The sequence below is a fragment of the Rhodanobacter sp. OR92 genome (assembly GCF_000427545.1).
GTDB classification, from domain to species: domain Bacteria; phylum Pseudomonadota; class Gammaproteobacteria; order Xanthomonadales; family Rhodanobacteraceae; genus Rhodanobacter; species Rhodanobacter denitrificans.
Genome location: NZ_KE386556.1, coordinates 57,672 through 110,931 on the forward strand (window position 1 = coordinate 57,672; position 53,260 = coordinate 110,931).

The following is a 53,260-nucleotide window of genomic DNA, read 5'->3' on the forward strand; positions in this document are numbered from 1 at the left end:
GCAGTAGTTCGGTGACGCCAACCTATTATCTTTTCAACAGTCTGCGGGATGTCTTCCGTTCCACTCTCCGGAAAAGTTGGCAGCTCGGCACGCCAGACGAGACGCCCGAACGGTGGAGGAAAATCTCGCCCGCGTATCAGATCGACAGGATCAAGGCGCCGATTCTGTTCCAGATGATCGAGCAGGAATATCGAATGGCCTTGGACTATGCACTACCGCTGGAGCGCAGACACCAAGCGGATATCTACGTATTCCCCGACGAGCCCCATATCAAGTTCCAGCCAAAGCACAAGCTGGCGGTTTATGAACGTAACGTCGATTGGTTTCGCTTCTGGTTGCAGGGGTATGAAGATCCCGACCCGGCCAAGATGGGCCAATACAAGGTATGGCAATCGATGAAGGCCAGTCTCAAACAGGTGAAATGAACGGAAGGTTGGTGCTCGTTACCTGTCCTCCGGCAAAGCCGGAGGCTTTACGATTGCCGGCTCCTGTAATGGGACTTTTCGCAATCGAAGATCAAAAGCTCGACACCAGAACGCTCCCCCAAACCGGGGTGAAGGCCTAAGTCCTTTGGAGGCTCCGGCAGCCTGGGCAAGCGCATGTTCATTGGCGCGCTGCTTGCGCTGGTCTGGAACTCCCTGCAACAGGCGATGATGAACCTCGCGCCGTGTGCGGCATGCCGCTGCTGCTCGCCTGGGCACCGTGATGCACTACGACCGCAGCTTGGTCCGGCGACCAAGCGCGCACGGGAAGCCGCCCGTGAAGAACACTGCCGCGTGGGAGAGCCGACCTTCGTGGTGCTGCACGGCGTCGACCCAGTAATTCAGCTGGGGCATTACATGCCCAACCTCCAATCCAGCCCTTCTGGCTACTCGCCGAGCAAGAGGGCTCAACGCACCCAAGCATAGAGGATCGCTCCGAAGAGCGCCCCGACCGGCAAGGTGACCACCCACGACAGTGCAATGTCAGTGATCACTCTGCGATTCACCCCGCTCCGTCCGCTGGCACCGGCGCCTGCCAGCGCCCCCACAACGACATGAGTTGTCGATACTGGAAGGCCGTTGAAACTCGCTGTACTGACCAACAGGCTGGTGGTCAGGCTGGCTGCAAGCGAGGCACCAAGATCCAGATCCGTAATTTTTTCGCTCATGGTACGGGCGACCCTGCGTGCGCCAAGCAACCCACCAAGCAACATCGCAATCGCCACGGCGAGCACGGCTGCCTGGCTATCGAGCATCGCGATGGGCAACAACAAGGCAGCAATCTTCGGCGTGTCATTGAGTCCGCGCGCAAACCCTACCGCCCCCGCGAGCAGGAAATGCAGCGTATCGATTTGGCGGGTAGCATCGAAACGCATGAGCGTGCGTGTATCGCTGCCGCCACATTCGGTCGTACTGCCGGCGCGCAGCACGGTTGTCTCGCGCATCATCACGCCATCGGGCGTGGTGATCGTGCCTTGAGCAATGCACAAACAGTCGATGCGTTTCCGTTCTGCGCGCACCACCAGTCGGCGCAGCAGCGGGGCACTGAGGAATGCAGGGATGACGGCAATCAGCGGACTGGCCAGCAGCGGTAGTAGGAAGCTCCTGCCCAGTGACCCGAAATGCGCGTCCATGCCGGCGGCGACCAGCCCGGCGCCGCTCATCGCACCAACCAGCGCATGCGTAGTCGAGATCGGCATCCCGCGCCATGATGCCAAGGCGACGGTGATGGCAGCCCCGCCCGCCACGGCCAGTGCGAAGCTGGTCTGCGCTGCGATGTCGGCAGATACCAGTCCTGCGCCGGTGAAGGCCTTGAGCAACCCCTGTGCGAGATAGACCGAACCCAACGAACCAGCCAGCGTGGTGATGCTGGCCCAACCAAGGCTAGTCCAGTACCCCACGGTTCGGCTGCCGTAAAGCGTGGCCACTCCCTTGAAGTTGTCGTTGGCACCATTGGTCGCTGCCAGCAGCAATACGGAGATGAACAGAACAAGAGTCATGCTGAGGTTCTTTCCAACAAGGCGTGATCGGTGACGGCGAGTAGCCAGTCGTACAGCGTGCGCTGCGCCGGCATGATGTTGGGCAATGACGCCAATACCTGGATGAGCACAGGCAAATCCGCTGCGTTGTCGGCATCCGTGAGCATGGGCAAAGTGGCAAGATGACCGTACGCCGCCAAGGCGCTGCGCAACTGCATGGCGGTATCGGGCTGTGAATAGCGCACACCGAGCCAGACGGTGCTCGGGATGGGCACCCGACCGCCGAACAACCAGAAGCCGCCATCGCTGGCTTCGCCGAGCACGAAAGGCTTGTCCGTGTCGTGCAGCGCTGCCAATGCGGCCAGCAGCATGGCTGGTGTCAGCTGAGGGGCATCGGCGCCGATCAGCAACACCCGGCCATGACGTGCCTGCAGTGCAGCGTAGATGCGAGCTAGCCGTTCACCAAGATCGCCTTCACCCTGCTCCAGCTGCGCAAAGTCATGCCATGCGGCCGAGGCCACCGGGCCGGCCTCGGCAATCGCCCAATACGGTGTGAGTGGCGGCTGGCAGCTTTGCGCGACGGCAGCCGTGGCTGCGGCGGCAAGCCGATAAAAGCGGGTGGCGTCATCCGTACCCAGCGTGGCCGCCAGCCGTGTCTTCACCGGCGACAACCCCGGCGTCTTGACGAAGATGGCCAGTGCCGCCGTCATGTCCTTGCCCTGTGCGTCGCGCGCCATGCCGGCCATGCTTGCGCCACGGTCAACCACCAATGCCTGAGTGTGGTGGTTAGCCAACCGTGCTGCGCATATTTGCGCGCACTGGTTTCCAGCGACGCAGGAAGGCAGCGAAGTGGCAGTCCGGCATGGCGCGCGGCCCATACCAGCAGGTGATCTTCGCCGTAACATGCCTGTTCATCAAAGCCGTGCAAGGTCTCGAAACAGTGCCTGGGCAACACAAACCCCTGATCACCAAACGGTAGCCCCAGCCAGCGGGCGCGCAAATTGGCGCCTGCTGCGTTCAGCGCGGTCCAGCGAGGTCCATCGCGGCGAAACGCGAGCTTGAACCATCCCAGCGCATCGCCCCCTTCCGCCAGAAACCGCTGCAGTTCACGCAGGCTGTCTTCCCGCAGACGCGAATCGGCATGCAGGAACCACAGCCAGTGGCCAGTGGCGAGCCGGGCACCGAGGTTCTGTTGCCGGGCACGCCCCGGCTTACAGTGGCACTCCCGATAGCGCAGGTGCATCGGCCACGTTGCCGGGGCCGGCCACGATTCATCATCGGCACGCACCACAATCACTTCGCTGTCCATCGGCAGCGAGGTCAGCTGTTGCAGCAACCCATGCCATTCGGTTTCCCCGGGTGCCAACGGCACGATAACCGACAGAGAGCGTATCGACGCGTGCGAGGCAGCGGGATGACAACTGTCCATGAGCATCTCAGCAGCAGCTTGCCGATGTGGTCGTCGCCGCTGCGGCCGGGGCGCAATCGAACAGGCCAAAGTGCCGCTGCTTGTCGCCGTGGAAAAGGAAATGCGCCGCGTAACGACTGCCGGCCAGCATGTCGGCACTGTTGCCGCAGACCCGCAACGACTTGCCGTTTTCGAAAAGGTGATGGTCGTCCAGCACGAACCGGTGCGGATGCGTCGGTATTGTGCCGAGGTAGGTCGCGGACTGGCCGTAGTCCTCGCAGCGATCCTCCAGCGGCAGCTTGAAAGCGCGCCAAGTGATCGACTCGAAATGGGCAAAACCGATCTTTTGCTCGATCGCCTCGTCGGTCAGTGCGATCGGGCCGCGCGCACACACCCGTGCGTCGGCCACGCCGAGTTCGCCCAGCAGGCGGCGAAAATCCTCCACGTACAGCGCGCCAGCCAGGCATTCACCGAGCAATACCGGATCGGCCAGCAGCTCGCGCGGCAGCCGGCGGTCGCTGTAGACGTCGGAGAAATACAGCTCGCCGCCGGGTTTGAGCACACGCAGGATCTCGGCAAATGCGCGGCGCTTGTCCGGCACCAGGTTCAGCACGCAATTGGATACCACCACATCGACCGACGCATCAGCAACGCCGATTGCCGCGAGGTCGGCCAGATCGCCCAGATGAAACGTGACATTGGAACGGGCATGTCCAAAGGCCTGCGCGTGAAAGTCGCGATGCCGCTCGGCGACAGCCAGCTGCTGCGCCGTCATGTCGACGCCGATGACATGACCCCGCTCGCCGACCAGCTTCGACATCAGGTAGGCATCGCGGCCACTGCCGCAGCCCAGATCCAGCACCGTCATGCCGTCCAGCGCCGGCGGCAGTGGCGAGCCGCAACCGTAGAAACGGTCGCGCACTTCCGGGTGCAACTGGGCCAGGGTCGCGCGCAGGTGTACGGGTATCGCATCGATGCTGCAGCACGCCGTGGTGCGCAAGTCGTTGCTGGACTGCAGGGTTTCGCCGTAATAGCTGCGCACTGCCGATTGCTGTTCTTCGGCAGCGCCGCCGATTTCGTGTTCCAGGTCCATGCTCATGTTCATGTCAACGATCCTCCACAGGAGCTGCCCGCACCGGCGGTGCAGCCATAACAATGATTGGCGAAAGCGATCGGCTCGCGTTCTATGTCCGCCAGCCCCGCAATGTCCCAGATGCTGCGCCGCCGGCCACCCTGCGGCAGGTCCAGCGCCTGGTTGAAATCGCAGTCGTACAGCTGGCCGTCCCAGCTCACCGACAGCAGGTTGCGGCACATCACGCCCGGCGCGACCTGCGGGTTGAACGCATCGAGCAGGGTGTGCATGTAGGTTTCGTAACGACCCTCGCGTTCCAGCAGATGCAGGAAACGCTTGATCGGCATATTGGTGATGGTGAACAGGCGGTTGAACACGATGCCGAAGTGCTCGGCCAGCTCGCGCCGGTAGGTTGTCTCCAGTGCCGCTTGCGCCGGGGGCAAGCTGGCGCCCAACGGGTTGTAGACCAGATCCAGTTCCAGCCCGGAGCCGGCGTGGCCGTAGCCGAGCGCATTGAGCTGGCGCAGGGCGCGCAGGCTGGGATCGAACACATGCTGACCGCGCTGCTTTTCAACGTTGGCCTTGCTGTAGCACGGCAGCGAAGCGACCACCTTGACGCCCTGCGCGGCCAGGAATTCCGCGGTGTCCTCCTGTCCCGGGCGAAACAGCACGGTCAGGTTGCAGCGGTCGATCACGGTCCTGCCCAGCGCCCGCGCCTCGCGCACCAGGGTGCGGAAATGCGGGTTGAGCTCGGGTGCGCCGCCAGTCAGATCCAGCGTGTGCACCGCGGGCGCATGAGCCAGCAGTTCGAGGATGCGATCAACGGTTGCCGCCCGCATGATTTCAGTGCGTTTGGGGCCTGCCTCGACGTGGCAGTGCTGGCAGGCCAGGTCGCACAGCTTGCCGACGTTGACCTGCAGGATTTCCAGCGGCAGGCGCGGCAACGCCAGCCCATGCTCCCGCAGGGTACGGGCAAACGATGGCAGTGACAAAGCAAGAACAGCGTTCACGTTAGATATGCCTCACTGAGTATGCTTGGGCCATTCGCCAACGATCCGGGTCGATGGTGTCCTGCACGAGTCGCGTCGACGCCGCCACATGACGCTGGAGCAACGATGTCGACGCGCTCGACGGCATCGGCTCACTCACCGCCACTACGCCGGGCAGCATCGGAACAGCGAACATGTGGAGGTGGATCCTTCGACGCATCACGGCAGGCTCACTTCAGCCGCCAGGCGTGATAGCGCGCCAGCCAGCCCAGTACCCGCTCGGGCGCATGCGCCTTCTTCCAGTTGCCGGCAGCGTACTTGTTCGCCTCCGCCCAGGTCGGATAGGCGTGGATGGTGCCCAGGATCTTGTTCAGGCCGAGCCCGTGGCGCATGGCCAGCACGAACTCGGCCAGCATCTCGCCGGCATGCTGGCCGACGATGGTCGCGCCGAGGATGCGGTCCTTGCCGGGCGGGGTCAGGATTTTCACGAAGCCGTGCGCCTGATCCTCGGTAATGGCGCGATCCAGCTCGTCCAGTTCGTAGCGGGTGACTTCGTAAGCGGTCGCCCGTTCCCGCGCCTCGCGCTCGTTGATGCCGACGCGCGCCACCTCGGGATCGACGAAGGTGACGGCCGGAATGACCGAGTAGTCGGCGCGGAAGCGACGAAACTGGCCAAATAGCGCGTTGACGGTGGCATACCAGGCCTGATGCGCGGCGGTGTGCGTGAACTGGTACGGGCCGGCGACATCGCCGCAGGCATGGATGTTGGGATACAGCGTGGCCAGGTACGCGTCGGTCGGCACCGTGGGCGCGGCAGCGATGCCCAGTGCCTCCAGGCCGAGGCCAGCCGTGCGTGGTTTGCGACCCACCGCCACCAGCAACGTGTCGAAATACAGTTGTACGCGCTGGTCTCCGGCCTCACACACCAGCACATGCCCATCGCCGAGCGGCTCGACGGCTACGGCCTTGTGGCCGATGCGCACGTCCACCCCATCGGCGTTCAGTCGGGCCTGCACGAAGGCGGAGACTTCGTCGTCCTCGCGCAGCAGCAGACGGTCGAAGGCCTCGACCTGGATCACGGCCGACCCCAGCCGCGCAAAGGCCTGCGCCAGCTCGCAACCGATGGGCCCGCCGCCGAGTACCAGCAGATGCCGGGGCAGTTCACGCAACTGCCACAGCGTCTCCGAGGTCAGATAGCCCGAAGCGGCCAGGCCTGGAATCGGAGGCACCAGCGGCTCGGCACCGGAAGCGATCACGATGGCGCGCGTGCTGATCGGCTCGCCGTCGATTTCCACCACCCAGGGCGACACGATGCGCGCGTGGCCGCGCCGTACGTCGACACCCAGTGCACGGTACCGCTCTATCGAATCGTGCGGTGCCACCGTGGCCACCGCCTTCCGTACGCGCTCCATGACCGCCCGGAAATCGATCCGCGCCTGGCCCGTCTCCACACCGGCCCGCGCGGCATCACGTGTCTGCGCCACCATCCGGGCAGCATGGATCAGCGCTTTGGACGGCACGCAGCCGGTGTTGAGGCAATCGCCCCCCATCGCCTGCTTTTCGACCAGCGTGACCTTCGCGCGTACCGTCGCGGCAATGTAAGCACTGACCAGCCCCGCCGAACCCGCGCCGATCACTACCAGGTTGCGGTCGAATCGCTTCGGTTTCGGCCAGCGCCCATAGGCCCGGCGGGCTTTCATGCGGGCGACGATCCATCGCGACAGCAGCGGAAATACGCCAAGCAGCGCAAGCGATCCGAGCATCCGGGGCGACAGGACACCCGACATGGATTGCAGCGCGGCCAACTGCGTACCCGCATTGACGAAGACCACCGTCGCCGCCAGCATGCCGACCTGGCTGACCAGGTAGAACGTGCGCGTTGGCAGCATGGTCAGCCCCATCAGCAGGTTGACCGCGAAGAAGGGAATCACCGGAACCAGCCGCAGCGTGAACAGGTACAACCCGCCTTCGCGCCGGATGCCTTCGTTGATCGCGTGCAGGCGTTTGCCGAAGTGCTGCTGCACGGCGTCGCGGAACACGAGGCGGCTGGCCAGGAACGCCAGTGTCGCTCCGATGCTGGAGGCAAAAGATACGAGCAACGTGCCCTCCAGCAGCCCGAACAAGGCGCCGCCCGCGAGCGTCAGCAACGTCGCGGCGGGGAGCGAAAAGGCCGCAAACGCCACGTACACAAGAAAGAAGGCCGCCGCGAGGGATACCGGATGGGCCTGGCGATAGCCATCCAGCGCGTGCTGCCGGCCCTTCAGCGCCTCCAGACTGAACTGATGCTGCAGGCCCAGCACGAAGAACGCGGCCACCACGCCAAGCAGCCCGACGAAAATCAGTGACCGGATGAGCGTGGTCTTGTTCTTCATGCGTCGAATGACCGGGGGAAACCGAATGGCGTCAACACGACCGACCGGCGCTCATGGAGCTCTCCGCCATGCGCTGGGGCCGGCGCAGGGCAACTCAATCCTTCAGATACTCCTGGACCATCTGGCGACCGCGGTGAATGCGGCTCTTCACTGCCTGGCGCGTCAGCAGCAGCCGGTCGGCGATCTCGCTAATCGAAAATTCCTCGAAATCGCGCAGGATGATCGCCTCGCGATACTTGTCCGGCAACGACTGGATGGCGGCCGCCAGATCGCGGCGCAGATCGAAGCGGTCGGTGTAAGTGAAAATGGGGTGATCCGACTCCGGCAGTTCGACCTGCCCGCGCATCGAACGCAGCAACCGCTGGCATTCCCGTCGTACGATCGAAAACGTCCACGCCGGGAACGCAGAGACCGTGCGCAACGCGCCAATGCGTCGGTAGATCAACAGCAGTGATTCCTGCACCGCATCGTCCGGATCCACGCTGCTGGCGCATTGCGACTGGGCGATACGGCGCAGGCCGGGACGGCACAAAGTCAACAGCTTCTCCACGGCAGCGAGGTCGCCCTGACGTGCGGATTCCAGCAGTATGGGGTCATGTTGCATGGGGTACCTCGCGATGGCAGCTCGATGATGTGGTGCAGGAATGGTCCTACCACATTCACCCTATAGAGGAAACCAACACCCGAAAGGATTCAAAATCGGCGTCGAGCCGCCACGCCGCGGTGAAACACATCCGGGCCTGGCCTAAAGGGCCGGGCGGCGACCGTTGGGCCAGAACCTCACCAGCCACCGGTCGAGCGACAGGGTGCCCGGCCCCCATGCCACGAGGGCCAGCAGCATCAGGGCCCATATCTTGTGGTCGTTGAAATCGCTACCCATCAGCCCGGTCCAGAAACCGTGCGGCCACAGATCGGGATAGGAAGTCACCGCCATGATGTTGTAGATGAACAAGAACGCAGCGGTGAGTCGCCCGCCCAGCCCCAACAGGAGGAACCAGGGCAGGATCAACTCGATCCAGGTGCCGAGGAATGCTGCAGCGTCGCCGGACAGCAGCGGCACGTGATACTCGTTGTTGAACAGGTAGGACGTGCCGGAGGGATCTTCGAACTTCACCACACCGGCCCGCCAGAACGCCAACGCCACCCAGACCCGGAACAACAGCAGGGCCAGCGGCCCCAGCCCCGAAAACACGTGGACGAGTCGCCCATAGTGGTCCCCTGTCCAGGCAAGAAACTTGTTCATGTCCCGCTCTCCTCGTCGATAAATGCCACGATCAACCCCTGCGCAAGCAGGTCCCGCAGGCAGGGTTCCAGGTCGAAGTCGTCGTCCACCCCGGATGCCACCCGACAAGCCGACGCCATATCACGCCCATCGGCCAACGCCTCGATGCAGCGGAAGGTGGCCGGATCGACGGTCGTCATCGCCACGTCGCCGCCGTCGCGCCACAGCAGCACATGTTCGCCGTTGCCCTCGAGTTTCAGTGCTGGTCCATCCGGCATCCGGCACCAGTGCCAGATCGTCAATACGGCGTGATCGCTGCGCAGCCTCTGCAGGCTCGGATGCAGGCGGACGCGCAGCCGGTCCGGCGCCACCGCGGCCGCGTCGGCACTCATGGCAGCACTGACGGGCACGGCATCGGGTGCCAGGGCAGCGACCTGGCGCAACCAGTCCAGGCGCGCCACATCCGCCAGATAGCCCAGCGCCCGCACCTCCGGCATGGTGGCGATGAACCCGGCCAGCGAACCGCCGAACTGCTGCAGGTTGCCGCAGGTCGAAGGGTGCTGCAGTCGATAGCGCTCCGCCATGGCCTCGAAAAACGCCTCGCCGACCAGGGCCAGCACGGTGGGATAACTGTCGCGCAAGGCCGCCGTCAGGGTTCCGGCCACCGCGTGCCGGTAGATACGCAATCGCGCCGAAGGCTCGAGTCCGCCACCATCGACCCACGCTGCCGCAGCGTCGCCTCGCCCCAGCAGGGCGTCGACGAAACCTCGCTGCAGCTCATGCAATCGCGGTGCGGCAGGCATGCAGCCTCTCCTCGGCCCGGCCGGCTTCGGCCAGCAGAACTTCCAGCTCGGGAATGTCCTGATCCCATTCGATCAACGTAGGCTGCGCACCGCACAGCTCCAGCGCCTCGCCGTAAAGGGCCCAGACTTCGTCGGCCACCGGCCGGCTATGGCTGTCGATCAGCAAGGGAACGGGCAGATGTCCCTTCCGGATGAAACCGGCCAGGTGCATTTCGCGCACTGATGCATGCGGCATCGCACGCAGGTAGTCGTGCGGGTCGAACCCGTGGTTGATACTGTTGACGTAGATGTTGTTCACGTCCAGCAGCAGCCCGCAACCGCTGCGACGAACCAATTCCGCCACAAACGCGGACTCCGGCATGTCCGCGTCGCGAAAGCCCAGATAGCTCGACACGTTCTCTACCAGGAACTCGCGCCCCAGCGCCTCCTGTACCTGCGACACCCGCGAAACCATCAGCGCCAGCGCTTCCTCGGTGAAGGGCAATGGCAGCAATTCGTTCATGTGCGCGCCGCCAAACGCCCCCCAGCAAATATGGTCGGAAACCAGCGCCGGTTCGTAGCGGTCAACCAGTCTGCGCAAGGTGGCGAGATGCGCCTGGTCGAGGGCATCGGCCGAGCCCAATGACAAGCCGACGCCGTGCAGGCTCAGCGGATAGTCGGCACGAATGCGCTCCAACGCGGCGTGCATGGCGCCACCTGCGCCGAAATAGTTCTCGCTGTGCACCTCGAACCAGGCTACGGGCGGCCGTTCGGCCAGCACGCGTTCAATGTGGGGGGCGCGCAACCCGATCCCGGCAGCCGCCGGGACCGGTCGCTGCACGAAGGGCAGCACAGGGTTCATCGCGTTGCTCAGCCCTTGTCGGCCGGACTGGTCGAGCCGCCGTCGATCTTCTCGCACAGACCGGCCGGCACCGCGACGAACGCGTTCGGGTCGCGCGCCTTGCTGTCCTGGCCGGCGCAGGAATGCCCCGGCGACTTGCAGTCGTTCTTGTGGGCTGCATTGATGCCGTAGCACTTGGTCATGCCCATGTCGCCGGCTTTCGCGCCGCCGGCACCGGCAGGTGCCGGCGCGGCAGTGGCCATCGCGGCGACGCCGAGCGTCAGGGCGCCGACCAGGGCCGTTTTCAGCAGGTTCTGGCTGTTCATGATGCGCATCTCCGTAGAGTGAACCGGATCTTTCCGGCAACCCATAGAGCACCTGATCAGGCGAAAGGATTCATTCGCCCGGAACCCGGTTCGCCGTGCACTCGCGGATCGGATGCATCGGTTCGAATGCCGCGCACTTTGCGGGAGCCGCAAGTCGACCCATGGGGGTCCATCGCGACGGTCTCCGCGGACGCCGCAAACGATCGAAGCGATTCCGCCGCCCGCGGCGACACGCCCATCGTCGCCTTGGTCCGACGGCGCTACGCGTTGAGCTTCGCGTCAAGCGCGATGGCCTGGTGAGAGAGGATTTCCAGCCGGGTATCCTCGAGTACCGCGCGCCCTTTCCAGGCGGACAGCATCGTGTCACGCGCGCCGAGGAGCATGCGGATCTCGTCCATGCAGAGCGCGACGACGCACTCCAGCACGGTGTCGATCGCATCATGGCCGGTGCGCAGGTGCATGTCGGCGAGGATCCGCGCGGTGCCGGAGGCGCTGAGCATCAGGTCGCCGGTGACCCAGCTATTGACCGTGAACAGGCTGACCGGAAGCCCCTTGGCATCCATCCCGACGGCCAGCAGGTGCCGCGTGGCGACCTGCCTGCCGGGGTTGCCTGTCAAGGCCGCAAAGGCCCGCTCCGTCTTTGACTGCATGCGCCGGGACCAGAGTGGGCGGCGGGCAAAAAGGTGGAAATGGCCGTGCTCGGCAGCCTCCGGCCGATCCTCCGGCGAATGCGAGTGGTAGAACCACTGGTAGCCGCCGTCCGGGTCGATCGAATCGTCCTCGGGATAATGCTGCCACTGGCGAGGCACCTGGCCCCCGAGCAGATCGTGCAGCAGGTGTTCGCCGCGAGTCGCGAGTACCGCGTACGTGTCGAGCAAGCGCCGGCCGGCGAGCCCTGTCCGGCGCGCGGCCGGGTTCGGCGATCGCCGGCCAGGCGCGGAGGCCATCAGTGCTGGGCAGCACACTTCGGTGCACATTTCGGTGCACACTTCGGCGCACACTTTTGGGCACCGCACTTCGCGTGCATGGAGGCATGCTTCTTCAAAGCGTGGTGCTTGTTCGGAGCACACTTGCCTGCGCACTTCGCGCCGCACGCGGCCATGCCAGACGCGGGATGGCAGGTTTCCTGGGCGCCGCCCATGCTGGTCGCCGCAACAGGAAGGGCGACGATGGCGGCGGTCAGGGCGGCCAGCGAAGCCAGCTTCAAGGAATTTTTCATAGGAATCTCCAGGTTGAGGTATCGGAACAAGGCAGAGACTTTTGGGTCTCAAAGGAGAGAGGCGGCCTTGCGACGAAAAGATTCAAACCTCGAACGAACGTCAATGCTCGTCGCGCCGCATATCCCGCAGGAACGACTGGAACTCCGGTGACTCTCCGAGCAACTGCCCCGCCAGGGCGCGCAGGGCATCAACCTGGGTGGAGCGCAGATGAAAGGCGGTCGGCATCGCATTGAAGCGCTGCCGCTCGGCGGGGTCTGCGATCTGGTTGAACGTCAGTACGGCGAAATCGACCTTGACCCCGGGTTCGCCCGGTGGGCGCGTGGCACTGACGTGCCGGGCCCACATCAGGAAGCCATTCTTGGCGAGGGAGACGGTTTCGGTGTTGAGAATGCCCAGTGACGCATCGAATGAGGCACGCATCGTATTGATCAGACCCGGTGCGCGACCCTCCACTGACCACGCATAGGGCGCGTAGACCTGCGCGTTGGCGACGATGACCAGGACGTGTCGCACGCGGCGAAGTTGTTCCGGCGTGAACGCACCCGCCATGTTCGGCACATCACCATATTGCGCGACAGGGCTCATCATCGAACCACGCACGCCGAGGTTGTCGGTCACGCCGCCATCGGCGAGGCGCAGGATCGGCATCTGCTGCGGATCGCCGTAGCGCAAAAGCGCGCGGGCTACGGCGTAGCGACGGTCCAGCATGTCGTCATGCGCCAGTGACTGGGTCACCCACGACTGGTGGCGTTGCGGGCAATCGGGGTAATTGCGCAGGGCGATCGGCGCAAACAGTCCCGGTACGGCGGCCGATGCCATCACCGCGTTGGCCACCGGATAGGTGGACAGATCCGAGCACAGGAAATCGAACTGCTGCTGGATAAAGGAAAACGTCGTGGCGTTGTTCAGGTCGCTCGCGTTGAGGATGATCATCGGCAATCCGGCCGGCGACATATCGGCGAAGGTCTTCCCTTCGAGCAAAGTGCGATCGAGGTAGGCGGCCACCAGGTCGCTGCGACTGTAATGGCGACCGGCGATCGATAGCAGGTGATCGGGGCGCCACAGCAGGCCCAGCAGCTCGCCCTGCCAGTCGCGGTACAGAAACCGGAACCGGAAGTCGCGGAAGATGCGGTCGCCGAACAGTCCGTAGTAAGCCGCCGTATAGCTCCCGCCGGAAACCGACGTGATCACGTCCACCAGATTCAGCAGGGGCGTCCGCTGCCCTCCTGCCATCACCTCGGTATCGCGCAATTTTTCCAGCACGCCATAGCTGAAGGCGGCCGCACGGGTACCGCCGCCGGAAAAGGCGAGTACGACGAAGGTATCGCGGATGGCGTGCGGAAAGCGCGTCCCGAACTCGTAGCGATCCTCCACTCCGACCGGCTTGATCCGGGTATTCCACGTGCGCGTCGCGCAACCCGTCGGCCCGGCCAGGAGCAAGCCGAGCAACAAGAGTCTGGACAGGCCGCGCAACAAGTCATGCGTCGCGTCCCTCGTGGCAGGCCCTTCACCTGAATCCGCCATGATGCCCCCTTGCGCATGTCCCCTTTCAGGACTGCACCTTGACCCCTCGCCAGAACGCGACGTGATCGCGGATTTCGGCAGCCGCCGGTTTCGGGTCCGGGTAGTACCAGGCCGCGTCGGAGTTGACGTCACCCTCGACGATGACATCCAGGTAACTGGCCGTGCCTTTCCAGTGGCACACCGAATGGTGGTCGCTTTCGCGAAAGTTCTCCCGCTTGAGCGATTCGCGCGGGAAGTAGTGGTTGCCCTCGACCACGATCGTATGGGCGCTTTCTGCAATGACGGTGTTTTTCCACACTGCACGCATGACGCTTCTCCTCGTTGACGGCGCACCACTCGGCGCCCACGGTCCACTGCTGGATGGCATATGCACCTTGATCCTTCCCGGCAACGCCAGGCGCACCCGTACTTCCGACGAACGCAACCACCCTCAAATCAGATCGGAAGATTCCTGCGCCGGCAGCATACCGGCCGGCAGGCGAGTAATCCGAAGGATGGCCCTCGCCACCCGACCGCCAGGCGAAGCCTGCTTCGTAGAGTCGACGGGCAAGCAAAAGGATTCACCACGGCGGGCAGATCACGAAGAATCTTCACGTATCGACGCCGCGACGGTTCATGCGTTTCGTCACGGCGTCTTCATGTCCACGCCGACCAGCAGCATCGTCTCGCCGAGATTCGGCTTCCGCGTGCCGCCGTTGGAGACATGCCTTATCAGGATGGCGAAGCCGTGCCGGGACCAGCCCAACGAGCTCACAAATTGCTGAGTGCTGCTCAAGGCTTTCGTCCGTGGCGTCGCTGCCCCCAGCTGAAAGCTGAAAAACATGTGGTGCCAGAGCTCCGGCAGACGAATGCCTGCCGCAGCAACCCAGACACTGCGGTCGAAATCTCCCCCTTGGTACCGGCGGGCCGCCACGTAGGAGAGCCCCATGTCGGGCTGCACCTCGATGCCTTTCCAAGAGCGTGCAGTGCCCAGCACGTCCAACGCGGCGACCGACGTGAGGCGCTGTCCACTGGTGACGCTGCCCCCGGCGGCAAGGTCGACGCTTGTTGCCCTCGCCGCGCCGCCGGACAGGCTGATGAGCATCAGGGTCGTGAGAAGAAAATGAAGGCGGAGACGGGCACCAGCTCTCCTGCACGGATCCATGGCAGGCGAGCAAGCCTCCGCAAGTATCGTCCAGTCGCCGCGCATTCCCATGTGACGGCGGGCGGGCTCCATCCGTCCCGGCATAGGGGGGTCCTCAGTGGTCATGCGTGGCAAGCCGATCAATCCCGCACCGCCGACCGTTGCAAGCCAGACAATTCCTGCTCGATCAGGACGGCGGATGCATGGTCAGTCGAAATGCCGAGCCTTCGTTCGATTTCGGTCAGCGAGATCAATCCGCGAACCATGGTGGCTTGCCCGCCATGCCGATCCGTGACCAGGAGATGGGTCTGGTGGGTCTCTCGGAAGGTTTCCAGGATGTCGCCTATCCGCGCCCTGAGGACATCTTCAAGCCGAAGCATCGGCAGGGTCGCCAACGGTGTCATGATGTCGGCGACCTCGATGTCCTCATGCCGGCATTTCGGGTGAATGCAGTCGGAACCCCGCAAGAACTGCAGCGGCTTCTGACCCTGGATGTCATAAGCGGTGATCAGTCCGATCATATGCGCCTCGGCCATCACCAGCAGCGTGCGGACACGCGCGCCGATCATGTTCTGAAGGGCGTCGTCGATCTTATGTTCCGGCTCGACCGTGACCGGGCATACCCAATGAAAATCCACCATGGCCATCAACGCGGGATCCTGCTCCAGCAGCCGCGTTTCCCCGCCTGTGCGGCACTTGGAGACCGTTACGGGAACACCGTGTACATGGGTCGCAACAGGACGGAATGGCATCGGGTCGGCCTCGATGTGAATGGGAATGCCCGCCCGTGCAGCGACGGGAGCCCATCGTGCATCGAATGTCCGGCCCTGCCAGCACGATCAGACGACCCACGATGGGCGAGGGCGTGCACAGCGGGTCCGGTAGGCTCGGAATTCACTGCCCGTGAGCACGGGGGGATGGCGGTGAACTCCCTCTGCCGCTGTGCAACGCTCTCACCCGCATAGAGCAGGCAAACCGCCCATCGGATTCATTGGCGTCTCACGACGACCGCGAGGCGCCCGGCGAACGCCCGTGGATGCGCTTGAAGGCGCGACTGAACGCGGCCTCCGTCGCATAGCCGGCGATCACCGCCGCCTCGGCCACGCTGACGCCACGCTCGGCCAGCGCCGACTGTGCCTGCTGCATGCGCAGGCCGGTGACGTAGTCCATGGGGGTGACCCCGACCGCCTGGACAAACCGCCGCGCGAACGCGGCTCGCGACAGATGTGCGGTGTCGGCGAGAGCGGCAACCGTCCAGGGGTGCTGCGGATCATGATGCACGGCCAGCAGCGACGCACCCAGGGAAGGATCGGACATCGCGCTCAACAACCCCCGTTCCACGGTACCCGAGGTCACGCACTGTCGCAGTGCGTACATGAACAGCGCATCGGACAGCTTGTCCATCAGCAGCATGGCGCCGGGGCCGTTCTGCTCGGCCTCGGCGATGATCAACTGCAGCAGCGCCGCCGGCGCTCCGGACGCCATATCCTCCGGCGTCGGGTGGTGTCGAAGCAGCATCTGTGCCGGCAATGAAGCCAGCAACACTTCGGCCAGTGGCGAGTCAAACTCGAAGTAACCGCACAACAGCAGCGTGGCGACGGTGTCGTCAGCGTCACGCGGAGCGATCAGGCAGTGGTCCTGTGGGCGGATGAACAACACCGCGTCGCCGGCCTGCAGCGCCACGTCGGCCGTGCCATCGTCCGTGCGCAGCACACAGGAGCCACCAGCCACCAGATGGAACATCGCCTTGCGCTCGTACTCAGCGTCGAGGGTCCACTGCCCACAATGGGCAGTCCGATGAAACACGCGTGTCTGCAGGCGCAGATGGCGCATCAATTCGCTCAGTTCGTCCACGCCAGCTCCAGATCAAGACGCAGGGACAAGCATGCGCGCGCTGCGGGCATGGCTGCCGCCCCGGCCGGTTGTCAAAGTATGCCCGGGGCCGACGCGACATCCGATCGGCCGCACATCCAACCACCAAGGAGTATGACCCATGAGCGAATTCACCTTGCAAACTCCCGACACGGCTCCCGGGGCGGCGCGCGCGCTGCTGCAGGGCGCGCAAAAGCAGATGGGCTTCGTGCCCAACCTGTATGCCAACCTCGCCAATGCGCCAGCGGCGCTGGAGGCCTATTTCGGCCTGTCTTCGCAGTTCGACAAGACGTCATTCAACCCGGTGGAACGCCAGGTGGTGCTGCTGACCGCCAGCGTGGAGAACGGCTGTGAATTCTGCGTCGCCGCCCACTCGATGATCGCGCGCAAGATGGCCAAGGCTCCCGATGACGTCGTCGATGCGTTGCGAAACCGCACCACGGTGCCGGACGCGCGGCTGCAGGCGCTGTCCTCGTTCACCCGCAGCATGGTGAAGGAGCGCGGCTGGGTCGCGGGGGCGCCGCTGGAAGCCTTTCTCAAGGCCGGGTTCACCCATCAGCAGGCGCTCGAAGTCGTGCTGGGCGTCAGCATGAAGACGCTGAGCAACTACGCCAACCACCTGACCGGGACCTTGACCAACAAGGAATTCTCCGGCGAAGCCTGGCATCGCCCAGCGTAAGCGCGGTACCCGAACGACGTTATGTGGACGGGTCGGTCAACCCGATCGCCACCACTCCGATCAGGGCAGTGCCATCCACACGTGCCGCACTGCCCGCCCTTCCTGGGAAGCACGAATGATCAAAGCAAGCGTGATGTACCCGTACGCCCCTGGAGCCAGGTTCGACCATGCGTACTACCGCGAGACACACATGCCCCTCGTGAAGCGCCGCATGGGCGAGAGCTGCAGGTACTACTCGATCGACAAGGGGCTGGCCGGCGGATCGCCCGATACGGCACCGACCTATCTCGGCATGAGCCACATCTTCTGCGACTCGGTGGAGGCGTTCCAGAACGGCTTCGGGCCGCACGCCGCCGAACTCCTGGAAGACCTGCGCAACTTCACCGATATTGCTCCGGTGATCCAGATCAGCGAAGTCCTGGTGGAGCGGGGCTAGGAAGACCGTTCCACCCGGTGGAATCAGGCATCACGCGCAAAAAGCGGCTATCGGGGTGCCCGGCAACGAAGCCGTGCTCCGCCGCACTCCACCGATACATCCACCTGCCGAGGAGCCATTCCGTGAACTCCACGAATCGTCTGAGCTTGTCGCTGCTTGGGTTGCGGCTGACAGTGTTCCTGGTGATGCTGATGTGGGCCCTGGACAAGTTCATCCGTCCCGAGCACGCCGCCGGTGTATTCGAGCGCTTCTACGCCATGGCGGGACTAGGCGCCTCGGCGTTCACCATCCTGGGTGCGCTTGAACTGTTGCTCCTGCTGGCCTTCGTCATCGGGGTTTTGCGCCGTTTCTCCTATGGCGCCGTAATGCTCTTGCACGCGGGCTCCACGCTGTCGTCGTGGCACCAGTACCTGCATCCCCACGAAGGCGCCAACCTGCTGTTCTTCACGGCGTGGCCCATGCTGGCAGCGTGCGTGGCGCTGTACCTGCTGCGCGACAGCGATGGGTTTACCGTCGACGGTGCCCGCCATGCCCATCCATGACCACGATATTCCTGACGTACAGAGGGTGGACACGGCACCTCCGGCCATCGCGGTCTTCGACGCCTACGGAACCCTGTTCGACGTGCATTCGGCCATGGCCCGCCTGGCCGGGATCGTTGGCCCGGACGCCGAACGCATATCAACGTTGTGGCGACAGAGGCAGCTTGAATACAGCTGGACGCGTAGTCTGATGGGGCGGTACGCCGATTTCTGGCAGGTCACCGAGGAGGCGCTCGACTATGCATTGGCCTCGTTCGGTCGCCGCGACAGCGTGGTTCGGCAAGCTTTGCTCGACGCCTACCGGAAGCTGGATGCTTATCCGGACGTGCGCGAGGCGCTCGGCGCCTGTCGTCGCCTGGGGTTGCTCGTGGCGGTATTTTCCAATGCCACCACGGCCATGCTGAACACGGCGCTGACTGCGGCCGGTCTCGATGATCTGGTCGACATCGTTTACTCGGTGCATGCACTGGAGATGTTCAAGCCCGATGCGCGGGCCTACGCCGCAGCCGCGAAGGCGTTCGGGGCAGTCCCGTCATCCATCGCATTCCATTCGTCCAACGGCTGGGATGCGGCCGGTGCCGCATCGTGCGGATGGCGCGCACTCTGGATCAACCGCGCCGGACTGCCGCGGGAATACCCCTGGATGGATGTGCCGGCGGTGTCCGGCCTTGGTCAGGCATTGGCACGTATCGAGGCCTCGACCGCCGTCGATGCCATCCGCAACACCGGACAAAAGGACGCCTGAATGGGCTGGATCAGCGAAATCCCCGACAGCGAAGCGCAAGGCCCGCTGCGGCAGACCTATGATGCCGTGAAGGCGCGGCGCGGCAAGGTGGCACGTATCCTCGGCGTGCACAGCCTCGACCCGGGTGGGCTGCAGCACCATCTCGATCTCTACATGCACCTGATGTTCTCGGCCGGTCCGTTGAGCCGGCGCGAGCGTGAGGCCATCGCGGTCACGGTTTCGGCCGCCAACGGCTGCGCCTACTGCGTGGCGCACCATCTGGAGGCGCTTCGATGCTACGAGAAGGACGAAGGGATACTGGCTACGGTGCGCGACGCGCCGGATCGGCTCGCTGCGCCGCGGCTGCGCGCGATGCTGCTTTACGCGCGCAGGCTCACCGTCTCTCCCTCGACGATGGACGAGGAACAGGTAGGCGCGTTGCGCGCCGAAGGTCTGACCGACGCGGAAATACTGCGTATCAACCTGGTCACCGCCTATTTCAATTTCGTCAACCGGATCGCGTTGGGTCTGGGCGTCGAAGCCGACGCGCAAGAGGTTGCAGGTTACGCCAGATGAGAGCATCGCCCGCCGCCGGCGTACGGACCCCCTGATGCCCCGTGGGGCGCACCGTTCCCCGATCGGCACGCCCCGCCCTGAGCTGGCGGCTGTGGCCCGGAACACGGAAAATGTTCCGCCAACGACATGTCGATCCGGAGGAATACTGCATGATGTCCGACCGCCTTCCGGTTCCGCCGCCGCCATGGCCGCTCGGCCACGTCGTGCCATCGCGCATCGTTCCGTGCCGGACCGCCGGATGAACAGGATCATGGTCACCCTGCGCCGAACCCGGGCAATCGTGCGGCATCCGCCCCATCTGAAACGAACCTGCATGGTGGCTCTGCTCGTGGGGATCTGGCTGAGCGCTTTCAATGTCGGTGGGCAGCTGCTGGCCGGGCCTTGGGATCTGCCGCTGGCGATCAAGATCGCCATGAATGTATTGACTCCGTTTACCGTTGCCAACCTCGGCCTGGTCTCTCGACAGGTCGGATCAGAATCCGACGAGGCCGGGTGACCTCGTCGCGAAAATCGGGATCCACATGCACGGGGCTGGCCGCACGGCACATGCCATCCACCCTGCCCAGCCGGCAGGCGAGACGCCGGGGCCAATCGGGGCGAAACCGATTCGCCGGACCTTCTGATCGGAGCTCCCAACCATGACCCGATTTCTGCTCATCCACGAACCCGCGATCCGGCTCGGCGCCTTTTTCGGCATCTTCGCCGTGATGGCGCTGTGGGAAGCGCTGGCGCCAAGGCGACGCCAAGCCATCGGCCGATGGAAGCGCTGGCCCGGCAATCTGGGCATCGTCGTGCTCGACAGCGTGTTCGTGCGGCTGATTTTCCCCACCGCGGCGGTCGGTGTCGCCTTGTTTGCCACCGCCCATGGCGGAGGGTTGCTTCAGGCGATCGGAGTATCCGACGGGCTGGCTCTGGTCTCGGCCGTACTGCTGCTGGATCTGGCCGTCTATCTGCAGCACGTGATGTTTCACGCAGTGCCGCTCTTGTGGCGACTGCACCGGGTGCACCACACCGACCTCGAATTCGACCTGACCACCGGCGCACGTTTCCACCCGTTCGAGATCGTGCTTTCCTTGGTCATCAAGCTAGGCGTGATCGCGGCGCTGGGCGCGCCGGCAGTGGCCGTGCTGGCTTTTGAAGTGCTGCTCAATGCCACCTCCATGTTCAACCACGGCAACGTTCGCCTGCCGCAGCGGCTGGACGGCGTGCTGCGCTGGCTTCTCGTCACGCCGGACATGCACCGCGTGCACCATTCCTGGCATCCGCACGAGACCAACTCCAACTTCGGCTTCAACCTGCCCTGGTGGGATCGCCTCTTCGGCACCTATTGCGCCCAGCCGCAGGACGGCCAGATCGGCATGACGATAGGCATCAATCAATTCCGCGACCCGTGCGAGTTGCGGTTGGACCGCATGCTTTGGCAGCCATTCCGCGGGCCGGTGCACAGCTATCCGATCAATGCCCGGCCAGAGCGCACCGACGGTATGTATAAGCCGTAGTCGACATCGGCACGGCGTTCCATACCCGACGCAGCAGATCTGATTGCGTCCGCCAGATACCGTCCGAGACTCGTCTCCGTCAGTAGTTCAACGATGAGCGGGCATGTCCTGCTGCCACCGCTCCACGTGCTGGTCTGCTAGGTCGGTGACATAGACATCGCCGTCCGCCGTCACGGCTACCGCACCGACGCCATACCCCGGTGCCCGCGGCGGCTGGTCGAAGGCGGTCAGGAAGCGGCCATCGGCGGTGAACTTCTGAATCCGGTTGTTTTCCTGGTCAGCCACGAACACCTCGCCTTGCGGGCCGATGGCTATGGAAGTCGGCGTCCGGAACCAGCCACGCAGTCCGCCGAGAAAGTTGATCGACGCGGGCAGATGCAGGCCGAACGGGCCGCCCCACATCCGCAAGAAGCGGCCGTCCCGATCGAACACCTGGATGCGGTCGTTGTAGCCATCGGCGACGTAGAAATGGCCGTTCGAGGGAGAGACAGCCACGTCCATCGGATAATTGAAGCTGCCGCCAGCCACATAGCCCTTGTGTCCCGTGATGCCGATCTGGCGAATAAAACGTCCTTGCGGCGACAGCATCTGCACGCGCTGGTTATAGAAATCGGCCACGACGATGGTGCCGTCGGGCTCGGCGCTGGCACCGCCGGGCGCGCGGAACTGCCCCGGTGCCGATCCCTGTTGGCCGCCCAAGGTACTCAGCAGGCGCCCGTCGAGCGTGTACACCTGCACCGCGTCGTTCCAGTAGTCGCCGACATAGAGCTTGTCGCCCGCGACATTCAGGTTCATGGGTCGTGCCTGCGGCAGCAGACCCTGTGCGCCGACCGCGATGTCGCTCAGAAAGTGTCCCTGCGAGTCGAAGATCTGGATCCGGTGGTTCACCGAATCGGCTACATAGACACGATGATCGGCAACAGCGATGCCGTTGGGGCCGTCGAATTGTCGCGGTGCCGAGCCAGCGCTGCCCCAGGAGGTGACCAGCCGATAAGGGGGTTCCTTCGCTTTGGGTACAAAGCCGAACCCGATGACCAGCCCGGCAACGATGAGCAATCCGACCAAGCCTGTGCCGAAGATCGCGACCCACCTGACGATTCGACACATCTCAACGCCCTCCCGCCGGTTGGGACACGACGTCCTTCAGCGTGAAGCCGGCCTGCTGCACGGTCTGGGCGATTTGCGCCTGATCGAAACGCGTGCCGGGCTTGACATGAACCACGACCACCCCACTGGCGAGGTTTACGTCGGTGGTGGTGACGCCCGGAATACGGCCGAACTGCTTCTCGATGCCATAAGCGCAGAACGGACAGGCCAATCCGTCCACGCGCACGACATAGGCGTCGGCGGGCCAAGCTTGTTGCGCCGGAGTCGATGTCGCCGCCTGAGCCGGAAAGGCCGCCCAAAAAGTCGTGGCAAGCGTCAGCAGTGCCGAGGCGAAAGCGATCCCGGACACGTTCAAAACGCGGTGATGAAGGCTGTTGCTCATGGAAATTCTCCTGGGATCAACGCCTGTCGAAGGACGAGGCTCAGGAAGCGTGTCATTTGGAGTCAACTCCATGTCAAGTCTTTTTCAGATGACTGTTGACATGGAGCTGACTCCAAGCACTACCGTGGTTCTCGAAGTCCTGGCGAATGGGCATCCCACTGAGATGCGCTGCCTATTTAAACGTCACTGATGGAGTCGCCCACATGACATCGATCACCCCGGCGTACCACCGGGTGACACGAAGGCTGGCCGCACTGATGGCCTGCCTGCTGCCGGCTCTGGCCGCAGCGGCGCCGATCACCTTCAATACCGCACTGCCGGTGGCCCAGGGGCAGTGGCTGCTGCGCGAGCAGTACGTCCAGCGTTACCGCTACGACAACGCCGCGACCCTTGACCGTCAAGTGCACATCGGGGCGCTGGGCAACGTGCTGGCCTATGGTGCCACCAGCAAACTGACGCTGTTTGCCGTCACCCCCTGGTATCTGGACAAGACGCTGAACGCGACCACCCCGATGGGCCGTATGCGGCTCACCGCCTCGGGGATTGGCGACACGCAGCTGTTCGCGCGCTACACGCTGTTCCAACACGACGCACTCGGCCGGTCCTTTCGCATCGCGTCGCTCGCCGGCGTCATCGCGCCCACCGGCAGCAGTAATACGGTCGATCGTTTCGGCCGGTTGCCGCGGCCGTTCCAGAACGGCACCGGCGCCTGGGGCGGTCTGGCCGGGGTCGTCGCGACCTACCAGACACTGGCGTGGGAGTTCGACGCCGACGCCACTTACCAAGCTACCGGCACGCACGATGATTACCGGGCCGGCGCCGTGAGCCAGCTCGACGGCTCGTTCCAGTACCGGCTATGGCCGCGTCGATTGGGAACCGTAGTCCCGCGGTTCCTCTACGGCGTGCTGGAAACCAATCTGATCCACACGGATCGTGACCGCATGAACGGCCTGGACGTCGCCGATAGCGGAGGCACGCAATGGTTCGTCAGTCCGGGGCTGCAATTCGTCACCATGAACTACGTGCTGGAAGCGGCTGTGCAGCTTCCGCTCGCGCAGCACATGAACGGCCATGCATTGCGCGATCGCTACATTTTCCATATCGGCTTCAGGACGCACTTCCGATGAATACTCGTCGATCCTGCGAGCTTGGGGCACCATGGCAGTACAGCCGCCGCTCGTTGCACCTTTGCTGCCTGGCATAGTCTCAAGGTCATGCCGCAACCCCTGCACATGCACATTGTTGTCTACTCATCGATGTATTGCCCGGCATGCCGGCGCGTATCCACCGAGCTGATCGACCTGTGTCGTCAGTTCGACGCCGATACCGAAGTGAGGGATGTGCTGGAGCATCTGGAGCAAGCCGCCCGCCTCGGTATCGCCCGGCCACCGGCGGTGGTCATCGATGGCCGCCTGTTCGGGCAGGGCAACGCGGTCCTGGGCAAGCTGCGGCGCAAGGAGTTCGCATGAGCAGTTGGAGCATCGGTGAACTGGCCACGCGCGCCGGGATGTCGGCGGACACGCTGCGCTACTACGAGAAGATCGACCTGCTGCCGCGGGCGCTGCGCGACAGCGGCGGACGTCGCCGCTACGGTGATGCCGACCTGGCGCGGCTGCTGTTCATCCAACGTGCGCAGGCAATGAATTTTTCGCTGGCCGAGATCGGCAACCTGCTGCATTTGCGCGAACGCCCGCAGCAGACGCGAGCCGATGTGCGCCGCGTGGCCGGAGAAAAACTGGCCCAGGTGGAAACCCGGCTGAAGTCGCTGCGCCTGCTGCGCAACGAGCTGCGACTGCTGTTGAACCTGTGCGCCGGCAGCGAAGACGGTTGTCCGATTCTCGAATCACTGGACGGTGACCGGCGCTGAGGCTCCAGAGTCACGGCAGCATGGATTCAATATCCGACGCTGCGGTGGGGTAGGCAAAGGTGGCGCGGCGGATCGCGGCGGCGCCGAGCCCGCTGCGCATGGCGAAACCGAACAGGTTGATCACCTCGGCCGCCTCCGGACCGATCAGATGGGCGCCAAGGATACGATCGCTGCCATCCTCCACCAACACCTTGTAGCCGTAGCATGATTCGTTGACACGGCGTGCAGTGAACCAGCCCGGCACGTTGGCGTGGCTGAGCTTGAAGCGCAGACCCTGCGCCCTGGCTTCGGCTTCGAGCAGACCGACGCGGGCCAGCACCGGCAGGGTGAACACGGCACTGGGAATACCGGTGTAGTCGACCGTGACGTGCTTGTCGTGCAAGAGGTTGTCGACCACCGCGTGGGCCTCCAGTGCGGCCACCGGGGTCAGCGGCAACGGCCCGCCGGACGCATCGCCTGCGGCATAGACCGCAGGATGGGAGGTGCTGCGGAAGGTCTTGTCCAGCGTCAGCCGGCCGTGGTCGTGCGCGATACCGGCCGCATCCAGATCCAGTGCTTCCAGTGCGGGCGCGCGCCCGCCACTGTGGATCACCATGTCGGCGTCCACGACCAAACGCCCGTCCGGGCCTTGCGCCTCGACTTCGAAACCGTCACCGCGCTTGCACAGCGCTTTCACTTCATAGCCGAGATGTACCGCCACGCCGAGCGCGCGGGTGCGTTCGACCAGCAGGCCGACCAGATCCGGATCGAAGCCGGCCAGCGGCTGCGCGCCCCGGTTGAAGATCGAAACTTCGGCGCCGGCGCGCGCGGCGATATGGGCAAACTCGAAACCGATGTAGCCGCCGCCGACCAGCACGATGCGCCTGGGCAGCGATTCAAGATTCAGAAAGTCATCGCTCAAGACCAGGTGCTCGGCGCCCTCGATCGGCAGCCAAACCGGTTCCGCGCCAGCAGCGATGGCGATGTGCTTGGCATGGAGCGTCCGATCGCCCACTGTGATGGTGTTGCGTCCACTGAAACGGGCGCGGCCGTGATACGCATCAATGCCCTGTTTGGCGTAGGCCTGTTCGCGATGACCCGGCACCGGATCGGTGAACGAACGCTTGTGCCGCTGTAGCGCAGCCCAGTCGATGTGCAACTCGCCTTGCACGGTGCCGATGGCGCCCATGCGCGTAAAGCCGTCGATCACTTCGGTGGCGGCGATCAGCATTTTCTTCGGGTCGCAACCGCGCAGCGCGCAAGTACCGCCGAACGGCCGGTGATCGATGATCGCCACCGACCAGCCGGCTTTGCGGCAATTGAAGGCGATGACGTTGGCGGCGGTGCCGCTGCCGATGACGACGAGGTCGTAGCTTTGTTGGCTCACGCAGGACTCCTGGCGGTGAGGGCAGCGGCGGCAAAGCGCATTCAGTGCGCGCAGGTCCTCGCGCGGCGGCCGTTGGCAAAATCCCAAAAACTGGCGGTCACCAACATCAGCAGGCCCAGCGTCGCCGCCAGCGGGTGGATGAACAGGCCGACCACGGCCAGTACGCCGCCGAATACACCGAGCACGAACGGCTGCCGCCTGGCATGACGGCCGGTGGCCCGCCATAGCAGCCACAGGTTCAGTGCCACGAAGGCTGCCAGCAGCGGGATCAAGATCGCGTCATGGATGAGAAAGCCCAGACCGGCCGCCGACAGCGCGCTGAGCAGCAGCGGCAGGCCCAGGCAGCAGGCCGCCGCGAACAGCGCGCCGAGCAGGCTGCCCAGCTGTTTGAGAAGATCTTTCATGCGATGGTCTCCCTCAACCCGCACAGCAGGAAAGTTGCTTGACGTCCTTGCTGAAGGTCTGCGCGGCCAGCTTCAACCCCTCGACCATGGTCAGGTACGGAAACAGCTGGTCGGCCAGTTCGGCAGCGGTCATCCCGGCGCGTAGCGCGATGGCCGCGGTCTGGATCAGCTCGCCGGCCCCGTCGGCCACCGCCTGCACGCCGATCAGCCGGCCGCTGGCCGCCTCCACCACCAGCTTGATGAAGCCGCGCGTGTCGAAGTTGGCGAGCGCGCGCGGCACGTTGTCCAGGGTGAGCGTGCGGCTGTCGGTCTCGATACCCTTCAGATGCGCCTCGGCCTCGCTCAGCCCCACCGTGGCGATCTGCGGTTCGGTGAACACCACCGCTGGCATGGCCGACAGATCGAGCTGGGCGTCGCCGCCGGTCATGTTGATCGCGGCGCGGGTGCCGCCGGCGGCGGCGACATAGACGAACTGCGGCTGGTCGGTGCAGTCGCCGGCGGCGTAGATGTGCGCCACCGAAGTGCGCAGTTGCGCATCGACTTCGATGGCACCGCCCTTGCCCGTGCGCACGCCGGCTTGGGCCAACTCCAGCGTGTCGCCGTTGGGCGTGCGGCCGGTGGCTACCAGCAGCGCATCGCCGCGCAGCTGGCCGGCGCTGGTGTCGAGGATGAACTCGCCGTTTTCATGGCGCACCGCGCGGGTCTGGGTCTGACGCAGCACGCGGATACCCTCGTCAGCAAAGATCCGGCCGATCGCCTCGCCGACGGCCGGGTCCTCGCGGAAGAACAGCTCGCTGCGGGCGATCACCGTCACGTCACTGCCCAGCCGCGCATAAGCCTGGCCCAGCTCCGCGGCGACCACCGCCGAACCGAGTACCAGCAGGCGCCTGGGAATGTGATCGGCGGCCAACGCGTCGGTAGAGGTCCAGTACGGCGTACCGGCCAGGCCCGGGATCGGCGGCACGGCCGGCCGCGCGCCGACGGCGATCAGGCAACGGTCGAACGCCAGCGTGCGCTCGCCGCCTTCGGCCAGGCGCACGCCCAACGTGTGGCCGTCGACGAAGCGCGCTTCGCCGCGCAACAGCGTGATGTCCGGATTGCCATCGAGGATGCGCTCGTACTTGGCATGGCGCAGTTCCTCCACCCGCGCCTGCTGCTGGGCCAGCAGCGCGTCGCGCCGGATCGCCGGCGCCCCGGCGTCGATGCCGCCATCGAACGGGCTGTGCCGGCGGGTATGGGCGACGTGGGCGGCGCGGATCATGATCTTGGAAGGCACGCAACCGATGTTGACGCAGGTGCCGCCGACGGTACCGCGCTCGATCACGGTGACCCGCGCACCGCGCTCGGCGGCCCGGAGCGCCGCAGCCATTGCTGCGCCGCCGGTGCCGATCACCGCCACACGCAAACGGGCGTCATGGCCGGCCACGGGCCCGCCATGCCTTGCCGCGTGATCCGCGGCCGGCGGCCGCGCCAGCGCTCGTACGCGATAGGGCGGCGGCAGTGCGGCATTGAGCGCGGCGACGGACAGCGCCGCACCGGCCACCACCTGGGCGGTAGCCGTCGGATAGTCCACGCTGGCGCTGGTCACGCCATCCACGCTGGACAACGCCTCCTGCACGTGGCGAGCGCACGCCTGGCAGGTCATGCCACTGACCTCGAGCGCCTGTTTGTTCAAATCGTATGTTTCAGTCATGCAAATTCAGCCCTGGTGAGTCGCTCCCGTACTTGGGAGCCACACATGGAAATCAGCACTTGCCGGCCAGGGGTACCACGCAAACTCTTCCTGGCCGCAAGAGGGGGACGAAGATCGATACGCGAACCATCAGCGCCAGCCCCGGATACAGCAACCAGCCGGAGCGGTAGCCCGATGCCCGCATCAGCAATATGGCAACCGGCACGGCGACCGGACCCAGCAGGCACACCGCGGTGCGCCGACACTGGCGATGGCTGAGCCAGCCGAGCGTCGGCTATCAGCGCGATGCCGGCGAACAGCGGTAGCAGGATGCGCACGAACAGCCCCTTGTGCGGACTCAGCGAACCGAGTCCCACCGCCACCCCCAAGCTTGCCAATACCGGGAAAGCAGCTCACGCAGGATGCCGCCAAAACGACGCTGCCGCCCAGGCCAGCCTTGTCGGCCACGCGCACGCCAAGGCCATCAGCGCACCTGCGTCGATGGGTAGCCGGCATCCGTGGTCGCCTTGGTCAAATCGGCGAGGCTGGTCTTGGCATCGTCATAGGTGACGATGGCCTGGCGCTGTTCGAGAAGGATCTGGGTCTTTTCGACACCGGGCACCTTGGACAGCGCCTTCTTGACTGTGACCGGACAGGCGGAGCACGTCATGCCCGGCACCGACAGGGTGGCGGTCTGCGTGGCCGCCCATGCAGGCGCACTGAAGGCCGCGGCAAGGGCGATGAGCATAGAAAGTATTTTCATGAAATGTCTCCTTCAATAGAACAGTGGCAGAACATAGGGAAACGCCAGCGCGACCAGCACCAGCGCGACGACGACCCAGAAGACGATCTTGTAGGTTGCCCGTACTTGCGGGATGGCACACACCTCGCCCGGCCGGCAGGCAGCGGCGGGACGAAAGATGCGGCGGTAAGCGAAGAACAGCAGCACTATGGCTGCCGCGATGAAGATCGGCCGATATGGTTCCAAGATCGTCAGATTGCCGATCCATGCTCCCGAAAAGCCCAGCATGACCAGCACTAACGGACCAAGGCAGCAAGTGGACGCAAGAATTGCCGCGAGGCCGCCGATGGCCAAAGCGCCCTTGCCGTGGGTGGGTTCAGACATGTGTATGTTCCTTCCAAATTTGTCGTCGCGGCAGTAATGTATTTCCGTAGTCAAGTACGGAGTCAAGTCCATGAATTCGGCACAAGACAACCTGTCCATCGGCACCTTCGCCAAGGCATCAGGAGTTGGTGTCGAGACGATCCGCTTCTACCAGCGCAGAGGGCTGTTACCCGAACCAGAACGCCCTCTTGGCGGTATTCGTCGCTATAGCCATGCGGACGTGGCCCGGGTGAAGTTCGTCAAATCGGCGCAGCGACTGGGTTTTAGCCTCGACGAAGTCGCGCAACTGCTCACGTTGGAGGACGGCACTCATTGCAGCGAGGCGGCGGAATTCGCCGCGCGGCACCTGGCCGATGTACGCGCGCGCCTGAAAGACCTCAAGCGCATGGAGACCGCCCTGTCCCGACTGGTGACTCAGTGTGGTTCGCATCGCGGCGCGATCAGCTGCCCCCTTATTGCCTCGTTGCACGGCGGTTGACGTCAATGTTTCTCCACTGCCTCCGTCCATGCCACTGACGAATGGTTCCGACCATGCCATGCCACTCGCTTGGAACCTATCCGCAAGCGGCGCAGCGCGAAAACACCCGGCGCAGCTACGCATCGGCTGTGCATCAACACCGGCGCGTGGTTGCTAGGTGCAGATGCAAGATCTGTCCTTGACCAGCCCGGTAACGAGCGGTCCATCACCACCATCACCATCACCAGCATCCTGGAGCCGCAGGTCGATCCGGCCGGCACTCTTCGACTGGCAGCCGAGATGGACCGCGCAGACCCTGTGCGCGCCTTGACGCTGCTGCAGGAGTTTCACAAGGGGTTCTTGGGGTGCCGCTAAGGGAAGGTCAGGTGGGGCAACCGACCGCGCGCTGTGAGGAAGCACGAACGACTTGCCCGAACTGCACCACGATGGACGATGGTTCGAGTCCGCTGTTAACCCCCGAATAAGGGTGGGCGGCGGGTATGTTCCGTCTTGAGCGCAAGTCAGACAGCCGCCCGCGGACCTCGGCTACCTAGATGGGTGGCTACGTAAAGTGCTGCAGCAACTGCTACACCAACTGTTACAATCGACCAATCCGCGTCGGCGGGAAGCCGCAGAAACACTAGGTTCTCGGTTCGACTGGTGGCTATGCTACCCCTCCGCCCATAGCCACCAAGAACCGGGCGTGTGCCTTTCCGTCGGTCCCTCTCGTCACGACACGCGGGCGTCCGCCATGCATATCTTCAAGGTATTCCAGATCGAGGCGGCGCATCGGCTGCCGAACGTGCCGGCCGGGCACAAGTGCGCGCGGCTGCACGGGCATTCGTTCCGCATCGAGATCCATCTGGCGGGTGAACCGGACCCGCAACTGGGCTGGGTGATGGACTTTGCCGACGTGAAGGCGGCCTTCGCGCCGCTGTTCGACCAGCTCGACCACCACTACCTCAACGAGATCGAAGGGCTGGAGAACCCGACCAGCGAGATGCTGGCGCGCTGGATCTGGCAACGATTGCAGCCGCGCCTTTCGGGGCTGGACAAGGTGGTGGTGCACGAAACCTGCACCTCCGGGGCGAGTTGTAGTCGTGACAGCTTTTGACGCGTCGCAATGTTTCATGGTTCCGTCATAAATTGGCGTTTTCAAATGAATATTTGCTGACATCGCGAACGATCCACAAAAAATATATTGCAATGCACAAAAACCGCTGCTAGAGTGCCTGCCACTACCCCATCCTCCACGAGGACTACGCCATGACGCAGCAGCTCAACAACCAGCTTTTCGCCTACACCAAGCAGTTCACCGACAGCGCGTTCAAGGCGCAGTCGCTGGCCCTGAAGGGTCTGGAGACAGTCGCCGAGTTGCAGCTCAAGGCCCTCGAGGAGCAGGCCAAGGCTTCCGCGGAATTCGTCGCCGAGGCGCTGGAGGCCCGCGACATCAACGGCCTGCGCAGCCTGTGGGAGAAGGGTGCCAGCCTGAGCCGTGACAACGCCGAGCGCGCGGTGGCGGTTTCGCAGGAAGTGCTCGCGGTCACCCAGAAGACCGCCGAGTCGCTGAATGCGCTCGTGCAGGAGCAGCGCCAGGCCGCCAACGATGCCGTTGCCGCGCCGGTCGCCGCCGCCAAGAAGGCTGCCGCCAAGTAATCCCGCAGCACCGTCGCGCCTCCATGCGATGAAACAGGGCCGAACCTCGAGTTCGGCCCTGTTTGTGTGTGCCGTCGGCCAATGCATGGCGGTGAGTCGGGTGGGACGATTGGGTCACGGAATCCGGCGGCCGGACGCGATGCCGCAGGCTGTATGGCTTGTCGCTGCAATTGCCGCGCTGATATACTTTTACGGATTGGATCGTGGCCCGCAGCTGTATCGGTGCCGCCTGGTGCAGGCCGCGCGGAGACGCTACGTGCTCAACAGTTTAGCCTCGGGTCGACGCCTCGCCTTGCGCATCATCCTGCTGCAGCTTGCTGTGGCGTTGCTGGCTGGCCTGGTTTTCCTGGCGCTGGGTCATCGCGAAGCGACGGCGGCAGCGGCAGGCGCGACGACGGTGGCGCTGGGTACCGCGTTGATGTCGGCGCGATTCTTCAGCGGCGTCGGCGGTGCGGGCGTGGCGTTGAGCCGCCTGCTGACAGGCATGTTCCTGAAATGGATCGTGATCGTTGGGGGGCTGGTCGTGATCCTGTTCCAATTCAAGTTGCCACCGCCGGCCGCCATCACGGGGTTGGCGGCGGCTTACGCGGTTTATCTGCTGGCGTTCAGATTCAAGGGTTGATCCATGGCAAGCGAGCCGCAGGGCGGTCTTACCGAATACATCCAGCACCATTTGAAGCATCTGACCCCGCACACCAGCGAGGGCGGCTTCTGGGCGGTGCACATCGACTCGGTCACCGTGTCGCTGGTGTTGGGCGTGCTGTTCTGCCTGTGGTTCTGGCTGAAGGCGCGCAGGGCCACCGCCGGCGTGCCGGGCAAGGGCCAGGCCTTCGTGGAGATCGTGCTGGAGTTCGTCGACGGCCAGGTCAAGGACGTGTTCCATGGCGACCGCCGCATCCTCGGGCCGCTGGCGCTGACCGTGTTCATCTGGGTGTTCCTGATGAACGCGATGGACCTGCTGCCGGTGGACCTGCTGCCGTGGATCACCGAGAAGTTCGGCATCGGCCATTTCCGCGCCGTGCCCACCGCCGACATCAACATGACCTTCGCGATGTCGCTGACGGTGTTCGTGCTGATCATCTTCTACAGCTTCAAGGCCAAGGGCGCCGGCGGCTACATGCACGAGCTGTTCACCGCGCCGTTCGGTAAGCACCCGGCGCTGTGGATCCCGAATTTCGCGCTGAACCTGGTCGAGCTGGCGTCCAAGCCGGTGAGCCTGGCGATGCGACTGTTCGGCAACATGTACGCCGGCGAGCTGGTGTTCATGCTGATCGCCGGCCTGTTCAGTGCCGGTGCCGGCCTGGCTGGCTGGGCGTTGTACGGCGCGGGCATCATCGGCTACACGGTGTGGGGCATCTTCCACATCCTGATCATCTCGATCCAGGCATTCATCTTCATGGTGCTGACGATCGTGTACATCTCGATGGCACACGATCACCACTGATCCGCGTACCTCGAACCCTTCGCTTCATCCGTTTTGACTTCAGTTCGTATTTCTCAGGAGATCACCGTGGAACATCTCGTTCAGTTTGCACAAATCCAGGGCTTCACCGCCATCGCGCTCGGCCTGATCATCGGTTTTGGTGCACTCGGCGCCTGTATCGGTATCGGCATCATGGGTTCGAAGTTCCTCGAGGCCGCTGCCCGTCAGCCGGAGCTGGTGCCGCTGCTGCAGGGCCGCATGTTCCTGCTGGCTGGCCTGATCGACGCCGCGTTCCTGATCGGCGTGGCGCTGGCGATGTACTTCGCAGTGGCCAACCCGCTGTTGGGCAAGATCCTGTCGGCTGCCGGCGCGGGCCAGTAAGCACATCCTCCGGTGGCGCCGTTGCGGCGCCACCGCGTATCCGATCCGGGCGCCGCGTGATGCCCGGGTCTGTTCCACTCCGTATCTACAGGTAACGCAGCGATGGATTTCAACGCGACCTTGATTGGCGAAATGATTTCGTTCGCCATCCTGATCTGGTTCAGCGTCCACTTCATCTGGCCGCACATCAACAAGGCCATCGAAGATCGCCAGGTCAAGATCGCCGAAGGCCTGAATGCGGCCGAGCGCGCCCACGCAGAGCTGAAGAGCGCGGACGTGAAGGTGGCTGGCGAGATCAAGCAGGCCCGCCAGCAGGCCTCCGAGATCATCGACAAGGCCCAGCAGCAGGCCAACCAGATCATCGAGAAGGCCCGTGGCGAAGCGGTCAGCGAGATCAACCGGCTGAAGGCGGCGGCGCAGGACGACATCGCCTCGATGGCGCAGCGTGCCCGCGACCAGTTGCGCGAGCAGGTCGGCGCGCTGGCCGTGCAGGGCGCCAGCAAGATCGTGCAGCGCGAGGTCGACGCCTCGACGCACAAGGCCTTGCTCGACCAGCTCGCGGCCGAGATCTGATCCATGGCCCAGGCAATTACCCTCGCTCGCCCCTACGCCCGCGCCGCTTTCGAAGTGGCGCATACGGCCGGCACGCTGGACGCCTGGTCGCAGGCGCTGGCGTTCGCCGCCGCGGTGGCGAAGGACCCGCGCGTGGCCGACCTCGCCAACGATCCGCGGGTGCTGCCGGCACAGCTGGTGGCGCTGCATCTGCCCGCGGGCACGGCCGCCGACAGCCCGTTCGGGCACTTCCTCGGCGAGATGGCAGAGCAGCGTCGGCTGGTCCTGCTGCCGGAAGTGGCCGAATTGTTCGAGGCGTTCAAGCGCGAGTCCGAGTCGCAGCTGCTGGTCAAGGTGACCAGCGCGATGGCGCTGGACGCCGCGCAGGCCGAGCAGCTCAAGGCATCGCTGAAGCGCCGCTTCAAGCGCGAGATCGAACTGGAAACCCGGGTCGATGCCTCGCTGCTGGCCGGCGTGGTGATCGATACCGGCGAACAGGTGATCGACGGCTCCGCCCGCGGACGTCTGGCGCAGATGGCCAGCGCCCTTTCGCACTGATCCAAAGAATCAAAACCTATCGGGTGCCGCTGACGCGGCGCGAATCCCAGGAAAACTTGCCATGTCCAGCACCACTTTGAATCCGTCCGAGATCAGCGAACTGATCAAGAGCCGCATCGAGCAGTTCAAGCTCGGCGCGGAAGCGCGCAACGAGGGCACGATCATCAGCGTGTCCGACGGCATCGTGCGCATCCACGGCCTGGCCGATGTGATGCAGGGCGAAATGATCGAGCTGCCGGGCAACGCGTATGCGCTGGCGCTGAACCTCGAGCGCGACTCGGTCGGCGCGGTGGTGCTCGGTGAATACCAGCACCTGCGCGAAGGCGACACCGCCAAGACCACCGGTCGCATCCTCGAAGTGCCGGTCGGCCCCGAGCTGCTCGGCCGCGTCGTCGATGCGCTGGGCAATCCGATCGACGGCAAGGGCCCGCTCAACGCCAAGCTCAACGCGCCGATCGAGAAGGTCGCGCCGGGCGTGATCTGGCGCAAGTCGGTCGACCAGCCGTTGCAGACCGGTTACAAGTCGGTCGATGCGATGATCCCGGTCGGCCGCGGCCAGCGCGAGCTGATCATCGGCGACCGCCAGACCGGCAAGACCGCGCTGGCGATCGACGCCATCATCGCGCAGAAGGATTCCGGCATTAAGTGCATCTACGTCGCGATCGGCCAGAAGCGTTCATCGATCGCCAACGTGGTGCGCAAGCTCGACGAGAACGGCGCGCTGGCCAACACCATCATCGTGGTCGCCTCGGCGTCCGAGTCGGCCGCGCTGCAGTACGTCGCGCCGTACTCCGGCTGCGCGATGGGCGAGTACTTCCGCGACCGCGGCCAGGACGCGCTGATCGTGTACGACGACCTGTCCAAGCAGGCCGTGGCCTACCGCCAGATCTCGCTGCTGCTGAAGCGCCCGCCGGGCCGCGAGGCGTATCCAGGCGACGTGTTCTACCTCCACTCGCGCCTGCTCGAGCGCGCCTCGCGCGTGTCCGAGGAGTACGTCGAGAAGTTCACCAACGGTGAAGTGAAGGGCAAGACCGGTTCGCTGACCGCGTTGCCGATCATCGAGACCCAGGGCGGCGACGTTTCGGCGTTCGTGCCGACCAACGTGATCTCGATCACCGACGGCCAGATCTTCCTGGAAACCGACCTGTTCAACGCCGGCATCCGCCCGGCCGTGAACGCCGGCATCTCGGTGTCCCGCGTCGGTGGCGCCGCGCAGACGAAGATCGTGAAGAAGCTGTCCGGCGGCGTGAAGCTGGCCCTGGCGCAGTTCCGCGAGCTGGCCGCGTTCGCGCAGTTCGCCTCGGACCTGGACCCGGCCACCCGCGCCCAGCTGGACCGCGGCCAGCGCGTCACCGAGCTGATGAAGCAGAAGCAGTATTCGCCGCTGTCGATCGCCGAGCTGGCGCTGTCGGTGTACGCCGCCGAGCAGGGCTACCTGGACGACCTGCCGGTGAATCAGGTGCTGGCGTTCGAGAAGGGCCTGCACGCGTTCATGCATCAGAACCACGCCGACCTGATGAAGACCATCGTGGCCACCGGCAACTGGGACAAGGACATCGAGGCGGTCTTCAAGGCCTCGCTGGACGAGTACAAGAAGACCGGCAGCTGGTAATACGGGTAGTGGCGAATCGGAAGGGAGGCGGTCTTCTCCCCTCCCACCAGCGAGCATAACGAGCGGATAGAGCATGGCCAGCGGACGCGAAATCAAAACCAAGATCAAGAGCACGCAGAACATGCGCAAGGTGACGCGCGCGCTCGAGATGGTCTCGGCCTCGAAGATCCGCAAGGCGCAGGATCTGATGAAGGCCTCGCGCCCGTATGCGCGCTCGATGCGCAAGGTGATCGCGCACGTGGCGCAGGCCAGCACCGATTTCAGCCATCCGTTCCTGGTCCAGCGCGACAACGTGGCGCGGGTCGGCTACATCGTGGTGTCGACCGACCGCGGGCTGTGCGGCGGCCTGAACTCCAACCTGTTCCGTCGCCTGCTGCCGGCGATTGCCGAATGGCAGCAGCAGGGCGTGCAGGTCGATGTGGTGGCGATCGGGCAGAAAGCGGTAGCGTTCTTCCGCCGCCTCAAGGGCGTCAACCTGGTCGGCAGTGTCAGCCACCTCGGCGAGAAGCCGAAGCTCGAACAGCTGGTCGGTGTGATCAAGGTGATGATGGACGCCTACCAGGCCAACGGCCTGGATCGCGTGTTCCTCGCCTACAACGACTTCGTCAACACCATGACGCAGAAGCCGACCATCGATGCGCTGCTGCCGTTGCCGCTGGTGGCCGCGGAGATGGAAGAACACCAGGCAGCGGGCGAGTCGGCCTATGCCGGCGTCAAGCTGGAGTCCAGTCACGACTGGGACTACCTCTACGAGCCGGATGCGCAGACCGTGCTGGAGCACGTGCTGACCCGCTACATCGAGTCGGTGGTGTACCAGGCAGCGCTGGAGAACCTGGCCAGCGAGCACGCCGCGCGCATGGTCGCGATGAAGAGCGCGTCGGACAACGCGAACAAGGTGATCGGCGAACTGACCCTGGTCTACAACAAGGCCCGCCAGGCCGCGATCACCCAGGAAATCAGCGAGATCGTCGGCGGCGCAGCGGCGGTGTAAGTGGGTATGAATGCGATCGTCCCTGATCGCAGAGCAAGATCAAAAGGCGGCCATCCATGGCCGCACTCCTAGTAAGAGCGACGTTTCATTGGCGCTTTGTACAAATCGAAATCTTAAAGAGATTCATCCGGAGCTATCAGCATGAGCCAGGGCAAAGTTGTTCAGATCATCGGCGCGGTCATCGACGTGGAGTTCCCGCGTGACCAGGTGCCGCAGGTGTATGACGCGCTGAAGATCGACGGCACCGAGATCACGCTGGAAGTGCAGCAGGTGCTGGGCGACGGCATCGTGCGCACCATCGCGCTCGGTTCGACCGAGGGCCTGAAGCGCGGCCTCGCGGCGCGCAATACCGGCGAAGGCATCAAGGTGCCGGTCGGCAAGCAGACGCTCGGCCGCATCATGGACGTGCTCGGCAACCCGATCGACGAGGCTGGTCCGATCGGCGAGCAGGACCGCTGGGTGATCCACCGCGAGGCGCCGAGCTACGCCGACCAGGCCGCCGCGAACGACCTGCTGGAAACCGGCATCAAGGTGATCGACCTGGTCTGCCCGTTCGCCAAGGGCGGCAAGGTCGGCCTGTTCGGCGGCGCCGGCGTGGGCAAGACCGTCAACATGATGGAGCTGATCAACAACATCGCCAAGGCGCACGCGGGCCTGTCCGTGTTCGCCGGCGTGGGCGAGCGTACCCGCGAGGGCAACGACTTCTACCACGAGATGAAGGATTCCAACGTGCTCGACAAGGTGGCCATGGTGTACGGCCAGATGAACGAGCCGCCGGGCAACCGCCTGCGCGTGGCGCTGACCGGCCTGACCATGGCCGAGTACTTCCGCGACGAGAAGGACGAGCACGGCAAGGGCAAGGACGTACTGCTGTTCGTGGACAACATCTACCGCTACACGCTGGCCGGTACCGAAGTGTCCGCGCTGCTCGGCCGCATGCCGTCGGCGGTGGGCTACCAGCCGACCCTGGCCGAGGAAATGGGCGTGCTGCAGGAGCGCATCACCTCGACCAAGACCGGTTCGATCACCTCGATCCAGGCCGTGTACGTGCCCGCGGACGACCTGACCGATCCGTCGCCGGCCACCACCTTCGCCCATCTGGACGCGACCGTGGTGCTCTCGCGCAACATCGCAAGCCTGGGCATCTACCCGGCGGTGGATCCGCTCGATTCCACCAGCCGCCAGCTCGATCCGAACGTGATCGGCCAGGAGCACTACGACGTCGCCCGCAAGGTGCAGGGCACGCTGCAGCGCTACAAGGAGCTGAAGGACATCATCGCGATCCTCGGCATGGACGAGCTGAGCGAAGAGGACAAGCAGGCCGTGGCGCGCGCGCGCAAGTGCGAGCGCTTCTTCTCGCAGCCGTTCCACGTGGCCGAGGTGTTCACCGGCTCGCCGGGCAAGTACGTGTCGCTGAAGGAAACCATCCGCGGCTTCAAGATGATCGTCGACGGCGACGTCGACCATCTGCCGGAGCAGGCGTTCTACATGGTCGGCGGCATCGACGAGGCGATCAAGAAGGCGGAAGAGATGGGCGCCAAGAAGGCCGCCTGATCCCGCGGGCGGACCGCGTGCCCGCCCGTCGCCTTAAGCATTTGGAACCTGAGTCATGACCCAAACCATTCGCGTCGACATCGTCAGTGCCGAAGCCGAGATCTTCTCCGGCGACGCGACGATGGTCGTTGCCACCGGCGAAATCGGCGAGCTCGGTATCACGCCGCGCCACGCGCCGCTGATCACCCGCCTCAAGCCGGGCCACGTCGACGTGCTGCTGGCCGGCGGCGAGCGCCAGCAGTTCTGGATTTCCGGCGGCATGCTGGAAGTGCAGCCGCAGGTGGTCACCGTGCTGGCCGACACCGCCGCGCGTGCCGCCGACCTCGACGAGGCCTCCGCGCAGCGCGCCAAGAAGGAAGCCGAGGACGCGCTGGCCAACCGCACCGATGCGATGGAAATTGCCGAGGCCCAGGTCAAGCTGGCCCAGGCGATTACCCAGCTGCAGGCGCTGGAGCGCCTGCGCAAGAGCCTCAAGCACTGAGGTTGGTGCGCTCGTCCGTGAGCGCAAAGCAAAAGTCAAAAGGCGGCCATCCATGGCCGCACCCGTGGATGAAGCGGTTGCTTCGATGGATCTCCACGGAAAAGAGCGCCGGCCTTGTGCCGGCGTTTTCGTGTCGGCACGATGCAGCTTTGGCAATGCAGGGAAGATTGCGATGGCAGGAGCGATTCCCACCTTCCGTTTATGCGGCTGCATGCTGTCGTTGCTGCTGGCCGGCTGCGCCACGTCGCCACATCAGTCACTACCGCCAGCCAGCGGTGATGCGTCATGGCGAGTGGTCGTGCCGCCCGATACGGTGCGCTACCAGTTGGCGCTGGGCGAGGTGTCCAGCGGCGCCACCCCATTCAAGCGCGTGACGCCGGTATATCCACCGAGTGTGTTGGCCCATTGCCCTCCTCCTCAGGAAGTGCCGGCGTTGCTGGTCGTCGACGAACAGGGCAAGGTCGACGAGGTGCGCGTGACGGGCGAGGCACAGGCGGATGCGAGCCGGCACGCATTCGTCGACGCGGTGCGCGTGGCCGCGCTGCAATGGCAGTTCAACCCGCTGACGATCAATCGCTGGGCTGCCGACGTCGACGGCAACAGCCATGTGGTCGACAGCGAGGCGAAGCCGTTCAGTCTGGCCTATGTGTTCCGTTTCGCCTGTCACGCCGGCAAGTCCACGGTTTCGTCCGCGGCAGCGCAGCGTTGACTCACACCTGCCCGCGTCAAGGCCGAATCGGCTGCTATGCTTTTTTGATCGAAACCTGTCAGGGCCGACACCGATGAACCACGCTTCCCTCCACGTCGTCATCCTCGCCGCCGGCGCCGGCACGCGGATGAAATCCAGCCGCCCGAAAGTGCTGATGCCGCTGGCGGGGCGACCGCTGTTGGCGCACGTGATCGACACCGCGCGGGCGCTGCAGCCGGCGGCCATCCATGTCGTCTATGGCCACGGCGGCGACCAGGTACGGGCCGCGTTCGCCGACCAGACCGATCTGCGCTGGGTGCTGCAGGCCGAGCGACTGGGCACCGGCCATGCGGTGGAGCAGGCGCTGGGCGAGATCCCCGATGGCGCGCGCGTGCTGGTGTTGTACGGCGACGTGCCGCTGACCCGGGCCGACACCCTGCGACAGCTGGCGGCAGCGGAGGGAGGCTTCAGCCTGCTCACCATGCGCCTGGCCGATCCGTGCGGCTACGGCCGCGTGCTGTGCGACGGCAACGGCCACGTGCGGGCGGTGATCGAGGAGAAGGACGCCGACCAGGAGCAGCGTGCCGTCAACCTGGTCAACACCGGCATCCTCGTCGCCTCTGCCGCCGCGCTGCGCGTCTGGATCGCCGGGCTCGACCGCGACAATGCGCAGGGCGAGTACTACCTCACCGACATCTTCGCGATGGCGAGCGAGGAGAAGCGCCCCGCGCTCGGCGTGGAGTGCGCCGATCCGGTGGAGGCCTCGGGTGCGAACGATGCGCTGCAGCTCGCCGGGCTGGAAGCCGAGTACCGCCAGCGTGCGGCGCGTGCACTGATGCGAAATGGCGTGCGCCTGGCCGATCCTCTGCGCGTCGACGTGCGCGGCACGGTCGCCAGCGGCCGCGATGTCGAGCTGGATGTCGACGTGATCCTGGAAGGCCGCGTGGTGCTCGGCGACGACGTGCGCATCGGTGCGTTCACCCGGCTGAAGGACGTGCAGCTGGCCGCCGGCACGATGGTGCAGCCGCATTGCGACCTGGACGGCGTGGTCACCCACGGTCCGTGCGCGATCGGCCCGTTCGCGCGACTGCGCCCCGGCACCGAACTCGAGGCCGGCGTGCACGTCGGCAACTTCGTGGAAACCAAGAAGACGCATCTCGGCGAAGGCAGCAAGGCGAACCACCTGAGCTACCTCGGCGACACCGTGGTGGGCCGCGGCGTCAACATCGGCGCCGGCACCATCACCTGCAACTACGACGGCGTGAACAAGTTCGCCACGCAGATCGGCGACGGCGCCTTCATCGGTTCCAACAGTGCGCTGGTCGCGCCGGTGACGATCGGCGCCCAGGCCACCATCGGCGCCGGCTCGGTGATCACCCGCGATGCGCCCGCGGGCGAACTCACCGTGGCGCGCGGCAAGCAGCAGACGTTTCCCGGCTGGAAGCGGCCGGTGAAGCAGGAGTGAGCGAAGGGGAGTGGGGCGCGATAAAAGCCGAAGCGCGCTCCGCCGTTGCCTTCGCTCACTCCCCGCTCCAGGCGTAACGCCAGCCGTCGATTTCCACCAGCAACTCGCGGCGGCAGATGTCGCCGTGCAGCAGCAGCAGCGGTACGCCGGGCAGGCGGTGTTGCAGGAAGTCGCGCGCGCGTGCAGCGTCCGCCGCGTGGCGCACGTAGACCTTCAGCGGCGAGCGAGGGTCGAAGCCGGCGGCCATACCGGCGCTGGCCAGCAGCGTCTCGAGGTTGAGCAGGGTTTCCTCCAGCTGGGCATCGAGGTCGTCCTGGTGCGCCGAGGCGTGGCCGACCACCGCGGCGGTGCCGGAGATGGCCAGTACGTCCTGCGCCGGCAACGCCATCGCGCGGGCGAAGCTGGGCGGCGTGCGTCCGTACTGGCGCGGGTAGCGCCAAGCGCTGACCTGGCGCGGGTTTTCCACCCGCAGGCCGGCCTGGTCGCCAGCCAGCAGATAAACCTGCAGGCGGTGCTCGTCGCCGTGGTGGCCGATCGCGGTGGCCGCGGGGAAGCCTTCGGCGAAGAAGTCGCCCATGCCGGCGGCGCGGCCGTCGCAGAAATGCTTGTAGCGCTCGGCGTCGCCATCGCCATGGTTGATCGCGCCGAGGTAGTTCCACACGCGCAGCACGTGCTGCGCCGCGCGGGTGGCGACGAAGCGGTGCAGCCGCTCGTACGCCAGCCGGGCGGTGGCGGTCGGCCCGCCGTGTTCGCGTTCGTCCAGCTCGAGCGCCACGAACAGCCAGCCGCCTCCGGCCGACCAGTGCAAGGCACCGTCGCTGCCGCAGCTGACCGGTGCATCGACCCGCCACAGCTCCAGCGGCGCGCCCGCATCGAAGGGTTCCAGCGCCACCTGCAGGTAGCGCGGGTCGGCACTGGCCGGCGTGCCGGCACCGAAGCCGAACAGCGCCAGCGTGCCGGGTTCGGCGAGCAGCGCGGCTGCTTCGCCGGTGCGATAGCACACCTGCGGCGCGCGGCGCGGCAGCGGGTCCATCTGGGGGTTTTCGCAGCCCTGCATCATGGCGTACAACCGGGAACGACAAGGGCGCTATGTTACACTCCGCGATCACTGCCACCGGGGGGAGGCAATGCATTCAGCGTACGGAACCGAGCATGGCGGAACAGACATCGGCGCAGCACGAATTGGCCACCCTGGTCGTGGAATGCCTGAACCTCGAGCACGTCACCCCCGGGCAGATCGATCCCGACGCACCGCTGTTCGGTGGCGAGTTGGGGCTGGATTCGATCGACGCGCTGGAAATCGCCCTGGCCGTGTCCAGGCGCTACGGCTTCCAGCTGCGCTCGGACAACCCGGACAACCGGCAGATCTTCACCAGCCTGCGCACGCTGTCCGCGCACGTCGAGCAGAACCGCGCCGGCTGAGGCCGGCGATGCGTTCCGAGCCCGTCCACGCCGCTTCCTTCATGCTGCGTTGCTTCGCCCGTGGCAGGCTCGCGGTTCCGGTGGAGCCGATGCGGAACCCGGCATGACGTCCTCTCCTCTTTCGCCCGAACACGCCACGCGGCGCTATGGCCTGCTGCTGTTGCCGGCCTACCCGCTGCTGGCGATCGTCGGCGCCGTGACGCAGCGGCAGGTGTTCGCGCTGCTGGCGCTGGCCCTGCTGCTGACCGTGCTGATGCTGCCGCAGCTGCTGGCGCGCCGCGGCACGTCGTGGCTGCTGTGGTCGGGCGTGCTGTTCGGCCTGCTGCTGAGCTGGCGCTGCGGCTTCGCCGGCGCGCTGCTGGAGGCGGTGCCGGTGCTGATCAACGCGCTGCTGGCGGCCTGGTTCGGCCGCACGCTGGGCACACCCGAGCCGCTGGTGGAGCGTTTCATCGTTGCCATCGAGGGCGCCGAGCGGCTGCGCCAGCCGGGCGTGGCCGCCTACGCGCGCCAGGTCACCTGGTTCTGGACCGTGCTGCTGGGCGGCCAGGCGCTGCTGCTGGCCGTCCTGCTGCTGTGCGCCGACCATGATGGGTTGCTGGCGCGCGCCGGCATCGCCGCACCGCTGGTCGTGCCCGCACGCTGGGCCGCGGTGTGGCTGCATCTGGGTGGCTATCTGCTGCTGGGGGTGGCGTTTCTGGCGGAGTACGGCTGCCGCCGCTGGCGGCTGCGCCATCTGCCGCACCCCGGCCTGCACGACATGCTGCTGCAACTGGCGCTGCATTGGCCGCAACTGCTGCGCGGCAAGCGCGTGGTGGCGCCATGAGCGCCGGCTTCGAACAGGCGCTGCGCGTCGACGCGGGGCATCCCGCGTTGCCCGGCCATTTTCCCGGCGCGCCGCTGGTGCCCGGGGTGGTGTTGCTGGAGCAGGTGGCGCTGGCCCTGCGCGCCTGGCGCGGTCAGCGGCTGGGCCGCGTGCTGGAAGCGAAATTCGCCGCGCCGCTGTTGCCGGGCGAGACGGCGCAGCTGCAGCTGGCGGCGACGGACGCGTCACGCATCCGTTTCGAGATACGGCGTGACGGCATGCTGCTGGCACGCGGCCTGGTCGAGGGAGCGACATGAACATGCATGGACACTGGCAGAGCCGGCCCGAGGGCGGTGGGCGTTTCGCGCTGTGGCTGATCCGCACCATCGCGCTGCATGGCGGGCGCCGTGTGGGCCGGCTGTGCCTGTACCCGATCACGCTGTACTTCTTCCTGCGCCGCGGGCCGGAACGGCGGGCCTCGCGGCAGTACCTGCGGCGGGCGTTCGGCCGGCCGGCGACGGCGTGGCAGGTGCTGAAACACATCCACTGCTTCGCCGCCACCATCCTCGACCGGATCTTCCTGCTGGCGCATGGCGAGCGGCCGTTCCAGATCGAGACCGAGGGCCTGGACCTGCTCGATGAGCGCATCGCGCAGGGCCGCGGCGTCCTCTTGCTCGGCTCGCACCAGGGCAGCTTCGAGGCGCTGCGCGCGATCGGCGCGCGCCGTCCGCAGATGGCGCTGCGGGTGGTGCTGGACAAGCAGAAGACGCCGGCGATGACCGAGCTGCTCGAAGCACTGGCACCGGACGTGGGCGCCTGCGTGATCGATGCGGCGCAGGATGGCACCACGATCGCGCTGGCGATGGCCGAGGCCTGCGCTGACGGCGCGGTGGTGGCGATGCTGGCCGACCGCGGTCGCGGCCACGAGGTGCTGCGGCGTACCGGCCTGCTCGGTGCCCCGGCGCCGTTCCCGGTCAGTCCGTGGCTACTGGCGCATACGCTGCGGGTGCCGGTGGTGCTGTGTTTCGGTCTGTACCTGGGCGGCAACCGCTACCGGCTGGTGTTCGAGCCGTTCAGCGACCGGGTGGAGATTCCGCGGCATGATCGTGGCCCGGTGCTGGACGTGCTGATTGCCCGCTATGCGCAACGACTGGAACACTACATCCACGTCGCCCCCTACAACTGGTTCAACTTCTATGATTTCTGGCAAGAGGCGCCCGCTGCGAGCGAGCCTGCTGCTGAGCCTGCTGCTGCCGTGGGCGAGCGCGTCGGCGTCTGAGCCGGCCCCGGCGGCGTCGGCGGCGGCGCTGGTGGCCGCGCTGGGCCAGCCGGCGCCCGCGCATACTGCCTTCGCCGAGGCGCGCTTCCTGCAGGTGCTGGATCGGCCGCTGGTGGTCTCCGGCGAGCTGTCGTGGCTGGGCGGCGACCGGCTGCAGCGGCGCGTCGAACAGCCGCAAAAGGAAACCGCCACCATCGCCGACGGCGAGGTGACCCAGCAGCGCGACGGCAGGAGTCCGCGGCACTTCTCGCTGAAGCGCGCGCCGCAGCTGCAGGTGTTGCTGGACAGTTTCGTGGCGCTGCTCAGCGGCGACGCCGCGCGATTGCAGCAGGCGTTCGAGATCCGCCAGCACGGTGACACCGGCGGCGCGTGGACGCTGACCCTGGTGCCGCGCGACGCCCGCGTGGCGAAGACCGTCGCCAGCATCCGCATCGACGGTTACGCGAACGCCTCGCGCTGCATGCACATGCAGGAAGCCGATGGTGACCTCGCGGTCGACCTGCTCGGCCCGCTCGCCGCGCAGATGCCGGCTGCGCCCACCCGCGAGGCGCTCGAGGCGCTGTGCCGGAGCGCACCCTGAACATGCGCGCCCGCGCGACGCTGCTGCTGGCCTGGTTGCTGGCCCTGGCCGGGCTCGGCTGGATGGTCAGCCAGCGGCTGCACGTCAGCACCGACCTGCGCAGCTTCATGCCCGCGCCGACCACGCCGGACCAGCGCCTGCTGATGGAACAGGTCGGCGAAGGGCCGGGGTCGCGCCTGCTGCTGCTCTCCATCCGCGGCCAGTCCGACACGCAACTGGCCGCGCTGAGCCAGGGCCTCGCCGCGGCGCTGAAGAACGACCGACGCTACAGCCAGGTGCTCAACGGCAGTTTCGACCTCGGCGCGCTGGACGGCCGCCTGCTGCCGTACCGCTACCTGCTGTCGCCCGCGCTGGACACGCAGCCGCTGGACGAGGCGTACCTCGCCGACCAGCTGCAGCAACGACTGGATGACCTGTCCTCGCCGGCGGCCAGTCTGCTGAAAGGCCTGCTGCCGCGCGACCCCACGCTGGAGGTGCTGAAGCTGGCCGAGCTGTGGGCGCCGGCGAAGTCGCCGGAACTGCGCGAGGGCGTGTGGTTCTCGCCGCAGGGCGAGGCGTTGCTGCTGGTGCAGACGGTCGCCGCCGGTTTCGATCCGGGTGCGCAGCAGCAGGCGATCGACGGCATCCGCCACGCCTTCGCCGCGCTGCCCGGCAGCGCCGGCGCGAAGCTCGAGTTGAGCGGCCCGGGCTATTTCAGCGTGGTGGTCGGCGCGCAGACGCGGCACCAGGCCGACTGGATCGGGCGCATCTCCACCGTGGGCTTCGTCGCGCTGCTGCTGCTGGCGTACCGCAGCGTCGGTTCGCTGCTGCTGTCGGCGCTGCCGATCGCCAGCGCCGCGCTGGCCGGCATCGCCGCGTTGACGCTCGCGTTTCCTGCGGTGCACGGGATCACCCTCGCGTTCGGCTTCACCCTGCTCGGCGTGGCGCAGGAATACCCGATCCGCGTGCTCAGCCACCGTCGTGCCGGCGAGGACGCACTGGCCAGCGTGCGTGCGCTATGGCCGCTGCTGCTGACCGCGATCGCCTCGGCCTGCATCGCCTACCTGGCGTTCTACGCGTCGGGCGTGAACGGGCTGAAGCAGCTGGCGGTGTTCACCATCGTCGGCCTGCTGGTGGCCGGCTTCAGCACGCGCTACCTGCTGCCGCAGCTGCTGCCACGGCGCGTGCGCGACGTGGCCGGCATGCGCTGGCTGATGAGGGCGCGCAGCTTCGTCGACCGGCTGCCGCGGCCGCGCTGGATTCCCGGCGTGGTCGCCGTGGCGATCGTGGCGATGCTGGCGCTGGCGCGCGGCCCGTTCTGGCAGGACAACCTCGCCGCGCTGACCCCGCTGCCGGCGGACCTGCTGCAGCACGACGCGCGCCTGCGCGAGGCGCTCGGCGCGCCCGACGTGCGCTACCTGCTGGTGCTCGAGGCGCCGACCGAACAGGGCGTGCTGGCGTTGTCGGAGCAACTGCAGCCGCGCGTCGATGCGCTGCTGGCACGACACGCGGTCGATGCGCTGGAGCTGCCGTCGCGTTACCTGCCCAGCGTGGCCGTGCAGCGCGCGCGGCAGGCGAAGCTGCCCGATCGCGGCACCCTGCAGCACGCACTGGACGAGGCGTCGCGGGGCCTGCCGTTCCGCGCCGACCTGTTCCGGCCGTTCGTCGACGACGTGCAGGCCGCGCGCACGCTGCCGCCACTGACGCCGCAGCGCTACGCGCAGACCCCGCTGGGTCAGCGCCTCGCCGCGATGCTGGTGGAGCGCGACGGCCACTGGCTGGGCCTGGGCACGGTCAGCGGCGTGCACGACGTGGCCGCGTTGCAGGCGCTTGGTACGAACACGAACGGCACCGTGCGTCTGCTGGATCTGAAAGCGGCTTCCGAGTCGCTGGTGGTCGACTACCGCACGCGCATCCTGCAGGCCTTGCTGGCCGCTGCGGTTTTGCTGGTGTTGACCATCACCTTCGCGCTGCGCAGCGTGCGCCGCGCCTGGCACGTGCTGGCGCCGATGACCCTGGCGACGTTCCTGGTGCTGGCGGTGGAACGCGTGGCCGGCATCGAGATCTCGCTGTTCCACCTGGTCGCGCTGATCCTCGCCGGCGGGCTGGGCCTGCACTACGCGCTGTTCTTCGAGCGCGACACCGGCGATCCGGCCGAGCAGCGGCGCACGCTGCACGCCACCCTGGTCTGTGTGCTGTCCGCGCTCTTGGTGTTCGGCATGCTGGCGTGGGCGACGATCCCCGTGCTGCGCGCGATCGGGCTCACCGTGAGCCTGGGCGTGGCGTTCCATTTCTGCCTGTCGATCCTGATGGCGCCGCATGTTGCCGAAGACTGACTGGGCCCAGCTGATCCCCCATGCGGGCACGATGTGCCTGCTCGACGCGGTGCTCGCGTGGGACGAGCGCACGATCCACGCGGTCAGCGCGGGCCATGCGCGCACCGACAACCCGCTGCGCGGCGAACACGGCCTGCATGCGGTGCATCTGGCCGAGTACGGCGCGCAGGCGATGGCCGTGCATGGCGCGCTGCTGGCGCGTGCGCGCGGCAGCGAGACGGTGCGCCCCGGCAGGCTGGTCAGCCTGCGCGACGTGCAGCTGTTCGAGGAATACGTCGATCGGCTTGACGGCCATCTGGACGTCCACGCCGAGTGTCTTTACGCCGACGACGGCGGCGCGCAGTATGCGTTCCGCGTCGAGCATCGCGGCCGCCTGCTGGCCAGCGGGCGCGCCGCGGTGATCCATCCTTCCCGCTGATCCGCCTGCGAGGCCTGCCATGTCCGAAGCCCATCCCGCACGCCGCGCCCTGGTCACCGGCGGCAGCGGCGAGCTCGGCGGCGCGATCTGCCACGCGCTCGCCGCGGCCGGCTGGCACGTGATCGTGCATGGCCACCACAGCCTGACCCGGGCCGAGGAAACCGCCGTGGCGATCGTCGCCGACGGCGGCAGCGCGCAGGCGCTGGCGTTCGACGTCACCGATGCGGAGGTGACCCGCGCGGCGCTGGACGCGCTGCTGGCCGAAGGGCCGATCCACGCGCTGGTCAACAACGCCGGCATCCACGACGACGCGCCGATGGCCGGCATGAGTGACGAGCAGTGGCACCGGGTGATCGACGTCTCGCTGCACGGCTTCTTCCACGTCACCCGGCCGCTGCTGCTGCCGATGGCGCGCGCGCGCTTCGGCCGCATCGTCTCGATCGGCTCGGCGGCGGCACAGCTGGGCAATCGCGGCCAGACCAACTACGCCGCGGCGAAGGCGGCGCTGGTGGGCGCCAGCAAGTCGCTGGCGCGCGAGATGGCCTCGCGCGGGATCACCGTCAACGTGGTCGCGCCCGGCGTGATCGAGGGGCGCATGGTCGAGGCGGCGTTCCCGCCCGAACGTATCCGCGAGCTGGTGCCCGCGCAGCGCGCCGGCCGGCCGGAGGAAGTGGCCGCGCTGGTGGCGTTCCTGTGCTCCGACGCGGCCGGCTACGTCAACGGCCAGCTGATCGGCGTCAACGGCGGCATGGGCTGAGCGACGGCGAACCGGCATACTGCACGGACGGAGCCAGGGGGTTCCATCACGGAGGATGTTCGATGCGCAAGACCGCTCTTGTTTCCGCCGCCTTGTTGTGCGGTGTCTTTTCCGTTGCCCATGCCGCCGACAACAACGCGGCGCCGTCTGCCACGGTGAGCGTGCCGGCGGTGGTTCCTTTCGCGCAGGATGCGGTGATCGCGGGTGCGGTCAAGCGCGAGTGCCAGCTCGGCGAGAAGCTGTCCGGCTTCATCAAGAAGTACGGGCAGGAGAAGGGCGTGGCGGTGACGCAGGTGGCGTCGGTTGGCGCCGGTTCGGCGGGCCGCGCGCTGGTGCTGGAGATCACCGACTCGGTGGCCGACGGCAACGCGTTCCTCGGCCACCACACCTACACCACGGTAAAGGGCCGGCTCTACCAGGACGGCACCGAGGTCGGCCATTTCATCGGGCGGCGCAATTCGATGGGCGGCGCGTTCGGCGGCTTCAAGGGCAACTGCTCGGTGCTCGGGCGAACGGTCAAGGCGCTCGGTGAAGACATTGCCGGCTGGCTGGCCCGGCCCGGCAAGGACGACATGCTCGGCGATCTGGAGTAACCGTTCGGCCTGGCCATCGCCGCACGGGGCGATGGCCGCCTGCCGGATCAGCCAGCGGACTCGTCGACCACGAGCGGCACACCACGCGAGCGACGATAGCTGCGGATCACGTGGCCGTAGTGGATCACCCGGCCGATCGTGTAAGTGGTGATGCGGGTGACGTCGCGCACCGGCTTGAGGTGGCTGGGGCGGAACGTGCCGTGGTAACGCGAGGCGATCGGCACCGAGACCACTCCAAGCCGCTGTTCGCGCGAGGCGGCGATCAGGATCGCCGCCTCGAACACGAAATTCTCCGCCGGCAGGTCGACCAGCGCCAGCGCCGCGCGCGGGTACCAGCGCTGCCCGCTCTGGGTGTCGGCCACCGGCTGCGCGCAGGCCCAGGAGATGCCCCAGTCGGCCACCGCGTTGGCGCGGCGGCGACCCTTCGGCTGCTGCTCGCGGTCGAGCAGGCGCGCGCCGATCACGATGTGCTGCGGGTGGCGTTGCGCGGCGGCCACGATGCGCGGGATGTCGCTGGCCAGGTGCTGGCCGTCGCCATCCATGGTCAGCACGGCGTCGTAGCCCTGGCGCAGGGCCTCGCGGAAGCCGTGGCGCAGCGCCTCGCCCTTGCCGCGGCGCGTGTCGTGGCGCAGCAGGGTCACCGGCAGCGTGGCGGCGATCTCGGGCGTGCGGTCGTCCGAGCCGTCGTCGATCACGATCACCGGCGCGCCCAGCGCCAGCACGGACTCGACCACCGAGCGGATCGCGGCTTCCTCGTTGAGGCAGGGAATCAGCACGCACCAGCGTGCAGTGGCCATGTTCAAGTGACGTGCTCCATGTCGATGCGCAATCCCAGTGTAGCGGCGGCGGCCAGCCGGCAGTGGCCGCCGCCACCGGCGAGCAGGGCCAGCAGCGGCAGGCCCGCCGCCGACGGGTTGCCGGCGCGCCAGCTTGCCAGCGGCTCGGGCAGCGGCGGGTCGGGGGCCGTGCCCGGCTGCAGTGTGAGGTCGAGCCGGGCCAGCGTGGCCGGGCCGGCGTGCGGCGCCAGCACCAGCGCGCAGCCGAATGGCTGGTGGCAGGCGGTGACTTCGTTCAGCGGGCCGCTGCCGGCGGTATCGCTGCATACCAGCAGCACCGGGCGCTGCTCGGCCAGCACCTGGCTGGCGGCTTCGAGCAGGCCGGCACCGAAGCTGGCGTGCTGGGCACAGATCGCGGTGGACGGTGCGTGGCAGCCGGTGGCGATGGTCCAGTAGCCGACCGCGGCGTTGTGCACCGAATTGTGGAAGCGGGTCGGCGACAACTCCGCCGGTGCGCGCGCCAGGGTGGCGCACATGTAGTCGGTGATCGCCTGGTCGCCGTGCGAGGAGGCGAACACGCAGGCCAGCGTGGCGGCGTCGCGGCCGCTCATCGCCAGCGCCTGGCCCGCCGCCTCGATCGCCAGCAGCACGCTCTCCGGCGCGCGCCGGCGTTCGTTCGGCGGCAGCGTGGCGGCGGCCGGGCGTGGCGGCGGCGCGGGTGGCGTGGTGCCGGCCAGCAGCGCGCGCAGCGCGGCGAAGTCGGCCAGCGCCGGCGACCACAGGCCGACGCCTTCCACGCAAAAGCGCAGCGCGCTCATGCGGCGAACCCCGCGCGGGCGAACGCGAGGCAGGCGTTGTTACCGCCGAAGCCGAACGAGTTGCTGAGCGCCACGTCGACGCGCTGGCGCTCGCTGCGCCAGGCGAACTGCGCGCCGCAGATCGGATCGGGAGTGTTGCCGCCGAGGTTGCCCGGGATCAGGCCGTGCGCGATCGCCTGCAGCGCGACGGTCGCCTCGACGATGCCGGCGGCGCCCAGCGTGTGGCCGGTGTAGCCCTTGGTCGAACTGGCCCGCGTGCTGGCCGGGAACACGCGCGCCACCAGCGCCGCCTCCACTTCGTCGTTCTTCAGGCTGGCGGTGCCGTGCAGGTTGATGTAATCCACCCGCGCCGCGTCGAGGCCGCTGCGGGTCAGCGCGTCGCGCAGGGCCAGCTCGGCACCGAGGCCCTGCGGGTGTGGGGTGGACATGTGGTGCGCGTCGCTGGCCTCGCCGTAGCCGAGCAATCGCAGTGCGGCGGGCGCCACCTCCGCGCGTTCCAGCAGGGCGAAGCCGGCCGCCTCGCCGATCGAGATGCCGCTGCGCGCGGCGTCGAACGGGCGGCACGGCTCGGGCGACACCAGCTCCAGCGCGTTGAAGCCGAACAACACGCTGTCGCACAGGGTGTCCACGCCACCGACCACCGCCGCGTCGACCAGGCCGAGGCGCAGCATCCGCTCGGCGCTGGCGAACACCTTGGCGCTGGACGAGCAGGCGGTGGAGACGGTCAGGCACGGCCCTTCCAGCGCCAGCGCGGCGGCGACGAAGGCGGCCAGCGAATGCGGTGCGTGGATCGCCGGGCGCAGCAGGTCGTCGGCGAAGCCGCCGTCGGCATCGAGCCGGCGATAGGCTTCCTCGGTGGCGCCGATGCTGGCGGTGGACGTGCCCAGCAGCAGCGCGACGCGGTCGGCGCCGTAGCGTGCACGCGCCGCCCGCACGCGTTCGAGGAAGCCATCCTGGTTCAACCCCAGCCAGGCCAGGCGATTGTTGCGGCAATCCCAGGCGGCGAGCGCGGCGGGCAGCACGGTGTCTTCCACGCCCTCGACGCGGCCGATCCAGCAGGTCAGCGGCGCGCTGCCGATGTCGTTCGGGCGCAGGCCGCTGCGGGCGTGCTCGAGCGCGTCGAGCTGCGCCGCGAGGCCGCTGCCCATGGCGGAGGTGGCGGTGTACGCGGTGACCGCGAGCGGTGTCATCGGGGAAGGCATCGGGAAAGCGTAGCCGGCACCCCCGTGAATGCCTAGTCTGCGCGCGGCGGGCGTTCAGCCGCCGAACCGCCGCCGGCGGCGCGTTGCGGCTATGCTGACGCACCCCCGCTCCGCACTTCCCCGTGTTGCCGAATCCGTCCCCACCACGCAACCCCTGGCGCTACCTGCGCGACCGCGACGTGCAGCATGCCGCGCTGGTGACCGCGCTGGCGCTGGTGCTCAGCGCGGGCCTGGTCTGGCTGGGCTACCTGATCCACGTCTGCCGTGTCGCCATGCGCAGCCCGCTGGCACCGCCGCGGCGGATGGTGACGCTGGTGTTCGGCCGCCGGCTCGAGCGCGATGTGCCGGAACACGACTACCGGCAGCGACTGCGCCGTGCGCTGGCGCTGGCCGAGCAGCAGCAGACCGGTCACCTGCTGCTGCTCGGCGGCTGCAGCGGTGGCCAGTGCAGCGAGGCCGCTGCCGGCCACGCCTGGCTGCGGCTGCACAGACTGCCCGGCGAGGTGCAGGTGCAGCTGGAACAGGAGTCGGTCGACTCGCTGGAAAACCTGCGCCACGCGCGCCGCCTGCTGCTGGCCGAGGCCGGCGATGCCGGCCTGCCGCCGGTGGCGCTGGTGACCAGTCGCTACCACCTGGCGCGCTGCCTGCTGCTGGCGCGCCGGCTCGGTTTCGACGGCAATCCGGTCGCCGCCGAGCCGACGCTGCCGTGGCAGCGTCGCTACCTCGGCCTGCTGCTGCTCGAGGCCAGCTACCTGATGTGGATCGACCTGGGGCTGCGCTGGGCGGGGCTGATCGGGCACCGGCGGATGCGCGCGCGGATCAGCTGAGCGCCGCCTTGTGCGCCGCGCTGCCGCCCGGCAGACTGCACGGGCCGTGCGCTTTGCCGGCCTATCAGGGAGGAAACACGATGTCGCGTTCACGACTGTTGTTGCTGTTGCTGCTGCCCATGCTGTTGCTGACCATGGCGTTCCGCCAGACGCCGCTGGTCGACCCGCCGCCGATCGACGTGCCCGCCGGCCTGACCGCGGTGCAGGTGAGCAAGGCGGTCAAGGGCGCGCTGATCGGTCGTACCTGGGTCGTCACCGCCGAGCATGCCGACGGCATCGACGCGGCGCTGAACGGCAACGATTACCAGGCGAAGATCCACGTCGCCTTCGACACGCACCAGGTCAGGATCCGCTACGTCGACAGCACCAACCTGAAGTACAAGGTGAAGAAGGACGGCACGCGCCTGATCCATACCAACTACATGAACTGGATGCGCTACCTCAGTGGCGACATCGGCCGGGACCTGCAGCTGATTTCCGCCGGCGCCGAATCGATGCCGATGGCTTCGCCGGGCGGCTGATGCCGCGGCCATCCGCGACGACGACGGCCCCGCACGCGGGG

Annotated in this window: 65 protein-coding genes (1 of these 65 running past the window's edge); 37 read left to right on the forward strand and 28 right to left on the reverse strand. The window is 66.4% G+C overall.

What is annotated here, in order from left to right:
* Positions 1–425 carry the end of an Atxe2 family lasso peptide isopeptidase gene (locus tag RHOOR92_RS0111975; protein WP_027490319.1) on the forward strand. The gene continues 1,762 nt to the left of window position 1, outside the view, so only the last 425 of its 2,187 coding nucleotides appear in the window; its start codon lies off the left edge, out of view; the stop codon is at positions 423–425.
* Between the two features lie 464 nt (positions 426–889).
* Here RHOOR92_RS0111975 and RHOOR92_RS0111985 read toward each other — a convergent pair whose 3' ends face one another.
* The 17 genes from RHOOR92_RS0111985 to RHOOR92_RS0112065 form a co-directional block, all read right to left on the reverse strand.
* Positions 890–1,981: an inorganic phosphate transporter gene (locus RHOOR92_RS0111985; protein WP_007513852.1), complete on the reverse strand. Its 1,092-nt coding sequence runs from the start codon at positions 1,979–1,981 to the stop codon at positions 890–892.
* Positions 1,978–2,697: a TIGR04282 family arsenosugar biosynthesis glycosyltransferase gene (locus RHOOR92_RS0111990; RefSeq protein WP_007513855.1), complete on the reverse strand. Its 720-nt coding sequence runs from the start codon at positions 2,695–2,697 to the stop codon at positions 1,978–1,980. The genes RHOOR92_RS0111985 and RHOOR92_RS0111990 overlap by 4 nt, the downstream gene beginning before the upstream one ends.
* Complete coding sequence (locus RHOOR92_RS19345; protein ID WP_231378382.1) at positions 2,667–3,296, reverse strand: glycosyltransferase family 2 protein; 630 nt, start codon at positions 3,294–3,296, stop codon at positions 2,667–2,669. The genes RHOOR92_RS0111990 and RHOOR92_RS19345 overlap by 31 nt, the downstream gene beginning before the upstream one ends.
* Before the next feature lie 100 nt (positions 3,297–3,396).
* Positions 3,397–4,236 (reverse strand): methyltransferase domain-containing protein, encoded by an 840-nt coding sequence (locus tag RHOOR92_RS0111995; RefSeq protein ID WP_231378383.1) that lies wholly within the window; start codon positions 4,234–4,236, stop codon positions 3,397–3,399.
* A 233-nt stretch (positions 4,237–4,469) separates the two neighbouring features.
* Positions 4,470–5,450 (reverse strand): arsenosugar biosynthesis radical SAM (seleno)protein ArsS, encoded by a 981-nt coding sequence (gene arsS, locus RHOOR92_RS0112000; protein WP_027490321.1) that lies wholly within the window; start codon positions 5,448–5,450, stop codon positions 4,470–4,472.
* Between the two features lie 209 nt (positions 5,451–5,659).
* The gene (locus tag RHOOR92_RS0112010) at positions 5,660–7,801 is read right to left on the reverse strand and encodes a bifunctional TVP38/TMEM64 family protein/FAD-dependent oxidoreductase (protein ID WP_027490322.1); all 2,142 of its coding nucleotides are present in this window, start codon (positions 7,799–7,801) and stop codon (positions 5,660–5,662) included.
* A 94-nt stretch (positions 7,802–7,895) separates the two neighbouring features.
* Positions 7,896–8,405 (reverse strand): RNA polymerase sigma factor, encoded by a 510-nt coding sequence (locus tag RHOOR92_RS0112015; protein ID WP_027490323.1) that lies wholly within the window; start codon positions 8,403–8,405, stop codon positions 7,896–7,898.
* A 141-nt stretch (positions 8,406–8,546) separates the two neighbouring features.
* The gene (locus tag RHOOR92_RS0112020) at positions 8,547–9,044 is read right to left on the reverse strand and encodes a DoxX family protein (protein WP_015449106.1); all 498 of its coding nucleotides are present in this window, start codon (positions 9,042–9,044) and stop codon (positions 8,547–8,549) included.
* Entirely contained in the window at positions 9,041–9,826 is a 786-nt protein-coding gene (locus tag RHOOR92_RS0112025) for a putative DNA-binding domain-containing protein (protein ID WP_027484040.1), read from the reverse strand. The genes RHOOR92_RS0112020 and RHOOR92_RS0112025 overlap by 4 nt, the downstream gene beginning before the upstream one ends.
* Positions 9,801–10,667, reverse strand: coding sequence for a DUF692 domain-containing protein (locus tag RHOOR92_RS0112030; protein WP_015449104.1), 867 nt, complete (start codon positions 10,665–10,667; stop codon positions 9,801–9,803). Before RHOOR92_RS0112030 ends, RHOOR92_RS0112025 begins: the two co-directional genes overlap by 26 nt.
* Before the next feature lie 8 nt (positions 10,668–10,675).
* Entirely contained in the window at positions 10,676–10,972 is a 297-nt protein-coding gene (locus RHOOR92_RS0112035) for a DUF2282 domain-containing protein (RefSeq protein ID WP_015449103.1), read from the reverse strand.
* Positions 10,973–11,232: 260 nt separating this feature from the next.
* Entirely contained in the window at positions 11,233–11,850 is a 618-nt protein-coding gene (locus RHOOR92_RS0112040) for a hypothetical protein (RefSeq protein WP_231378384.1), read from the reverse strand.
* A 441-nt stretch (positions 11,851–12,291) separates the two neighbouring features.
* Positions 12,292–13,665, reverse strand: a complete 1,374-nt coding sequence (locus RHOOR92_RS0112045) for a patatin-like phospholipase family protein (RefSeq protein WP_231378385.1) — start codon at positions 13,663–13,665, stop codon at positions 12,292–12,294.
* 76 nt (positions 13,666–13,741) lie between these two features.
* Positions 13,742–14,023, reverse strand: a complete 282-nt coding sequence (locus tag RHOOR92_RS0112050) for a DUF427 domain-containing protein (protein ID WP_027490325.1) — start codon at positions 14,021–14,023, stop codon at positions 13,742–13,744.
* Between the two features lie 318 nt (positions 14,024–14,341).
* On the reverse strand, positions 14,342–14,800 hold the full coding sequence (locus RHOOR92_RS19045) for a hypothetical protein (RefSeq protein WP_155950245.1): 459 nt from the start codon (positions 14,798–14,800) through the stop codon (positions 14,342–14,344).
* Between the two features lie 179 nt (positions 14,801–14,979).
* A complete protein-coding gene (locus RHOOR92_RS18815; RefSeq protein WP_051281211.1) occupies positions 14,980–15,486 on the reverse strand; it encodes a CBS domain-containing protein in 507 nt (168 codons plus the stop codon).
* Positions 15,487–15,838: 352 nt separating this feature from the next.
* Positions 15,839–16,693 carry an AraC family transcriptional regulator gene (locus RHOOR92_RS0112065; protein ID WP_015449097.1) on the reverse strand — a complete coding sequence of 285 codons (855 nt, stop codon included), beginning with the start codon at positions 16,691–16,693 and terminating at the stop codon, positions 15,839–15,841.
* A 139-nt stretch (positions 16,694–16,832) separates the two neighbouring features.
* On the opposite strand from RHOOR92_RS0112065, the gene RHOOR92_RS0112070 reads away from it, so the two are divergent.
* The 7 genes from RHOOR92_RS0112070 to RHOOR92_RS0112100 all read left to right on the forward strand — a co-directional run bounded on the left by RHOOR92_RS0112070 (position 16,833) and on the right by RHOOR92_RS0112100 (position 21,167).
* Entirely contained in the window at positions 16,833–17,390 is a 558-nt protein-coding gene (locus RHOOR92_RS0112070) for a carboxymuconolactone decarboxylase family protein (protein WP_015449096.1), read from the forward strand.
* Positions 17,391–17,505: 115 nt separating this feature from the next.
* Positions 17,506–17,826 carry an EthD family reductase gene (locus RHOOR92_RS0112075; RefSeq protein ID WP_007512443.1) on the forward strand — a complete coding sequence of 107 codons (321 nt, stop codon included), beginning with the start codon at positions 17,506–17,508 and terminating at the stop codon, positions 17,824–17,826.
* A gap of 122 nt (positions 17,827–17,948) precedes the next feature.
* Positions 17,949–18,368 carry a hypothetical protein gene (locus tag RHOOR92_RS0112080; RefSeq protein ID WP_007512441.1) on the forward strand — a complete coding sequence of 140 codons (420 nt, stop codon included), beginning with the start codon at positions 17,949–17,951 and terminating at the stop codon, positions 18,366–18,368.
* Positions 18,355–19,113, forward strand: coding sequence for a haloacid dehalogenase type II (locus RHOOR92_RS0112085; RefSeq protein ID WP_015449095.1), 759 nt, complete (start codon positions 18,355–18,357; stop codon positions 19,111–19,113). The genes RHOOR92_RS0112080 and RHOOR92_RS0112085 overlap by 14 nt, the downstream gene beginning before the upstream one ends.
* Positions 19,114–19,668, forward strand: coding sequence for a peroxidase-related enzyme (locus tag RHOOR92_RS0112090; protein WP_007512437.1), 555 nt, complete (start codon positions 19,114–19,116; stop codon positions 19,666–19,668).
* 238 nt (positions 19,669–19,906) lie between these two features.
* Complete coding sequence (locus tag RHOOR92_RS0112095; RefSeq protein ID WP_015449094.1) at positions 19,907–20,164, forward strand: hypothetical protein; 258 nt, start codon at positions 19,907–19,909, stop codon at positions 20,162–20,164.
* 142 nt (positions 20,165–20,306) lie between these two features.
* Positions 20,307–21,167: a sterol desaturase family protein gene (locus RHOOR92_RS0112100; RefSeq protein WP_015449093.1), complete on the forward strand. Its 861-nt coding sequence runs from the start codon at positions 20,307–20,309 to the stop codon at positions 21,165–21,167.
* A gap of 87 nt (positions 21,168–21,254) precedes the next feature.
* Here RHOOR92_RS0112100 and RHOOR92_RS0112105 read toward each other — a convergent pair whose 3' ends face one another.
* Both RHOOR92_RS0112105 and RHOOR92_RS0112110 read right to left on the reverse strand, forming a co-directional pair.
* Entirely contained in the window at positions 21,255–22,274 is a 1,020-nt protein-coding gene (locus tag RHOOR92_RS0112105; RefSeq protein ID WP_027490326.1) for an NHL repeat-containing protein, read from the reverse strand.
* A gap of 1 nt (position 22,275) precedes the next feature.
* Positions 22,276–22,656 carry a heavy-metal-associated domain-containing protein gene (locus tag RHOOR92_RS0112110; protein ID WP_027490327.1) on the reverse strand — a complete coding sequence of 127 codons (381 nt, stop codon included), beginning with the start codon at positions 22,654–22,656 and terminating at the stop codon, positions 22,276–22,278.
* Between the two features lie 203 nt (positions 22,657–22,859).
* Between RHOOR92_RS0112110 and RHOOR92_RS0112115 the strand changes: the two genes are divergently transcribed.
* From RHOOR92_RS0112115 to RHOOR92_RS0112125, 3 genes are all read left to right on the forward strand, one after another.
* The gene (locus RHOOR92_RS0112115; RefSeq protein WP_037115401.1) at positions 22,860–23,783 is read left to right on the forward strand and encodes a transporter; all 924 of its coding nucleotides are present in this window, start codon (positions 22,860–22,862) and stop codon (positions 23,781–23,783) included.
* Between the two features lie 87 nt (positions 23,784–23,870).
* The gene (locus tag RHOOR92_RS0112120; protein WP_015449089.1) at positions 23,871–24,125 is read left to right on the forward strand and encodes a thioredoxin family protein; all 255 of its coding nucleotides are present in this window, start codon (positions 23,871–23,873) and stop codon (positions 24,123–24,125) included.
* A complete protein-coding gene (locus RHOOR92_RS0112125) occupies positions 24,122–24,523 on the forward strand; it encodes a MerR family transcriptional regulator (RefSeq protein WP_027490329.1) in 402 nt (133 codons plus the stop codon). Before RHOOR92_RS0112120 ends, RHOOR92_RS0112125 begins: the two co-directional genes overlap by 4 nt.
* Before the next feature lie 10 nt (positions 24,524–24,533).
* Here RHOOR92_RS0112125 and RHOOR92_RS0112130 read toward each other — a convergent pair whose 3' ends face one another.
* The 5 genes from RHOOR92_RS0112130 to merT all read right to left on the reverse strand — a co-directional run bounded on the left by RHOOR92_RS0112130 (position 24,534) and on the right by merT (position 29,091).
* Entirely contained in the window at positions 24,534–25,889 is a 1,356-nt protein-coding gene (locus RHOOR92_RS0112130; protein ID WP_027490330.1) for an NAD(P)/FAD-dependent oxidoreductase, read from the reverse strand.
* Between the two features lie 41 nt (positions 25,890–25,930).
* A complete protein-coding gene (locus tag RHOOR92_RS0112135) occupies positions 25,931–26,293 on the reverse strand; it encodes a MerC domain-containing protein (protein WP_007512427.1) in 363 nt (120 codons plus the stop codon).
* A gap of 13 nt (positions 26,294–26,306) precedes the next feature.
* A complete protein-coding gene (gene merA, locus RHOOR92_RS0112140) occupies positions 26,307–27,986 on the reverse strand; it encodes a mercury(II) reductase (RefSeq protein WP_051281213.1) in 1,680 nt (559 codons plus the stop codon).
* A 463-nt stretch (positions 27,987–28,449) separates the two neighbouring features.
* Positions 28,450–28,728 carry a mercury resistance system periplasmic binding protein MerP gene (gene merP, locus RHOOR92_RS0112145; protein WP_027484050.1) on the reverse strand — a complete coding sequence of 93 codons (279 nt, stop codon included), beginning with the start codon at positions 28,726–28,728 and terminating at the stop codon, positions 28,450–28,452.
* 12 nt (positions 28,729–28,740) lie between these two features.
* Complete coding sequence (gene merT / locus RHOOR92_RS0112150; RefSeq protein WP_007512424.1) at positions 28,741–29,091, reverse strand: mercuric ion transporter MerT; 351 nt, start codon at positions 29,089–29,091, stop codon at positions 28,741–28,743.
* A gap of 70 nt (positions 29,092–29,161) precedes the next feature.
* Between merT and merR the strand changes: the two genes are divergently transcribed.
* The 15 genes from merR (at position 29,162) to glmU (ending at position 40,909) form a co-directional block, all read left to right on the forward strand.
* Complete coding sequence (gene merR / locus RHOOR92_RS19360) at positions 29,162–29,569, forward strand: Hg(II)-responsive transcriptional regulator (RefSeq protein ID WP_007512423.1); 408 nt, start codon at positions 29,162–29,164, stop codon at positions 29,567–29,569.
* 69 nt (positions 29,570–29,638) lie between these two features.
* A complete protein-coding gene (locus RHOOR92_RS0112160; protein ID WP_155950246.1) occupies positions 29,639–29,923 on the forward strand; it encodes a hypothetical protein in 285 nt (94 codons plus the stop codon).
* A gap of 376 nt (positions 29,924–30,299) precedes the next feature.
* A complete protein-coding gene (gene queD, locus RHOOR92_RS0112165) occupies positions 30,300–30,662 on the forward strand; it encodes a 6-carboxytetrahydropterin synthase QueD (RefSeq protein WP_007512421.1) in 363 nt (120 codons plus the stop codon).
* A 152-nt stretch (positions 30,663–30,814) separates the two neighbouring features.
* Positions 30,815–31,204 carry a phasin family protein gene (locus RHOOR92_RS0112170; RefSeq protein ID WP_027490334.1) on the forward strand — a complete coding sequence of 130 codons (390 nt, stop codon included), beginning with the start codon at positions 30,815–30,817 and terminating at the stop codon, positions 31,202–31,204.
* A gap of 292 nt (positions 31,205–31,496) precedes the next feature.
* Positions 31,497–31,826: a hypothetical protein gene (locus RHOOR92_RS0112175; protein ID WP_231378386.1), complete on the forward strand. Its 330-nt coding sequence runs from the start codon at positions 31,497–31,499 to the stop codon at positions 31,824–31,826.
* Positions 31,827–31,829: 3 nt separating this feature from the next.
* On the forward strand, positions 31,830–32,648 hold the full coding sequence (gene atpB / locus RHOOR92_RS0112180; RefSeq protein WP_027490336.1) for a F0F1 ATP synthase subunit A: 819 nt from the start codon (positions 31,830–31,832) through the stop codon (positions 32,646–32,648).
* A 66-nt stretch (positions 32,649–32,714) separates the two neighbouring features.
* Complete coding sequence (gene atpE / locus RHOOR92_RS0112185; protein ID WP_007512411.1) at positions 32,715–33,008, forward strand: F0F1 ATP synthase subunit C; 294 nt, start codon at positions 32,715–32,717, stop codon at positions 33,006–33,008.
* A 102-nt stretch (positions 33,009–33,110) separates the two neighbouring features.
* The gene (locus RHOOR92_RS0112190) at positions 33,111–33,581 is read left to right on the forward strand and encodes a F0F1 ATP synthase subunit B (protein ID WP_027490337.1); all 471 of its coding nucleotides are present in this window, start codon (positions 33,111–33,113) and stop codon (positions 33,579–33,581) included.
* A 3-nt stretch (positions 33,582–33,584) separates the two neighbouring features.
* On the forward strand, positions 33,585–34,118 hold the full coding sequence (locus RHOOR92_RS0112195) for a F0F1 ATP synthase subunit delta (RefSeq protein WP_027490338.1): 534 nt from the start codon (positions 33,585–33,587) through the stop codon (positions 34,116–34,118).
* A gap of 61 nt (positions 34,119–34,179) precedes the next feature.
* The gene (gene atpA / locus RHOOR92_RS0112200; RefSeq protein ID WP_027484058.1) at positions 34,180–35,730 is read left to right on the forward strand and encodes a F0F1 ATP synthase subunit alpha; all 1,551 of its coding nucleotides are present in this window, start codon (positions 34,180–34,182) and stop codon (positions 35,728–35,730) included.
* 73 nt (positions 35,731–35,803) lie between these two features.
* Entirely contained in the window at positions 35,804–36,721 is a 918-nt protein-coding gene (gene atpG / locus RHOOR92_RS0112205; RefSeq protein WP_027490339.1) for a F0F1 ATP synthase subunit gamma, read from the forward strand.
* Between the two features lie 141 nt (positions 36,722–36,862).
* On the forward strand, positions 36,863–38,275 hold the full coding sequence (atpD, locus tag RHOOR92_RS0112210) for a F0F1 ATP synthase subunit beta (RefSeq protein WP_007512397.1): 1,413 nt from the start codon (positions 36,863–36,865) through the stop codon (positions 38,273–38,275).
* Positions 38,276–38,330: 55 nt separating this feature from the next.
* Entirely contained in the window at positions 38,331–38,756 is a 426-nt protein-coding gene (locus RHOOR92_RS0112215) for a F0F1 ATP synthase subunit epsilon (RefSeq protein WP_015449082.1), read from the forward strand.
* Between the two features lie 52 nt (positions 38,757–38,808).
* Positions 38,809–39,465: a hypothetical protein gene (locus RHOOR92_RS0112220; RefSeq protein WP_231378387.1), complete on the forward strand. Its 657-nt coding sequence runs from the start codon at positions 38,809–38,811 to the stop codon at positions 39,463–39,465.
* Between the two features lie 73 nt (positions 39,466–39,538).
* Positions 39,539–40,909, forward strand: coding sequence for a bifunctional UDP-N-acetylglucosamine diphosphorylase/glucosamine-1-phosphate N-acetyltransferase GlmU (gene glmU / locus RHOOR92_RS0112225; RefSeq protein ID WP_027490341.1), 1,371 nt, complete (start codon positions 39,539–39,541; stop codon positions 40,907–40,909).
* A 55-nt stretch (positions 40,910–40,964) separates the two neighbouring features.
* On the opposite strand, the gene RHOOR92_RS0112230 is transcribed toward glmU, so the two are convergent.
* Positions 40,965–41,969 carry a pteridine-dependent deoxygenase gene (locus RHOOR92_RS0112230; protein ID WP_027490342.1) on the reverse strand — a complete coding sequence of 335 codons (1,005 nt, stop codon included), beginning with the start codon at positions 41,967–41,969 and terminating at the stop codon, positions 40,965–40,967.
* Positions 41,970–42,061: 92 nt separating this feature from the next.
* Between RHOOR92_RS0112230 and RHOOR92_RS0112235 the strand changes: the two genes are divergently transcribed.
* The 9 genes from RHOOR92_RS0112235 (at position 42,062) to RHOOR92_RS0112275 (ending at position 49,075) form a co-directional block, all read left to right on the forward strand.
* Complete coding sequence (locus tag RHOOR92_RS0112235; RefSeq protein WP_015449078.1) at positions 42,062–42,331, forward strand: phosphopantetheine-binding protein; 270 nt, start codon at positions 42,062–42,064, stop codon at positions 42,329–42,331.
* A gap of 103 nt (positions 42,332–42,434) precedes the next feature.
* Positions 42,435–43,154, forward strand: a complete 720-nt coding sequence (locus RHOOR92_RS0112240; protein WP_027490343.1) for a hypothetical protein — start codon at positions 42,435–42,437, stop codon at positions 43,152–43,154.
* On the forward strand, positions 43,151–43,450 hold the full coding sequence (locus RHOOR92_RS0112245) for a hydroxymyristoyl-ACP dehydratase (protein WP_015449077.1): 300 nt from the start codon (positions 43,151–43,153) through the stop codon (positions 43,448–43,450). The genes RHOOR92_RS0112240 and RHOOR92_RS0112245 overlap by 4 nt, the downstream gene beginning before the upstream one ends.
* Positions 43,447–44,412, forward strand: coding sequence for an acyltransferase (locus tag RHOOR92_RS0112250; protein ID WP_015449076.1), 966 nt, complete (start codon positions 43,447–43,449; stop codon positions 44,410–44,412). The genes RHOOR92_RS0112245 and RHOOR92_RS0112250 overlap by 4 nt, the downstream gene beginning before the upstream one ends.
* Positions 44,330–44,992, forward strand: a complete 663-nt coding sequence (locus RHOOR92_RS0112255; protein ID WP_027490344.1) for a LolA-related protein — start codon at positions 44,330–44,332, stop codon at positions 44,990–44,992. The genes RHOOR92_RS0112250 and RHOOR92_RS0112255 overlap by 83 nt, the downstream gene beginning before the upstream one ends.
* Positions 44,993–44,994: 2 nt before the next feature.
* The gene (locus RHOOR92_RS0112260) at positions 44,995–47,307 is read left to right on the forward strand and encodes an MMPL family transporter (protein WP_196802023.1); all 2,313 of its coding nucleotides are present in this window, start codon (positions 44,995–44,997) and stop codon (positions 47,305–47,307) included.
* Positions 47,291–47,725 (forward strand): 3-oxoacyl-ACP reductase, encoded by a 435-nt coding sequence (locus RHOOR92_RS0112265; RefSeq protein WP_015449073.1) that lies wholly within the window; start codon positions 47,291–47,293, stop codon positions 47,723–47,725. Before RHOOR92_RS0112260 ends, RHOOR92_RS0112265 begins: the two co-directional genes overlap by 17 nt.
* 19 nt (positions 47,726–47,744) lie before the next feature.
* Positions 47,745–48,482, forward strand: a complete 738-nt coding sequence (gene fabG / locus RHOOR92_RS0112270) for a 3-oxoacyl-ACP reductase FabG (RefSeq protein ID WP_027490346.1) — start codon at positions 47,745–47,747, stop codon at positions 48,480–48,482.
* Positions 48,483–48,544: 62 nt separating this feature from the next.
* The gene (locus RHOOR92_RS0112275) at positions 48,545–49,075 is read left to right on the forward strand and encodes a hypothetical protein (protein WP_027490347.1); all 531 of its coding nucleotides are present in this window, start codon (positions 48,545–48,547) and stop codon (positions 49,073–49,075) included.
* A 47-nt stretch (positions 49,076–49,122) separates the two neighbouring features.
* On the opposite strand, the gene RHOOR92_RS0112280 is transcribed toward RHOOR92_RS0112275, so the two are convergent.
* Genes RHOOR92_RS0112280 through RHOOR92_RS0112290 form a run of 3 tightly spaced genes read right to left on the reverse strand, consistent with a single transcriptional unit; the run spans position 49,123 to position 51,859 of the window.
* Entirely contained in the window at positions 49,123–49,872 is a 750-nt protein-coding gene (locus RHOOR92_RS0112280; RefSeq protein ID WP_037115410.1) for a glycosyltransferase family 2 protein, read from the reverse strand.
* 2 nt (positions 49,873–49,874) lie between these two features.
* Entirely contained in the window at positions 49,875–50,669 is a 795-nt protein-coding gene (locus RHOOR92_RS0112285; protein ID WP_027490348.1) for a beta-ketoacyl synthase chain length factor, read from the reverse strand.
* On the reverse strand, positions 50,666–51,859 hold the full coding sequence (locus tag RHOOR92_RS0112290) for a beta-ketoacyl-[acyl-carrier-protein] synthase family protein (protein WP_037115412.1): 1,194 nt from the start codon (positions 51,857–51,859) through the stop codon (positions 50,666–50,668). Before RHOOR92_RS0112290 ends, RHOOR92_RS0112285 begins: the two co-directional genes overlap by 4 nt.
* A gap of 134 nt (positions 51,860–51,993) precedes the next feature.
* On the opposite strand from RHOOR92_RS0112290, the gene RHOOR92_RS0112295 reads away from it, so the two are divergent.
* Together RHOOR92_RS0112295 and RHOOR92_RS0112300 are read left to right on the forward strand one after the other, a co-directional pair.
* Positions 51,994–52,698 carry a YdcF family protein gene (locus RHOOR92_RS0112295; RefSeq protein ID WP_007512358.1) on the forward strand — a complete coding sequence of 235 codons (705 nt, stop codon included), beginning with the start codon at positions 51,994–51,996 and terminating at the stop codon, positions 52,696–52,698.
* An 80-nt stretch (positions 52,699–52,778) separates the two neighbouring features.
* Positions 52,779–53,219, forward strand: coding sequence for a hypothetical protein (locus RHOOR92_RS0112300; protein WP_015449068.1), 441 nt, complete (start codon positions 52,779–52,781; stop codon positions 53,217–53,219).
* The last annotated feature ends 41 nt before the right edge of the window (positions 53,220–53,260 follow it).

Bases quoted from the DNA above. Each gene is read 5' to 3' on its own strand.
- RHOOR92_RS0112250 (WP_015449076.1), top strand. From the start codon at position 43,447: ATGAACATGCATGGACACTGGCAGAGCCGGCCCGAGGGCGGTGGGCGT.
- RHOOR92_RS0112085 (WP_015449095.1), top strand. From the start codon at position 18,355: ATGCCCATCCATGACCACGATATTCCTGACGTACAGAGGGTGGACACG.
- RHOOR92_RS0112215 (WP_015449082.1), top strand. From the start codon at position 38,331: ATGACCCAAACCATTCGCGTCGACATCGTCAGTGCCGAAGCCGAGATC.
- RHOOR92_RS0112265 (WP_015449073.1), top strand. From the start codon at position 47,291: ATGTTGCCGAAGACTGACTGGGCCCAGCTGATCCCCCATGCGGGCACG.
- RHOOR92_RS0111990 (WP_007513855.1), bottom strand. From the start codon at position 2,697: ATGGCGCGCGACGCACAGGGCAAGGACATGACGGCGGCACTGGCCATC.
- RHOOR92_RS0112100 (WP_015449093.1), top strand. From the start codon at position 20,307: ATGACCCGATTTCTGCTCATCCACGAACCCGCGATCCGGCTCGGCGCC.
- merP (WP_027484050.1), bottom strand. From the start codon at position 28,728: ATGAAAATACTTTCTATGCTCATCGCCCTTGCCGCGGCCTTCAGTGCG.
- RHOOR92_RS0112245 (WP_015449077.1), top strand. From the start codon at position 43,151: ATGAGCGCCGGCTTCGAACAGGCGCTGCGCGTCGACGCGGGGCATCCC.
- RHOOR92_RS0112070 (WP_015449096.1), top strand. From the start codon at position 16,833: ATGAGCGAATTCACCTTGCAAACTCCCGACACGGCTCCCGGGGCGGCG.
- RHOOR92_RS0112115 (WP_037115401.1), top strand. From the start codon at position 22,860: ATGACATCGATCACCCCGGCGTACCACCGGGTGACACGAAGGCTGGCC.
- RHOOR92_RS0112290 (WP_037115412.1), bottom strand. From the start codon at position 51,859: ATGACACCGCTCGCGGTCACCGCGTACACCGCCACCTCCGCCATGGGC.
- RHOOR92_RS0112195 (WP_027490338.1), top strand. From the start codon at position 33,585: ATGGCCCAGGCAATTACCCTCGCTCGCCCCTACGCCCGCGCCGCTTTC.
- RHOOR92_RS0112030 (WP_015449104.1), bottom strand. From the start codon at position 10,667: ATGAACCCTGTGCTGCCCTTCGTGCAGCGACCGGTCCCGGCGGCTGCC.
- RHOOR92_RS0112255 (WP_027490344.1), top strand. From the start codon at position 44,330: ATGATTTCTGGCAAGAGGCGCCCGCTGCGAGCGAGCCTGCTGCTGAGC.
- RHOOR92_RS0112020 (WP_015449106.1), bottom strand. From the start codon at position 9,044: ATGAACAAGTTTCTTGCCTGGACAGGGGACCACTATGGGCGACTCGTC.
- RHOOR92_RS0111985 (WP_007513852.1), bottom strand. From the start codon at position 1,981: ATGACTCTTGTTCTGTTCATCTCCGTATTGCTGCTGGCAGCGACCAAT.
- RHOOR92_RS0112010 (WP_027490322.1), bottom strand. From the start codon at position 7,801: ATGAAGAACAAGACCACGCTCATCCGGTCACTGATTTTCGTCGGGCTG.
- glmU (WP_027490341.1), top strand. From the start codon at position 39,539: ATGAACCACGCTTCCCTCCACGTCGTCATCCTCGCCGCCGGCGCCGGC.
- RHOOR92_RS0112110 (WP_027490327.1), bottom strand. From the start codon at position 22,656: ATGAGCAACAGCCTTCATCACCGCGTTTTGAACGTGTCCGGGATCGCT.
- RHOOR92_RS18815 (WP_051281211.1), bottom strand. From the start codon at position 15,486: ATGGCCATGGTGGATTTTCATTGGGTATGCCCGGTCACGGTCGAGCCG.
- RHOOR92_RS0112230 (WP_027490342.1), bottom strand. From the start codon at position 41,969: ATGATGCAGGGCTGCGAAAACCCCCAGATGGACCCGCTGCCGCGCCGC.
- RHOOR92_RS0112170 (WP_027490334.1), top strand. From the start codon at position 30,815: ATGACGCAGCAGCTCAACAACCAGCTTTTCGCCTACACCAAGCAGTTC.
- merA (WP_051281213.1), bottom strand. From the start codon at position 27,986: ATGACTGAAACATACGATTTGAACAAACAGGCGCTCGAGGTCAGTGGC.
- RHOOR92_RS0112075 (WP_007512443.1), top strand. From the start codon at position 17,506: ATGATCAAAGCAAGCGTGATGTACCCGTACGCCCCTGGAGCCAGGTTC.
- atpB (WP_027490336.1), top strand. From the start codon at position 31,830: ATGGCAAGCGAGCCGCAGGGCGGTCTTACCGAATACATCCAGCACCAT.
- RHOOR92_RS0112050 (WP_027490325.1), bottom strand. From the start codon at position 14,023: ATGCGTGCAGTGTGGAAAAACACCGTCATTGCAGAAAGCGCCCATACG.
- RHOOR92_RS0112090 (WP_007512437.1), top strand. From the start codon at position 19,114: ATGGGCTGGATCAGCGAAATCCCCGACAGCGAAGCGCAAGGCCCGCTG.
- RHOOR92_RS0111995 (WP_231378383.1), bottom strand. From the start codon at position 4,236: ATGACGGTGCTGGATCTGGGCTGCGGCAGTGGCCGCGATGCCTACCTG.
- RHOOR92_RS0112120 (WP_015449089.1), top strand. From the start codon at position 23,871: ATGCCGCAACCCCTGCACATGCACATTGTTGTCTACTCATCGATGTAT.
- merR (WP_007512423.1), top strand. From the start codon at position 29,162: ATGAATTCGGCACAAGACAACCTGTCCATCGGCACCTTCGCCAAGGCA.
- RHOOR92_RS0112260 (WP_196802023.1), top strand. From the start codon at position 44,995: ATGCGCGCCCGCGCGACGCTGCTGCTGGCCTGGTTGCTGGCCCTGGCC.
- atpD (WP_007512397.1), top strand. From the start codon at position 36,863: ATGAGCCAGGGCAAAGTTGTTCAGATCATCGGCGCGGTCATCGACGTG.
- RHOOR92_RS0112105 (WP_027490326.1), bottom strand. From the start codon at position 22,274: ATGTGTCGAATCGTCAGGTGGGTCGCGATCTTCGGCACAGGCTTGGTC.
- atpG (WP_027490339.1), top strand. From the start codon at position 35,804: ATGGCCAGCGGACGCGAAATCAAAACCAAGATCAAGAGCACGCAGAAC.
- RHOOR92_RS0112240 (WP_027490343.1), top strand. From the start codon at position 42,435: ATGACGTCCTCTCCTCTTTCGCCCGAACACGCCACGCGGCGCTATGGC.
- queD (WP_007512421.1), top strand. From the start codon at position 30,300: ATGCATATCTTCAAGGTATTCCAGATCGAGGCGGCGCATCGGCTGCCG.
- RHOOR92_RS0112135 (WP_007512427.1), bottom strand. From the start codon at position 26,293: ATGAAAGATCTTCTCAAACAGCTGGGCAGCCTGCTCGGCGCGCTGTTC.
- atpA (WP_027484058.1), top strand. From the start codon at position 34,180: ATGTCCAGCACCACTTTGAATCCGTCCGAGATCAGCGAACTGATCAAG.
- RHOOR92_RS0112035 (WP_015449103.1), bottom strand. From the start codon at position 10,972: ATGAACAGCCAGAACCTGCTGAAAACGGCCCTGGTCGGCGCCCTGACG.
- fabG (WP_027490346.1), top strand. From the start codon at position 47,745: ATGTCCGAAGCCCATCCCGCACGCCGCGCCCTGGTCACCGGCGGCAGC.
- RHOOR92_RS0112125 (WP_027490329.1), top strand. From the start codon at position 24,122: ATGAGCAGTTGGAGCATCGGTGAACTGGCCACGCGCGCCGGGATGTCG.
- RHOOR92_RS0112025 (WP_027484040.1), bottom strand. From the start codon at position 9,826: ATGCCTGCCGCACCGCGATTGCATGAGCTGCAGCGAGGTTTCGTCGAC.
- RHOOR92_RS19045 (WP_155950245.1), bottom strand. From the start codon at position 14,800: ATGCTCATCAGCCTGTCCGGCGGCGCGGCGAGGGCAACAAGCGTCGAC.
- RHOOR92_RS0112220 (WP_231378387.1), top strand. From the start codon at position 38,809: ATGGCCGCACCCGTGGATGAAGCGGTTGCTTCGATGGATCTCCACGGA.
- RHOOR92_RS0112190 (WP_027490337.1), top strand. From the start codon at position 33,111: ATGGATTTCAACGCGACCTTGATTGGCGAAATGATTTCGTTCGCCATC.
- RHOOR92_RS0112275 (WP_027490347.1), top strand. From the start codon at position 48,545: ATGCGCAAGACCGCTCTTGTTTCCGCCGCCTTGTTGTGCGGTGTCTTT.
- RHOOR92_RS0112235 (WP_015449078.1), top strand. From the start codon at position 42,062: ATGGCGGAACAGACATCGGCGCAGCACGAATTGGCCACCCTGGTCGTG.
- RHOOR92_RS0112300 (WP_015449068.1), top strand. From the start codon at position 52,779: ATGTCGCGTTCACGACTGTTGTTGCTGTTGCTGCTGCCCATGCTGTTG.
- RHOOR92_RS0112015 (WP_027490323.1), bottom strand. From the start codon at position 8,405: ATGCAACATGACCCCATACTGCTGGAATCCGCACGTCAGGGCGACCTC.
- RHOOR92_RS0112095 (WP_015449094.1), top strand. From the start codon at position 19,907: ATGAACAGGATCATGGTCACCCTGCGCCGAACCCGGGCAATCGTGCGG.
- RHOOR92_RS0112285 (WP_027490348.1), bottom strand. From the start codon at position 50,669: ATGAGCGCGCTGCGCTTTTGCGTGGAAGGCGTCGGCCTGTGGTCGCCG.
- merT (WP_007512424.1), bottom strand. From the start codon at position 29,091: ATGTCTGAACCCACCCACGGCAAGGGCGCTTTGGCCATCGGCGGCCTC.
- RHOOR92_RS0112280 (WP_037115410.1), bottom strand. From the start codon at position 49,872: ATGGCCACTGCACGCTGGTGCGTGCTGATTCCCTGCCTCAACGAGGAA.